The organism is Streptomyces sp. NPDC091371 (assembly GCF_040684275.1).
Lineage (GTDB): Bacteria > Actinomycetota > Actinomycetes > Streptomycetales > Streptomycetaceae > Streptomyces.
Genome location: NZ_JBFBFP010000044.1, coordinates 1 through 57,671 on the forward strand (window position 1 = coordinate 1; position 57,671 = coordinate 57,671).

Sequence of the window (57,671 nt, forward strand, 5' to 3'; positions counted from 1 at the left end):
TGCTGCCCGGCCTGATCGAGACCGACCAGACGGCCCCGATCAAGGACCAGTTCCCGGCCTTCGCCTCGATGATGCCGCTCGGCCGCATCGCCCAGGCGAAAACCAGCCCCGCCGGCGTTTGAGGCGCGGGGCCCGGGGCGGAGCCCCGAGTCCTCGGCCCGCACCCGCCCCCCGGCCGGGTTTCGCGTCCACGCGAAACTCTAGGCCACCCCGGGGGCCCGCCCGGAGACTCCCCGCATGCCACCGCCCCGCTCGTACCGTTCCCTCGCCCGCACCCCCGAGTTCGCCCCCTTCTTCGCCGCCGCGGCCCTCCGCACCGGCTCCTCCACGCTCGGCGGACTCGCCCTCGGCGTCCTCGTCTACGACCACACCCGCAGCCCCCTGCTCGCCGCCCTCGGCATGTTCGGCCCGTCCTTCGCCCAGGTGCTCGGCGCGACCCTGCTGCTGTCCGCCGCCGACCGGCTGCCCCCGCGGGCCGCCCTCGGCGGGCTCGCGGCCCTCGCCTCCCTCGGCACCGCCTTCCTCGCCGTGGACGGGCTGCCCCTGTGGGCCGTGTTCGCGGTGCTCCTCGGGCAGGGGCTCGCCGACTCCCTCGCGGGCGGCGTCCGGTACGGGCTGCTCACCGAGATCCTGCCGCCCGGGGACTACCTCCTCGGCCGGTCCGCACTCGCCGTCTGCGCGGGTGCCACCCAGATCGCGGGCTACGCCGCCGGCGGGATCCTCGTCGCCGCCTTCTCCCCGCGCGGGGCCCTCCTCACCGCCGCCGCGCTCGGGCTGGCCGGCGCGCTCACCGTCCGGCTCGGGCTGCGCCGCCGCCCTCCCCGCGCCGCCGGCCGGCCCTCCCCCGCCCAGACCTGGCGCACCAACCGGCTCCTGCTCTCCGACCCGGCCCGCCGGACCCTGTACCTCGCCCTGTGGGTGCCCAACGGCCTGATCGTCGGCTGCGAGGCCCTGTTCGTCCCCTACGATCCCCCGCACGCGGGGCTCCTGTTCGGCTGCGCCGCCGCCGGGATGCTCGTCGGGGACACCGTCGCCGGGCGCTGGCTGCCCGGACCCCTGCGGGCCCGCCTCGCGGCCCCGCTGCGGCTGCTGCTGGCCGTGCCGTACCTGGTGTTCGCCCTGGAGCCGGGCCCGCTGGTGGCGTCGGCAGCAGTGGCCCTGGCCTCCGTCGGGTACTCGGCCGGGCTGCTGATGCAGGAGCGGCTCGTCGCGCTGCTCCCCGACGGCACCCAGGGCCAGGCCCTCGGGCTGCACTCGGCCGGGATGCTGACGATGCAGGGCGTCTGCGCGGCCCTCGCCGGAGCCGTCGCCCAGTTCACGTCACCGGCGGCGGCCGTCACCGCACTCGCCGCCGCCTCCGTCGTGGTCACCCTGGTCCTGGAACCGGGGCTGCGGGCCAGTAGGCTGCGGGTCCACCCCCCGTCGTCCGTTTCCCGAGGTACCGCGCAGTGAGCTCCGCACCGCCCCCCATACCCGTATCGGTCGTCGGCCTCGGCGCCGACGGCTGGGCCGCGCTCACCGCCGCCGCGCGGTCCGCGCTGTCCCGCGCCGAGGTGCTGATCGGGGGGCCGCGCCAGCTGGACCTGCTGCCGGGCGCCGAGTGCGCCGGGGTGCGGGTGGCCTGGCCGAGCCCGCTGCGGCCCGCCGTGCCGAAGCTGATGGCCGAGCACGCCGGCCGCCGGATCGCGGTGCTGGCCAGCGGCGACCCCATGTTCTACGGGATCGGCCGCGCGCTCTCCGAGGAGCTCGGGCCCGGCGCCCTCATGGTGCACCCGCACCCCTCCTCCGTCTCCTACGCCTGCGCCCGGCTGGGCTGGCCGGTGGAGGACACCGAGGTGGTCACCGTGGTGGGCCGCCCGGTGGCCCGGCTCGCGGCCGCCCTGTACGAGGGGCGCCGGGTGCTGGTGCTCAGCGCCGGAGCGGCGACCCCGAACGAGATCGCTGCTCTGCTTCGAGAGCGGGGCTTCGGCCCGAGCCGGATGCGGGTCCTGGAACAGCTCGGCTCCGAGCGCGAGGACGCGCACGAGGGCCGCGCGGACGGCTGGGACCACGCGCCCGGCGATCCCCTGAACGTGGTCGCCGTCGACTGCCGCCGCGACCCCGCCCACCCGGCCCCGCGCCTCGGCGCCACCCCCGGCCTGCCGGACGCCGCCTACGAGCACGACGGCCAGCTGACCAAGCGCCACGTCCGGGCGGCGACCCTGTGCGCGCTGGCCCCGGCCCCCGGCGAGCTGCTGTGGGACATCGGCGGCGGCTCCGGCTCCATCGGCATCGAGTGGATGCGGACTCACCCCTCGTGCCGGGCGGTGGCGGTGGAGCGCGTACCGGAGCGAGCCGCGCGGATCACCCGTAACGCGGCGGCGATGGGCGTACCCGGCCTGCGCGTGGTCGTCGGAGCCGCACCCGACGCGCTCGCCGGCCTCCCGGCGCCCGACGCGGTGTTCATCGGCGGCGGCCTGACCGCCCCCGGCCTCCTCGACGCGGCCTGGGCGGCCCTGGCCCCCGGCGGCCGGCTCGTCGTCAACACCGTCACCCTCGAATCGGAGGCGGTCCTCACCGACCGCTACCGGCGCCACGGCGGCGAACTGGTGAAGCTCGCCGTCGCGCACGCCGTGCCGGTGGGCGGGTTCACGGGCTGGCGCCAGGCGATGCCCGTCACCCAGTGGACAGTCACCAAGGAAAAGGACCAGGACCAGACATGACCGTGTACTTCATCGGTGCCGGCCCCGGCGCCGCCGACCTGATCACGGTGCGCGGAGCCCGGACCCTGGCCGCCGCCCCCGTCTGCCTGTACGCGGGCAGCCTCGTCCCGCGCGAACTCCTCTCCGAGTGCCCGCCGGACGCCCGCCTGGTCGACACCTCGCAGCTGAACCTGGACGAGATCATCGCCGAGTGCGTACGGGCCCACGAGGCGGGCCAGGACGTCGCACGGCTGCACTCGGGCGACCCGTCCATCTTCAGCGCGGTCGCGGAGCAGATGCGGCGGCTCGACGCGGCCGGCATCCCCTACGAGGTCGTCCCCGGCGTCCCCGCCTTCGCGGCGGCCGCGGCGGCCCTCAAGCGGGAGCTGACCGTCCCCACCGTCGGCCAGACCGTCATCTTGACCCGGATCGCCCAGCAGGCCACCCCGATGCCGCCCGGCGAGGACCTGGCCACCCTGGGCCGCAGCGGCGCCCTGCTCGTCCTGCACCTCGCCACCCGCTACGTCGACCGGGTCGTGGACGAACTGCTGCCGCACTACGGGGCCGAGTGCCCGGTGGCGGTGGTCGCGATGGCCAGCCGCCCCGACGAGCTGATCCTGCGCGGCACCCTCGCCGACATCGCCCCCCAGGTTAAGGAGCACGGACTTGTCCGCACGGCCGTCATCGTGGTGGGCCGCACTCTGGGCGCGGAACAGTTCCGCGACAGCCACTTGTACTCCCCCGAGCGCGACCGGCATGTCTGCTGAACCTGCCCCCCTCCCCGCCCACCACGTGCTGATCCTCGGCGGTACGACCGAGGCCAGGCAGCTCGCGGAGGCGCTGGCACCCGACCCCTCGGTCCTCGTGACCACCTCGCTCGCGGGCCGGGTCACCTCGCCGGTGCTCCCGCCCGGCGAGATCCGCATCGGCGGTTTCGGCGGCATCGCGGGTCTCGCGGGCTGGATCGTCGGCCACGACGTCACGCGCGTCATCGACGCCACCCACCCGTTCGCGGAGCGGATGAGCTTCCACGCCTCCGAGGCGGAGGCGCTCACGGGCGTCCCGCTGCTGGCGCTGCGGCGCCCCGGCTGGACGCCGGGTGCCGGCGACGACTGGAGGTTCGTCGACTCCCTCGAAGAGGCGGCGGCGGTACTGCCCACGCTCGGCAGCCGGGCCTTCCTGACCACCGGCCGGATGGGCCTGCACACCTTCGCGCACCTCACCGACACCTGGTTCCTGGTGCGTTCGGTGGATCCGCCGGACGCACCGACGCCGCCGCAGCTCGAAGTCCTGCTCGCCCGGGGCCCGTTCACCCTCGACGACGAGCGGCAGCTGCTGGCCCGCCACCGCATCGACGTACTGGTCACGAAGGACAGCGGCGGCTCGGCGACCTCGCCGAAGCTCGCCGCGGCCCGCGAGGCGGGCATCCCGGTCCTCGTCGTACGGCGCCCCGCGGTCCCGGAGGGCGTGGCGGAGGCCGGTTCGGTGGCCGCAGCCCTGCGATGGCTCGGGGCCGAGGTCTGAAACGGCCCGGGCCCGGGGCGGTTCGCCACCCCGGGCCCGACGACCGAACAGGCTCAACCCGTCACGGGTACCGGCGCGGGGTCCACGTGATCCGCGACCCGTCGGGCCGCTCGGTGACCTGGGTCTGCGAGGAGCCGATCAGCAGGAGCGTCCTCATGTCCACCTCGGACGGCTCCAGTTCGGCGAGCGTGACGATCCGCACCGACTGCTCCGGCCCGCCCACGTCACGCGCGACGACCACCGGGGTCTCGGGGGCGCGCAGTTCCAGCAGCAGCTCGCGGGCCTGCGCCACCTGCCAGTTCCGGCTGCGCGAGCCGGGGTTGTACAGGGCGAGCACCAGGTCGGCCGCGGCGGCCGCCCGCAGCCTCTCGGCGATGACCTCCCACGGCTTGAGCCGGTCCGAGAGGGAGATGGTGGCGTAGTCGTGGCCGAGCGGGGCGCCGGCCGCGGCGGCCGCCGCGTTGGCCGCCGTCACCCCCGGCAGGACCCGTACGGGCACGTCCTTGTAGGCGTCCTGTCCCGCGACCTCCAGGACCGCCGTGGCCATGGCGAACACCCCCGGGTCGCCGCCGGAGACGACGGCCACCCGCTTGCCGCGCCGGGCGAGGTCGAGCGCGAACTCGGCGCGCTCCGACTCCACCTTGTTGTCCGAACCGTGCCTGACCTGGCCCGGCTTGACGGGCACCCGGTCCAGGTACGTCGTGTACCCGACCAGCACCTCGGCGTCGGCGAGCGCCCGCCGGGTCTGCGGGGGGAGCCACATCGGCCCCGCCGGACCGGTGCCGACGACCACGACCTCGCCGGGCCCGGACGGCACGCTGCCCGGGTTGCCGATCCGGCTCGGGACGACGGCGACGGCGAAGTACGGCACGCTCGAAGGGTCGGTGTCGGCCAGCACGCCCGTCCGCTCGCCCTCCATGGTGGCGCGCTCGACGTAACGGGCCTCGGCGAGCCGGCCGCTGCTCTCCATCGCTCCGCGCACGGCGGGGAAGGTCCGGCCGAGCTTCATCACGACCGCCGAGTCGGTGGCGGCGAGGCGGGCGGTGAGCTCCTCCTCGGGCAGGGTGCCGGGGAGGATGGTCAGTACCTCCTCGCCCTCCACGAGCGGGGTGCCGAGCCGGGCGGCGGCGGCGCTCACCGAGGTGACGCCGGGGATCACCTCGGTCTCGTACCGGTCCGCGAGCCGCTTGTGCATGTGCATGTACGAGCTGTAGAAGAGCGGGTCGCCCTCCGCGAGCACGGCGACGGTCCGGCCGGCGTCCAGGTGGACGGCCAGGCGGGCGGCGGCGGACTCGTAGAACTCCTCCATCGCGCCCTGGTAGCCGCCGGGGTGGTCGGTCGTCTCGGTGGTGACCGGATAGACGAGCGGCTCCTCGATGTGCCCCTCGCGCAGGTGCTTCGCCGCGATCGACCGGGCGATGGACCGCCCGTGCCGGGCACTGTGGTAGGCGACGACATCGGCCTCGCCGATCACTTCGACGGCCCGCAGCGTCATCAGGCTCGGGTCGCCGGGCCCCAGCCCGACCCCGTACAGCCGCCCCTTGCGTCCCGCCCCGCTCATTCGGCCACGCTCGCAATGGCGTTGACCGCCGCGGCGGCGATGGCGCTGCCACCGCGCCGGCCGCGCACGATGAGGTGGTCGAGCCCCGAGGCGTGCGCGGCGAGGGCGTCCTTGGACTCGGCGGCGCCGATGAAGCCGACGGGCACGCCGATGACGGCGGCGGGACGCGGGGCGCCCTCCTCGATCATCTCCAGCAGCCGGAAGAGTGCGGTGGGCGCGTTCCCGACGGCGATCACGGAGCCCTCCAACAGCCCCTGGTCGCGCCAGACTTCGAGCGCGGCGGCACTGCGCGTGGTACCCATCTTCGCGGCGAGCTCGGGCACGGCCGGGTCGGACAGCGTGCAGATCACGCGGTTGTCGGCGGGCAGCCGCTTGCGGGTGACCCCGCTGGCGACCATCTGCACGTCGCACAGGATCGGCGCACCCGCCTCGAGCGCGGCCCGCGCCCGCAGCACGACCTCGGGCGTGTACCCCAGGTCCTTCGTCAGGTCGGTCATCCCGCAGGCGTGAATCATGCGCACCGCGACCTGGGCGACCGAGGCGGGCAGCCCCGAGAGGTCCGCCTCGGCGCGGATCGTGGCAAAGGACTGGCGGTAGATCGCGGCGCCGTCCTTCTCGTACTCAAACACGGTGTACTCGCTCATTTCTTCACTGCGATGCGGGTGGTGTGGTGGTGCGTGCGGCCGTGAGGGCGGCCGCCAACTGGGCATGGGGGGTGGGCTTCCCGTCGAGTTCGTACCCGTCCACGGTGGCGACCAGGTCCACCCATGCGGCGCCGCGCGGATGTCCGCAGCGGCGGGCGCAGCCGGACCAGTGCACGGGCAGTCCACCGGCCGACTCGCCTACGAGGGCCCGCGCGTCGGCGCGTACGTCGGCGAGGGATTTGGCGCAACCGGGCTTTCCGGTGCAGGCGGTGACGGACTGCCAGGGGTCGTCGGGTGCGACGACCAGCCCGGCGTCCCGGATGCGGGCGTAGCCGTTGATCGGCCTGCGGGTGCTCGCGCGCGGCAGGATGACGGTCCGCCACGGGGTGACCCGCAGCCCGCCGCCACCGCCTCGGTCGGCGACCTGGACCAGCAGCCGCCACTGGGCGACGGTCAGCCGTCCGAGCGGGGGCAGTACGCACAGCGGGGCGGTGTTGCCGAGACCCGGACCCCAGGGCCGGGGCGGCTCGGCGTACGGCCACACCACGGCGGGCACACGGCTCGCGTCGACCCCGGCGGCGCCCAGCCTGCGTACGAACTCCCGCTCGTCCAGGGCGTTTTCAGGGGGCAGCTCAGCGATGCGCCAAGCCCGGGTCCCGGCCGCGTCGGCGGCGTCGAGAAAATACTCGGCGGCCAGCAGGGCCGCCCGGGGCGCGTCCGCCTGGGCCACCTCGACGGCGCCGGCGCCCGCCCCGAGCCGCACCAGCGCCCGGCCGTGCGCGCGGCCGAGCACGGTCACGTCGGGCTCGAGGGCGGCGACGTCCCCGCGCCCGTCGTCGAGGGCGAACAGGAACCGCCCGGACAGCGCCGTCGCCCGGGCGCTCGCGCACAGCAGCCGGTCCAGCTCCCCGACCCAGGGCGTCACGTCGGGGCGCCCGGCGCTCAGGATGCCGGCCATCGGCGTGGCCACGATGTTGCGCACCCGCTCATGGCTCGGCGCGGGCAGCAGCCCGGCGGCGTCGAGCAGCTGCGCGAGTCCGCTCCCGCACTCCTCGCCGAGACCGCGCAACTGAACGTTCCCGCGCGAGGTCAGCTCCAGGTGCCCGTCCCCGAACCGTTCGGCGGCGAGCCCGAGCACGGACGCCTGGCGGACGTCGAGCAGCCCGCCCGGAATCCGGACCCGCGCCAGGTACCCGTCGTCGGCGGCATGCAGCCGCAGCGCACCGGGGCAGGCGTCACCGCGATCCCGTATGACGGGTTCGTCCCGCGATGCGGCGGAAGGGGGCTGGGGCATGGCGGCGAGCATACCTACGATTCCCCTCCCCCGACCTGTGTCCGTCACCACCCCGCCCGGCCGAATCCAGCCCCGCCGGCGTTTGCACGCGACGCCGGCCGATCCAGCCCCGCCGGCGTTTGAGGCGCGGGGTCCGGGGCAGAGCCCCGGCAACGGCGCCGCACCCGACCACCCAACCACCCACCGCCCCCACCCCCGCGCCCGGCCAGGGCAAAGGCCACCTAGGATGACCCCGGCGGCGCCACACGGTCCGCCATCGCCGAGGACGGCGACATGGGAGGAAGCCCGGTGAGATTCCGGCGCGGTCCCGCCACTGTGAGCCCGGCAGCCAACGGCCAAAGGGCAAGTCAGGAACTCCCGCTGTCCTCACTGCCCGGGGCGCGGAAACCCCGAGGAAGGCCTGCCGCCGCATGATCCTGCTGCTGTCGACGTCCGACACCGATCTGCTCAGCGCCCGCGCCGCGACCACGGCCGACGGCCCCGTCCCGTACCGCTTCGCGAACCCCTCCCGCCTTCCCCTGGACGACCTCCCCGCGCTCCTCGACGGAGTCGACCTGGTCGTCGTACGCCTCCTCGGCGGCCTCCGCGCCTGGCAGGACGGCCTCGACGTGCTCCTGGCCCCCGGGCAGACCCGCCCGGTCGTGGTCCTGACCGGCGAACAGGCCCCCGACGCCCAGCTGATGGAGGCCTCCACGGTCCCGATCGGCATCGCGGCCGAGGCGCACGCCTACCTCGCGCACGGCGGCCCCGCCAACCTCGAGCAGCTGGCCCGCTTCCTCTCCGACACGGTCCTCCTCACCGGCCACGGCTTCGAGCCCCCGGCCGCCGCCCCCACCTGGGGCCCCCTGGAGCGCACCCAGGCCGCCACCGAGGGCGGCCCCACGATCGCGGTGCTCTACTACCGCGCCCACCAGATGTCCGGCAACACCGCGTTCGTGCACGCCCTCTGCGACGCGATCGAGGCCCAGAACGCGACCCCGCTCCCCCTCTACGTCTCCTCCCTCCGCACCCCGGAGCCGGAGCTCCTCCAGGCTCTCGGCTCCGCCGACGCGATCGTCACCACCGTCCTCGCCGCCGGCGGCACACGCCCCGCGACCGCCTCCGCGGGCGGTGACGACGAGTCCTGGGACGCCGGCGCCCTCGCCGCCCTGGGCGTGCCGATCCTCCAGGCGCTCTGCCTGACCGGCTCCCGCTCCGCGTGGGAGGAGAACGACGAGGGCCTGTCCCCCCTCGACGCCGCCACCCAGGTCGCGGTGCCCGAGTTCGACGGCCGTCTGATCACGGTCCCGTTCTCCTTCAAGGAGCTCGACGAGGACGGCCTGCCCGCCTACGTGGCCGACCCCGAGCGGGCCGCCCGCGTCGCCGGCATCGCCGTGCGCCACGCCCGCCTGCGCCACATCGACCGCCGCGACAAGAAGCTCGCGCTCGTCCTCTCCGCGTACCCCACCAAGCACTCCCGCATCGGCAACGCGGTCGGCCTGGACACCCCGGCCAGCGCCGTCGAACTGCTCCGCACCCTCATCGCGGCCGGCTACGACTTCGGCCCGACCTCCGACATCCCCGGCCTGGTCTCCGGCGACGGCGACGAGCTGATCCGCGCGCTCATCGAGGCCGGCGGCCACGACCAGGACTGGCTGACCGAGGAGCAGCTGGCCCGCAACCCCGTCCGCATCCCGGCGGCGGACTACAAGCGCTGGTTCGCCGAGCTCCCCGCCGACCTCCGCGAAAGCGTCGAGGAACACTGGGGCGAGGCCCCCGGCAACATGTTCGTCGACCGCTCCTCCAACCCCGAGGGCGACATCGTCCTGGCCGCCCTGCGCCGCGGCAACCTCCTGATCCTCATCCAGCCGCCGCGCGGCTTCGGCGAGAACCCGATCGCGATCTACCACGACCCGGACCTGCCGCCGTCGCACCACTACCTGGCGGCGTACCGCTGGATCCAGGCGGCGGCGGCCGACGGCGGCTTCGGCGCCGACGCGATGATCCACCTGGGCAAGCACGGCAACCTGGAATGGCTCCCGGGCAAGAACGCCGGCCTCTCCGCCTCCTGCGCACCCGACGCGGCCCTCGGCGACCTGCCCCTCATCTATCCCTTCCTGGTCAACGACCCGGGCGAGGGCACCCAGGCCAAGCGCCGCGTCCACGCCACCCTCATCGACCACCTCGTCCCGCCGATGGCCCGCGCCGAGTCCTACGGCGACATCGCCCGCCTCGAACAGCACCTGGACGAGTACGCCCAGATCAGCGCCATGGACCCGGCCAAACTCCCGGCCATCCGCGCCCAGATCTGGACCCTGATCCAGGCCGCGAAGCTCGACCACGACCTGGGCCTGGCCGAACGCCCCGACGACGACGGCTTCGACGACTTCCTGCTCCACGTCGACGGCTGGCTGTGCGAGGTCAAGGACGCCCAGATCCGCGACGGCCTGCACGTCCTCGGCGGCGCCCCGACCGGCGAGTCCCGCGTCAACCTGGTCCTCGCGATCCTGCGCGCCCGCCAGATCTGGGGCGGCACGACCGCCCTCCCGGGCCTGCGCGAGGCGCTCGGCCTCGACGAGTCGGCGGCCACCCGCACCTCGGCCGATGCCGTCGAGGAGCAGGCGCGCGCCCTGGTCCAGGCGATGGAGGACGCGAACTGGTCCCCGGAAGCCGTGGCTTCCGTCACCTCGGCGTACTCGGCGGACGTCACGGCGGTCATGGACTTCGCGGCCCGCGAGGTGGTCCCCCGCCTCGCCGGCACGACGGACGAGATCGCCCACGTCCTCTCCGCCCTGGACGGCCGCTTCATCCCGGCGGGCCCCTCCGGCTCCCCCCTGCGCGGCCTGGTCAACGTCCTGCCGACGGGCCGCAACTTCTACTCGGTCGACCCGAAGGCCGTCCCCTCCCGCCTCGCGTGGGAGACGGGACAGGCCCTCGCCGACTCCCTCCTCACCCGCTACCGCACGGACAACGGCGAGTGGCCGGCCTCGGTCGGCCTGTCCCTCTGGGGCACGAGCGCGATGCGCACGGCGGGCGACGACGTGGCCGAGGCCCTCGCCCTCCTCGGCGTCCGCCCGGTCTGGGACGAGGCCTCCCGCCGCGTGACGGGCCTCGAACCCATCCCCCTCGCCGAACTGGGCCGTCCCCGCATCGACGTGACGCTCCGCATCTCGGGCTTCTTCCGCGACGCGTTCCCGCACGTCATCGGCCTCCTCGACGACGCGGTGCGGCTCGCGGCATCCCTCGACGAGCCGGCGGACCAGAACTTCGTCCGGGCCCACGCCCAGGCGGACCTCGCCGTCCACGGAGACGAACGCCGGGCCACGACCCGTATCTTCGGCTCGCGCCCGGGCACGTACGGCGCCGGCATCCTCCAGCTCATCGACTCCCGCGACTGGCGTACGGACGCGGACCTGGCCGAGGTCTACACGGTGTGGGGCGGCTACGCGTACGGCCGGGGCCTGGAGGGCCGCCCGGCCCGCGACGAGATGGAGACCGCCTACAAGCGCATCACGGTCGCCGCGAAGAACACCGACACCCGCGAACACGACATCGCCGACTCGGACGACTACTTCCAGTACCACGGCGGCATGGTGGCCACGGTCCGCGCCCTGCGCGGCACGGCCCCCGAGGCCTACATCGGCGACTCCACCCGCCCCGAGACGGTCAAGACCCGCACCCTGGTCGAGGAGACCTCCCGCGTCTTCCGCGCCCGCGTGGTCAACCCCAAGTGGATCGAGGCGATGCGCCGCCACGGCTACAAGGGCGCCTTCGAGCTCGCGGCGACGGTCGACTACCTCTTCGGCTACGACGCCACGACGGGCGTGGTGGCGGACTGGATGTACGACAAGCTCACCGAAACGTACGTCCTGGACCCGGCCAACCGCGCCTTCCTGGAGGAGGCCAACCCCTGGGCCCTGCACGGCATCGCGGAACGCCTCCTGGAGGCCGAGTCCCGCGGCATGTGGGAGAAGCCGGACCCGCAGATCCTCGAATCCCTGCGCCAGGTCTACCTGGACACGGAAGGCAACCTCGAAGCCGGATCCGAATCCGACTGACTTGTGCAACCCAGACCGTCCTCCCCGCCCGTCACAAGGGCGAGGAGGACGGTCTTTTCACTGCCGTGTCCGCGGACCCCGAGTACGCGGACCACGCACCGCCTGCCGGTTACACCTTGACGGTCTGGTTCAGCGCGACGAGCGCCTGCGCCCACCGCGCGTACTTCAGCTGGCCGAAATCGGCGACGGTCTTGATCCCGAACGCCTCCTTCAGCAGTTCCCCGTCCTTGTCGGTGACCCCCTTGAGGGCGGACACCGGAGCGGAGAGCACCTCGGAAAGAGGCTTCTCGGCCCACGCCTTGTCGAGCACCTTGTCCAGTTCGATCGCCATGAGTCTCCCTCTCGGAACGCCGGAATCCACAACACGGACAAACTAACCTAATCCGACAATCACCCCACTCTCCGACACCCGCTCCCGACGCAATCCCTCGAAGGGGGTCATCACCACCTCCGAGTGGTTCGAACGCCGCGTCACGGAGGGGTGGCCGTACGCCCCTTGGGCTCGGCGGCGAGGTCGGACGTGCGTGCGGGCGTTCGTTCCCCGGGGCCCGTGACGCGGCTCTGAGCAGCCACGTTCTTGCGGCGTCAGTGCGCAGCCGTGGCAGCTCGGGAGGAATCTTGCGATCCGTGCACGTTCATGTGGTGTTCGACCCGGCATCGGTCGGGGGTGGCCGCGCGTGAGGCGACTGAGGCTGCTCAAACGGCCCGGGACCGTCCGGCCCGCCGTTTCCGAGAGCGAGCGGAGGCTGTTCGGCGGGCCCCTGCGGTACGACGCGGGGTGGTCGAACCACGACTACGCCCGGCTGGAAGGGCGGCTGATCAGCACGCTGCGGTCCATGCCCCGCATGGTGCGCGGGACCCTGCGGCTCGCCTGGGAGACCGATCGGCGCGCCCTGCTCACCGTCGCCGTCGCCGAGGCCGGGCAGGGGGTGACCTCCGCCGCCGGGCTGCTCGTGCTCAGCGAGGTGCTCCGTACGCTGCTCGGGGCCGGGAGTTCCGGCGAGCGGCTGCACGCCGCCCTGCCCGCGCTGGCCGCGGGGGCGCTGGTCGCCGTACTGGGGGCCGTGCTGGCCTCGCGGTCCACGGCGGCCGCCGGACGGCTGGAGCCCAAGATCGAGCGGGCCGCGCACGAGCAGTACCTGAAGGCCGCCGTCGAGGTGGAGCTGGAGGCCATCGAGGACGGGGAGTTCCGGCGGCTGCTCGACAGCGCCCAGTGGGGGCCGCCCTCGGCGCGCCGGACGGTGGGGGCCTGCGTGGCCGCGCTCGGCGGGATCATCTCGCTCGTGGCGACGGCCGGGGTGCTGACCGTGCTGCATCCGCTGCTGCTGCCCCTGCTGCTGCTGATCGCGGCGCCGCGCGGCTGGGGTGCGATGCGGGTCGCGCAGCGCCGGTACCTGTCCGTCATCACCTGGGTCGAGCACGTACGGGCCGCCCGGCTCATCGGTCAGCTGCTGATCTCCCGTACGTCGGCACCGGAGGTACGGGTGCACGGCGTCGGCCGCTACCTGCTCGGCCACTACCGCAACATGGCCGAGCACGCCGAGGGCGAGGCGACCCGGCTCGCCCGCGACAAGGCCGCCACCGAGCTGCTGGCCGCCGCGCTGTCCGGGGCCGCCGCGCTGGTCACGTACGGGGCGATGGCCGCGCTCATCGTCACGGGCCGGATGGACCTGGCCGTCGCCGGCACCGCGGTGATCGCCGTGCGGACCGGGTCGGCGAGCCTGGGCGCGCTCGTCGCCACCACCAACACGCTGCACGAGGAGTCCCTGTACGTGCGGGACCTGGAGCGGTTCGTGGAGGAGGCGGGGCGGCGCGCCATCCCGGACGGCGGGCTGGCGCTGCCGGAGCGGCTCGGTGCTGTGCGGTTCGACGACGTCAGCTTCAGCTACCCCGACCGGGACGCGCCCGCCCTCGCGCACATCACCCTCTCCGTGGAGGCGGGCAGCGTCGTCGCACTCGTCGGGGAGAACGGCTCGGGCAAGAGCACGCTCGTCAAGCTGCTCGCGGGCCTGCATCTGCCCGACTCCGGTTCGCTCAGTTGGGACGGGGTCGAGGTCAAGGACGCGGACCGGGAAGAGGTCTTCGACCGGGTCGCCCTGCTCACCCAGGACTTCGAGCGCTGGCCGGTGACCGCCCGGACCAACATCGCCATCGGCCGGCCGGGACCGGAGGAGGCGCAGCAGGAGGTGGTCGCCGCGGCGCGGTACGCGGGGGCCGACCGGGTGGTGGAGAAGCTCCCGCACGGCTACGAGACCCTGCTCGCCCGGGTGTTCAGGGGTGCCTCGGAGCTGTCCGGCGGGCAGTGGCAGAAGTTCGGCCTGGCCCGGACCCGGTTCCGCGACGCCCGCGTCATCGTCGTGGACGAGCCCACGTCGGCCCTGGACCCGGAGGCGGAGATCGCCGCCTTCGAGTCCATCCGGGGACTGGCCGGGCCGCAGCGGGCCGTCGTCCTCGTCACGCACCGGATGTCCGGGGTGCGGTTCGCCGACGTCATCTACGTGCTGCACGAGGGCCGGCTCGTCGAACAGGGCGGCCACGAGGAGCTGTTGGCGCTCGGCGGGCGGTACGCGTCCATGTACCGGATGCAGGCCGACCAGTTCGGCCGGCACCCGCACCCGTCTATCCCCCGACAGGCCTTCGCGCCCCGGAAAGACGGCTCGGTCACCTGAAGAAGTGAACTCCCCCTTATCGCGCGGGCACCCGGGGTAGGGCACTGCTGATCTCGTGCGGGGGCCGGAGCGAACCGGCCCCCGCACCCATGACCGAAAGGCCGAGCCCGCCGTGACGCAGCCGTTCCAACTGCCGGATTTCTACGTGCCCTATCCGGCCCGACTGAACCCCCACCTGGAGGACGCACGCACGCACACCAAGCAGTGGGCGCGGGACTTCGGGATGCTGGAGGGCTCCGGCGTCTGGGAGGAGAGCGACCTCGACTCGCACGACTACGCGCTGCTGTGCTCGTACACCCACCCGGACTGCGACGCCGACGCGCTGTCGCTGGTCACCGACTGGTACGTGTGGGTGTTCTTCTTCGACGACCACTTCCTGGAGATGTTCAAGCGCTCCAAGGACCGCGACGGCGCCAAGCGGTACCTCGACCGGCTCGCCGCCTTCATGCCGATGGACCTGGCGAACGGTTTCCCCGAGGCCACCAACCCGGTCGAGGCGGGCCTCGCCGACCTGTGGCGGCGGACGGTGCCCGCGATGTCCGCGGACTGGCGGGAACGGTTCTCCCTGTCCACGAAGAACCTGCTCGACGAGTCGATGTGGGAGCTCGCCAACATCGACATCGGGCGCGTGGCGAACCCGCTCGAGTACATCGAGATGCGCCGCAAGGTGGGCGGCGCCCCCTGGTCGGCGGGCCTGATCGAGTACGTCTCCGCCGAGGTCCCGGCGCGCGTCGCGCACGCGCGGCCCCTCGGCGTGCTGCGCGACGCCTTCTCCGACGCCGTGCACATCAGGAACGACATCTTCTCCTACCAGCGCGAGGTCGCCGACGAAGGCGAACTGTCCAACGCCATCCTGGTGTTGGAGACCTTCCTCGGCTGCACCACCCAGGAGGCCGCCGAGGCCTCCAACGACCTGCTCACCTCCCGCCTCCAGCAGTTCGAGCAGACCGCGCTCACCGAACTCCCCCAGCTGTTCGCCGACCACGCCATGGACCCGGCCGAGATCGCCGCCGTCCTCGCCTACACCAAGGGCCTGCAGGACTGGCAGTCCGGCGGCCACGAATGGCACATGGTCTCCAGCCGCTACATGAACGAGAAGGCCAAGGCCACCGCCCCGCTGACCCTGCCGTTCCTCCCCACCGGCCTCGGCACCGCCGCCCTCGACCTGGGGTCCGTCTTCACCCGGCGCTCGATGGAGCTGCGCCGCCGCTCCTTCACCCACGTCCCCTTCGAACGGACCGGGCCCTCCGTCATCCCCGAGATCTACATGCCGCACCGGCTCACCCTCAGCCCGCACCTGGCGCACGCCCGCGAGGAGTCGGTGGCCTGGTGCCGGCGGATGGGCCTGCTGGACCCGCAGCCGGGCGATCCCGGCTCGGCGATCTGGACCGAGGAGAAGCTGCGCGGCTACGACTTCGCGCTCTGCTCGGCGGGCATCGACCCGGACGCCTCGCCCGAGGCGCTGTCCCTCAGCGCGTGCTGGCTGAGCTGGGGCACGTACGCGGACGACTACTACCCGCTCGCCTTCGGGCGCGGCGGAAACCTTCCGGCGGCCAAGGCCGCCACGGCCCGCCTGATCGCGATGACCCCCGTCGACCCCGCCGAGCAGGCCGAGCCCGTGACCGCGATGGAGCGCGGGCTGGCCGACCTGTGGGTGCGTACGAGCGCCGTCATGTCCGGGCGGCAGCGCACCGAGTTCCGGGCCACCCTGGTGGAGATGCTGGAGAGCTGGGTGTGGGAGGTGGACAACCAGCTCCGCAACCGCATCCCGGACCCGGTGGACTACGCGGAGATGCGCCGCCTCACCTTCGGCAGCCGCCTCACGATGTACCTGTGCCGGCTCGGGCACCAGGACCGGGGCATCCCCGAGGAGATCTACGCCTCGGGCACCATCCGGTCGCTGGAGAACGCCGTCGCGGACGCCGCCTGCCTGATCAACGACATCTACTCGTACCAGAAGGAAGTGGAGGTCGAGGGCGAGGTCCACAACCACGTCCTCGTGACGCAGAACTTCTTCGACATCGGATACCCGCAGGCCCTGCACATCTGCCATGCGCTGATGACCCGGCGCACCGAGGAGTTCGAGCACATCGTGGCGACCCAGCTGCCGGTGCTCTACGAGGACTGGAAGCTCGGCGGGGAAGCCCGGGCCGCGCTCGACGCCTACGTCGGCGAGCTGGCGGACTGGCACGCCGGGATCCTCAACTGGCACCAGGAGATCAGCCGTTACCGCCCGGAGGACCTGCACCGGATGCCGGACGCACTGTCCTCCCGCATTCTGAGCTCGGGCTTCGGGATGGCGGCGGCCCGGATCTCCCTCCCGGCGTAGTACGGGGAGGTCAGAACTCGTCCGCGGTGTGCGGCAGCAGCCCGTTCCCCGTGGCCAGCGCCGCGTCCAGCGCCGCCGCCGCGCCGGGGGTGTGCTCGCGTACGAGCCCGGCCGCGACGAGTTCGACGACCCGGGTCCCGCCCAGGTAGCAGGCGCCCAGCTCCCGTACGTCCAGGGCCAGGTCGGGGGCGGTGTCCGCGTGCTCGTACGCCGCCCCGCCCGGCCCCGCCTTCAGCCGGAACCGCCCGGCGTTGGCGGGCAGCCGTACGTCGTGCACCTCCAGCACCAGCTCCACCGGCGCGGCCCAGGACCGCGCGGTCAGCGCAGCCCGTACGTCGACCAGGCGCAGCCAGAGCGCGGGGAACTGGGCGGTGACCCGCACCTGGTCCCGGTCGGCGGCGAAGTGCAGCAGCGGGTCGTCCACGGGCCGGCCCCAGGCGGAGACCTTGCCGGTGAGGTCGAGGGCGGTCAGGCACTCCCACAGGGCGGCGGCGACCGCGGGGGTCTCGGCCTCCAGTTCCTCCACCCGCACCAGCCCGGGCGTGCGGGCGGGTCCCGAGTCGTCCTCCGCCTTGGTGCGGTAGACCACGTAGCCGGCGATCGGCTCGTCCGGGTCGCCGAGGACGATGATCCGGGGAGGGCTCAGCTCCTCGTCGTCCTCGGCCTGTTCGCTCAGCCATTCGTCGCGCCAGCGCTCGGGGCCGCGGGTCGGCCGGCCGGCCCGCACGGCCCGGGCCGCCTCGTGGAAGGGGCCGATCTCCGCAAGGGCCCCGTCCGGGTCCACGAGCCGCAGAGGGCGCGGGTCCGGGTCGACGCGCAGGGCCAGCGGGCGGGTGGAGTCGATCTCGACGGTGACTCCGGTGGTCGCGCTGCCGAAGCCGAAGCGGCCGTAGATGGCGGCCTCGGAGGCCCAGAGGGCGGCGATCGGACTTCCCGTCTCCGAGGCGTGGCCCAGCATCTCGGCCATCAGCCCGGTGAGCACGCCGCGGCGGCGGTGGGTGGGGGCGACGGAGACGAAGGTGAGCCCGGGGCAGGGCAGGTCCGCCCCGGGCACCGAGAGCCGGAAGTCGTGCGCGGCCATGAAGCCGACCAGGGCGTCGCCGTCGTAGGCGCCGGTCCGGCGGCAGCGGGTCAGCAGCGCGTGGTGCTTCTCGCGGCCCCCCTTCTCGGGCCGATCGTGGAAGACCAGGTACGCGAGCTCCAGAGCACGGTCGATGTCGGCTTCGGGTACCTCACGGATGTCCACCATGATCACGAGACTAATCGGTCATCCCGGACTGGTCACCTCAAAGTGGCCTGATGTGCGCGTTTGGCCAGTTCGCGCGCCCCTTACCGGCCCGTCGGGCCCGTCCACCCCGCCGGGACGTGGCCGAGGCGGACCCGCTGCGGGTGGTCGCCCACCGGGACGGACACCCGCTTGGCGCCGGTGGCGAAGTCGATGGCCGTGACCCGGTCGGAGCCGCTCTCGGAGATCACGCACGAGGTTCCGTCGCCGTCGACCGTGGCCCAGTACGGCTTGTCGGCGGGCACGAGCGGGCCTTCGGTGAGGGTGGCCCGGTCCACGACGGTCGCGTAGTCGTCCATGGTGCCCGCGATGCAGAGCTTGGCCCCGTCCGGGCTCATCGACATGCCGTGGTGGCGGGAGTCGTTGACCCACTTGGTGCGGTCGCCGGTGGTGGCGGGGTTCGCGGGGAGCATCTTGAGCTTGGTGATCCGGTCGGAGGCCACGTCGTACTCCAGGAAGCCGTTCAGGAACGACACCTGGAAGTAGAACTTCGACTCGTCGGGGCTGAAGGACACGGGGCGTACGGCATCGGAGAGGTCGGGGCGGCCGAAGGCGTCCAGCCGCTCCCGCATGTCGATCACCCGGACCGTGCGGAACGTCTGCGCGTCGACGATCGTGATCTTCCGGTCGCCCTTCGTCCAGTCCAGCCAGGGCGCGTCGAGGGCGGAGGTCACGTCCCCGATGGCGCTGTTCCACAGGAAGCGGCCGTCGCGGCTGAAGACGTTCTCGTGCGGCTTGTCCCCGGTGGCGAAGGAGCCGACCTGCTTCCCGGTGGCGATGTCGAGGACGTGCACGGTATTGGCGGTGGAGGCGGAGACCGCGACCTTCGTCCCGTCGGGCGAGACCGCCATGTGGTCGGCGCGGTAACCGGCCACGGGGAAGCGCCAGTTGACCCGGCCGGTGCGCACGTCGATGGAGACGACGTCGGCGAAGCTGGGCCGGGAGGCGACGACCGCGGTGCCGTCGGGGGTGGTGTACATGTCGTCCACGAACTGGTCGTGGCCCTCGCCGGCGGTTTCCCGTACGCCGAGGAAGAAGGCGAGCTTGATGGGATTGAGGTAGATCTCCCGCAGCCGCTCCGCCTTGTCGGGGATCACGTTGATCCGGCCGACCTTGGCGAGGTCGCCGGTGGAGGCGAGGACGTCGGCGGTGCCCTCCCAGTTATTCCCGACGAAGAGCACCTCCCGCAGTCCGTCGCCCGGTTCGGCCGCGGCCCCGGCCGGCAGGGTGGCGGTCAGCAGGGTGGCCGCGGCGAGCGCGGTCAGGGTGCGGAGGGTGCGTGACATCCGTTCAACTCCGGTGTGGGGAAGAGGTGGGAGCGGGATGGAGAGGATTCCTCCTGTTACCGGCCGGTAAAATAGACGGAACGTCAAAAGGGCGCAACCCCTGGGGAGTTGCGCCCGCCGCTCACCTGCGAAGGTCAGTTCTTCACGCCACGGAGCCGATCCGGTCCAGCGGGGTGTTCGCCACGTCGGGGTGGATCGGGATGTGCGCGCCGGTCAGGGTCACGCCGGTGCCGCCGCGCCGGTTGGCGACGATCTCCGCGGCGATGGACAGCGCGGTCTCCTCCGGGGAGCGGGCGCCGAGGTCCAGGCCGATCGGGGAGTGCAGCCGGGCCAGTTCGAGCTCGGTCACGCCGACCTCGCGGAGCCGCCTGTTGCGGTCCTCGTGGGTGCGGCGGGAGCCCATGGCTCCGACGTACGCGACGGGAAGCCGGAGGGCCAGTTCGAGGAGCGGGACGTCGAACTTGGCGTCGTGGGTCAGCACGCACAGGACGGTCCGGCCGTCCACGTCCGTGCCCTCCAGGTAGCGGTGCGGCCAGTCGACGACGATCTCGTCCGCTTCGGGGAAGCGGGTCCTCGTCGCGAAGACCGGCCGTGCGTCGCAGACGGTCACCCGGTAGCCGAGGAACTTGCCGATCCGCACGAGGGCGGAGGCGAAGTCGATGGCACCGAAGACGATCATGCGCGGGGGCGGGACGCTGGACTCGACCAGCACCTTGAGCGGCTCTCCGCAGAGCCGGCCGTCGGCGCCGATCTCCAGCACGCCGGTCTTGCCGGCGTCGAGCATGGCGCGGGCCTCTCCGGCGATGGTGCGGTCCAGCTCGGGGTGTCCGCCGAAGCCGCCCTCGTGGGCGCCTTCGGAACGGACGAGGACGGCCCTGCCCATCAGCTCGGCAGGACCGTCCGCGATCCGGGCCACCGCGGCGGCCTCACCGGAGGCGGCGGCGGCCAGGGCTGCCGCGAACACCGCCCGGTCGGGAGACCCCACGGGGACCGGGGTGACGAGTATGTCGATGATCCCGCCGCAGGTCAGACCCACGGCGAAAGCATCGTCGTCGCTGTAGCCGAAGCGCTCCCGGACGGTCTCGCCGTCCTCGAGCGCCTGCCGGCACAGCTCGTACACCGCACCCTCCACGCATCCACCGGAGACCGAGCCGATGGCCGTGCCCTCGCCGTCTACGGCGAGTGCGGCCCCGGGCTGCCTCGGGGCGCTTCCGCCGACCGCCACGACCGTGGCGACCGCGAAGTCACGCCCCTGCTCGACCCACCGGTTCAAATCTGCGGCGATGTCCAGCATGGAGGCCTCCTCGGACAGGTTCGGTATCCAGTATCGGATACGTGGAGGGTGCGGCTCTTCGTACGGACCGATCAGGTCCGGCCGGGTCAGTGGACCCCGAGCCAGCCCTCGATCGGGTTCAGGGCGAAGAAGACCACGAAGATCGCGGTCAGCGCCCACATGAAGGCACCGATCTCCCGAGCCTTGCCCTGTGCCACCTTGATGGCGACCCAGGCGATCACACCGGCGGCGACGCCGGCCGTGATCGAGTAGGTGAACGGCATGATCACGACGGTCAGGAAGACCGGGATCGCGGTCGCGGCGTCGGCCCAGTCCACGTGGCGGGCGTTCTGCATCATCATCGCGCCGATGACGACCAGGGCCGCGGAGGCGACCTCACCCGGGACCACCTGGGTGATCGGGGTGAAGAAGAGGCAGGCAGCGAAGAAGAGGCCCGTGACGACGGAGGCGAGGCCTGTGCGGGCTCCCTCACCGACGCCGGTGGCGGACTCGACGAACACGGTCTGGCCGGAGCCACCCGCGACGCCACCGATGGCACCGCCGGCGCCGTCGATGAACAGGGCCTTCGACAGACCCGGCATGCGGCCCTTGTCGTCGGCGAGCTTGGCCTCGGTGCCGACACCGATGATGGTGGCCATGGCGTCGAAGAAGCCCGCGAGCACCAGGGTGAAGACGATCATGCCGACCGTCATGTAGCCGACATCGCCCCAGCCGCCGAAGCTGACGTCGCCGAAGAGGGAGAAGTCGGGCAGCGAGACGGCGGAGCCGTTGAGGACCGGCGGGCCGTTCTTCCACGCCTTGTCGTCGATCTCGACGACGGCGTTCAGGATCGCGGCGAGGACGGTGCCGCCCACGATGCCGATCAGGATCGCGCCGGGGACCTTGCGGGCCTGCAGCATGAAGATGGTGAGCAGGGTCACGCAGAAGAGCAGGACGGGCCAGCCGGAGAGCTCACCGACGGCACCGAGCTGGACCGGCGGACCGAACTCCGGGCCGCGGCCGACGAAGCCGCCCTTGACGAGACCGATGATGGCCACGAAGAGGCCGATGCCCATGGTGATGGCGTGCTTGAGCGCGAGGGGGATCGCGTTCATGATCATCTCACGGAGGCCGGTGACGACCAGGAGACAGATCACCACACCGTAGAGCACACACATGCCCATGGCCTGGGGCCAGGTCATCTGGGGAGCGACCTGCGAGGCCAGCACACCCGAGACCGAGAGGCCGGCGGCGAGGGCGAGCGGCACCTTGCCGATGAAGCCCATGAGGAGCGTGGTCAGAGCAGCCGCGAAGGCGGTGGCCGTGATGAGAGCCTTCTGGCTCATCGTGTCTCCGGCGACATCCTTGCCGGAGAGCAGCAGGGGGTTGAGCAGAAGGATGTACGCCATGGCCATGAAGGTCGTGATACCGCCACGAACTTCATTACCGACGTTGGATCCTCGGTGCGTTATATGAAAATACCGGTCGAGCCAAGAACGGCCGGCGGGGTTCAGAGAGCCGTCGCCGGCCTCATCCGCACTGGTCTTGGGCTCCACAGACGATTGGGTCATGGTGCCTAACTCCCAAGGTTCATAGGGGCACCCGCATGAAGATTGGAGACGCGGGATTTGGGAAACTGCGTTGGCTGCACGACCCGGGGTGACGGCCCGAGGCGACGCGAATGTTCACTGCGTGTACTGCGGGTAGTGCGGGGGTGACCGCTGGTACTACGTGTTTCTGCAGGGGTACTGCCAAGTAACAGAGAACTTGCCAGGTGAAGAGACCGCGAGCGGTGCGGCACTTCGGTGGTGCTCCGGGCGGTGCGACTGGCAAGTGTGACGTTCCCGTGTCACACCGCCCGGAAGTCTGAAGGGTGTCCGGGGCCTCTCGGCCCCTGGACCACGCCCCGTCCTAGAGGGTCCCGGTGAGGGCTTCCGGACGGATCGGCGTCTTGTTGAGCTCCAGTCCCGTCGCCTGCCGGATCGCCGCGAGGACGGCCGGTGTGGACGACAGGGTCGGGGCCTCGCCCATACCGCGCAGGCCGTAGGGGGCCTTCGGGTCGGCGAGCTCCAGGACGTCGACCGGGATGGTCGGGGTGTCCAGGATCGTCGGGATCAGGTAGTCCGTGAAGGACGGGTTGCGCACCTTCGCGGTCTTCGGATCCACGATGATCTCCTCCATGATCGCGACGCCCAGGCCCTGGGTGGTACCACCCTGGATCTGGCCGACCACGGAAAGCATGTTGAGCGCCTTGCCGACGTCCTGGGCGGTGGCCAGTTCGACGACCTTGACGAGGCCGAGCTCGGTGTCCACCTCGACGACCGCGCGGTGCGCGGCGAAGGTGTACTGGACGTGCCCGTTGCCCTGGCCGGTGACCAGGTCGAAGGGCTCGGTCGGAGCATGACGGTACTCGAGCTCGATGTCGATCGGCTCCTCGCCCTCCAGGATGTCGGCCAGGTCCGCGAGGACCTCGCCGCCGTCCGTGACGACCTTTCCGCCTTCGAGCAGCAGCTCGGCCGTCGCCCACGCGGGGTGGAAGGAGCCGTTCTTGCGCCGGCCGATCTCCAGGACCTTCTCGCGGACGGCCTCGCAGGTGTTCTTCACGGCGCCACCGGTCATGTACGTCTGCCGCGAGGCGGACGTGGAACCGGCGGAGCCGACCTGCGTGTCGGCCGGGTGGATGGTCACCTGCGTGACACCCAGCTCCGTACGGGCGATCTGCGTGTGGACGGTGATGCCGCCCTGTCCGACCTCCGCCATGGCCGTGTGGACCATCGCGACGGGCTCGCCGTTGATGACCTCGAGGGTCACGCGGGCGGTGGAGTAGTCGTCGAAGCCCTCGGAGAAGCCTACGTTCTTGATGCCGACGGCGTAGCCGACGCCGCGGACGACGCCCTCACCGTGGGTGGTGTTGGAGAGGCCGCCGGGCAGCGCGCGGACGTCCGCGCCCTCGCCGGCCGACTCCCACTGGCGCTCCGGCGGCAGCGGGCGGGCCTTGACCCGGCGCAGCAGCTCGGCGACGGGCGCCGGGGAATCCACGACCTGGCCGGTCGGCATGACCGTGCCCTGTTCCATGGCGTTCAGCTGGCGGAACTCGACCGGGTCCATGCCCAGCTTCGCCGCGAGCTTGTCCATCTGGGCCTCGTAGGCGAAGCAGGCCTGGACGGCGCCGAAGCCGCGCATCGCGCCGCAGGGCGGGTTGTTCGTGTAGAGCGCGATCGCCTCGATGTCGACGTCGTCGATGACGTACGGGCCGACGGAGAGGGAGGAGGCGTTGCCGACGACCGCCGGGGAAGCGGACGCGTAGGCGCCGCCGTCCAGGACGATCTTGCACTTCATGTGCGTGAGCTTGCCGTCCTTGGTGGCGCCGTGCTCGTAGTAGAGCTTCGCCGGGTGGCGGTGCACGTGGCCGAAGAAGGACTCGAAGCGGTTGTAGACGATCTTGACCGGCTTCTGCGTGGCCAGGGCCAGCAGGCAGGCGTGGATCTGCATCGAGATGTCCTCGCGGCCGCCGAAGGCACCGCCGACGCCGGAGAGCGTCATGCGCACCTTCTCCTCGGGGAGACCGAGGACGGGGGCGATCTGCTTGAGGTCCGAGTGCAGCCACTGGGTGGCGACGTAGAGCTCGACACCGCCGTCCTCGGACGGCACGGCCAGACCGGACTCCGGGCCGAGGAAGGCCTGGTCCTGCATGCCGAAGGTGTACTCGCCCTCGACGATGACGTCGGCGCGCTTGCGGGCCTCTTCCACGTTGCCGCGGATGATCGGCTGGCGGTGCACGATGTTCGGGTGCGGGACGTGACCGGCGTGGTGGTCGTCGCGGCCCTCGTGGACGAGCGGCGCGTCGGGGGCGAGGGCGGAAGCCTCGTCCGTGACGAGCGGCAGCTCCTTGTAGTCGATCTTGATCTTGGCGGCCGCGCGGCGGGCGGTCTCCGGGTGGTCGGCGGCCACGAGGGCGACCGGCTCACCGTGGTGGCGCACCCGGCCGTTGGCGAGAACCGGGGTGTCCTGGATCTCCAGGCCGTAGTTCTTCATCTCGGCCGGCAGGTCGTCGTAGGTCAGGACCGAGTAGACACCCGGCATCGCCAGGGCCTCGGAGATGTCGATCGAGACGATCTCGGCGTGGGCGACGGTGCTGCGCAGGGTCTGGCCCCACAGCATGTCCTCGTGCCACATGTCCGAGGAGTACGCGAACTCACCGGTCACCTTGAGGGTGCCGTCCGGGCGCAGGACGGACTCGCCGATCCCGCCCTTGGTGTGCTTCTGCGTGACGTTGGTCGGCGTGCCGACCGTGCGCGTGTTCTGGGCCATGGTCAGACCGCCTCTGACTGACGAGCGGCCGCGAGGCGGACCGCGTCGAGGATCTTCTCGTAGCCCGTACAGCGGCAGAGGTTGCCGGACAGGGCCTCACGGATGTCCTGGTCGGACGGCGAGGGGTTCTCCTCCAGGAGCGCGTCCGCCTGGACCAGGAGGCCCGGGGTGCAGAAACCGCACTGGACGGCGCCGGCGTCGATGAACGCCTGCTGGATGTTGGAGAGCTCGACGCCCTCGCCGGTCTGCGAGTCACCCGGCCTGGCCTGCCACTTCTTGGCCTCGTCCAGGGACACGCCCGTGCTGCCGCAGCCGCCGCCGGTGTCGCAGGCACCGCCGTGGCCGTGCTGCTCGCGCTGCTTGGCGAACTCCGCCAGGCCCTCGACGGTCACGACGTCGCGGCCCTCGACCTGACCGGCCGCGACCAGACAGGAACAGACCGGCACGCCGTCGAGACGGACGGTGCAGGAGCCGCACTCGCCCTGCTCGCACGCGTTCTTCGAACCGGGCAGGCCCAGGCGCTCACGCAGCACGTAGAGAAGGGACTCGCCCTCCCACACGTCGTCGGCTTCCTGCGGACGACCGTTGACAGTGAAATTGACGCGCATGGTTACGCCGCCCCTTCAAGCGTGCGGCCGTTGCCGGCACCGCGGTACTGCTCCCAGGTCCAGACGAGCTGGCGGCGAGCCATGATGCCGACCGCGTGGCGGCGGTACTTCGCCGTGCCGCGGACGTCGTCGATCGGGTTGGCCGCGCCGGAGGCGAGGTCGCCGAACTGCTTGGCGATCGACGGGGTGATGACCTTGCCCGAGTCCCAGAAGCCACCCTCTTCGAGCGCGGCGTTCAGGAACTCCTCGGCGGTCTTCGCCCGGATCGGGGTGGGCGCGGCCGAACCGATGCCGGTGCGGACCGTGCGCGTCTCGGGGTGCAGCGCCAGGCCGAAGGCGCAGACGGCGATGACCATCGCGTTGCGCGAGCCGACCTTGGAGTACTGCTGGGGGCCGTCCGCCTTCTTGATGTGGATGGACTTGATGAGCTCGTCGGCGGCGAGCGCGTTGCGCTTCACGCCGGTGTAGAACTCGTCGATCGGGATCAGGCGCGAGCCGCGGACGGACTCCACCTCGACCTCCGCACCCGCCGCGAGCAGCGCGGGGTGGGAGTCGCCGGCCGGGGAGGCGCAACCGAGGTTGCCGCCGACACCGCCGCGGTTGCGGATCTGCGGGGACGCGACCGTGTGCGAGGCGAGCGCGAGACCGGGCAGCTCCGTGCGGAGGTTCTCCATGATCTGGGTGTACGTAACGGAAGCGCCGAGGCGCACCACGTCAGCACCGACCTCCCAGTCCCGCAGCAGAGCGATGCGGTTGAGGTCCAACAGGTACTCCGGCTGGCGGTGATCGAAGTTGATCTCCACCATCACGTCGGTACCACCCGCAATCGGCACAGCGGTGGGGAACTCGGCCTTAGCGGCGAGCGCCTCCTCCCAGCTGGCGGGGCGAAGGAAGTCCATGTCTGGCTCTCTTCTGATTCGGGCCGTTCACTTCAAGCCAGGAGGCCGTGGGGCCCTCGACTGGTCGTTCACGTGCTGTTAACGCGGTGTGGACTCAGTACACCGGCCCCCTGTCCCCCGGGTGCAGTCACCGAAACCATGAAGGAGTTGGCTGAGGGCCTCCCTCGTCTTGTAGATTCGTATGAAAGGCAGGATGCGATGACCTGCCCGATTTCCAACGGCAACATTCGAGACAGATCGGCGGCGACATCATGCGGCTGCGCGCACTGCTGGAAACCGAGGCGCTGGGGCTGCGGCTGCTGGGCGGCGAGGAAGAACTCGACCGGACGGTCCGCGGGGTCATGACGACCGACCTACGAGATCCCAGCCGGTACCTCTCGGGGGGTGAACTCGTCCTCACCGGCCTGGCATGGAGACGGAATTCGGCCGACTCCGAGCCTTTCGTACGAATCCTCGCAGGTGCCGGCGTGGCGGGGCTCGCCGCGGGCGAGGCGGAGCTGGGCGACATCCCGGACGATCTGGTCTCGGCCTGCATCCGCAACCGCCTGCCGCTGTTCGCGGTGAACGAGAGCGTTGCATTCGCCACGATCACCGAGTACGTGGTGCGGCAGGTCTCGGGCGAGCGCGCGGGCGATCTCGCGGCCGTGGTGGACCGCCACCGCCGTCTGATGACCTCGGGTCCCGCGGGCGGCGGTCCCGACGTGGTGCTGGATCTGCTCACCACCGACCTCGATCTCCGGGCCTGGGTACTGTCCCCCACGGGCCGGCAGATCGCCGGGGCCGGCGAACCACTGGCGCCGGGGGTCTGCGCTGCGCTGGCGAGCGAGCACCTCGCGGCGGTCCGGACCGGCCGCAGGGGGCCGCACCGGATCTCCATCCAGGGTATTACCTACTCGCTCTTCCCGATCAGGGGACACGGCCGCGGCGCCACCGGCCCGGCCCCGCGGGACGTGCGCGAGAGCGTGCTGTCGGACTGGCTGCTGGCGGTGGAGGCGGACGCGGGCGACTGGCCCGCCGAGCGCCTCGACCTGCTCCAGGGCGTCACCCAGCTGATCGCCGTGGAGCGGGACCGGCGCGACGCCGCCCGGACGGTGCGCCGCCGCCTCGCACAGGAGGTCCTCGAACTGGTCCAGACGGGTGCTCCGCCCGCCGAGATCGCGGCCCGTCTGCGGGTGGCGGCCCCCGTGCTGCTGCCCGGCGTGGGCGGCGCCCCGCACTGGCAGGTCGTGGTGGCCCGGGTGGACTGGGACGGCGGGGACATCCCCGGCGGCCCGGTGGCCCAGTCGCTGCTGGAGGAGATCCTCGTCGACCCGTCCGTCTCGGGGCCGGAGCCTTCCGACCGGATCGCGGTGGCCCATGCGGGTGACGAGGCCATCGCGCTGGTGCCGCTGCCCTCGGTGCCCGGGGACCTCGGGGAGGACAGGAGCCCGGACACGGCCCTGCACGCCGACGAGCTGCTCGCCGCCGTACGGGACCCGCTGCAGGCCGGCCTGTCCGACGACGGCCGGCTCACCCTGGGCGTCAGCGCGGCCGTGCACTCCGCCGAGGGGCTGCGCGGGGCGCTGGAGGAGGCCCGGCACGCCCGCCGGGTCGCCGCGGCCCGCCCGGGGCGGGTCTGCGCGGCCGGCCACCACGAGCTGGCCTCGCACGTCCTGCTGCTGCCGTTCGTGCCGGACGACGTGCGGCGCGCCTTCACGGCCCGGCTGCTGGACCCGCTGCGCGACTACGACCGGCGCCACCGGGCGGAGCTCATCCCGACGCTGGAGGCGTTCTTGGACTGCGACGGTTCCTGGACCCGCTGCGCGACGCGGCTGCACCTGCACGTCAACACGCTGCGTTACCGGGTCGGGCGAATCGAGCAGTTGACGGCGCGCGATCTTTCCCGGCTGGAGGACAAGCTGGACTTCTTCCTGGCACTGCGCATGAGCTGAGGAATCACGGCCGCTCCTGCCCTGTCCGCCGGGCAGGGGCGACTGACGAGGTGTCCGGACTTTGTGAAAGAGTTCACCCGACCCCTTGGCCGAAGCCGCAGATCCGTGCTCTCATTTCGCCCCAGGGCTCGACGACGTGCTGCTTGGTTGCTGCTCGGTTGCTTTGGGGAGGGCAATGTGGCGGATACCGCCATGTCCGGTGCCGGATCTACGGGGGGAGAAGACCCCCTCCAGCGGGCGATATGGCGGCTGCGTTCGCGCGGCTGTTGGACCGACGCGGCGGCTCTGCTGACGCCGCACGTGGGGAATGCGGGGGCCGCCGTACAGCGGACCGCGCTGCTGGTCGAGCGGTGCCTGTTCACGGGGCAGGGCTGGGCCGAGGCGGAGGACGCGCTGCGCGTCGCCGAGGCGGTGGCCCAGGACGACGACGACCGGGGCGCGGCGGCCTGCGAGCGGGGCCAGCTGGCGTACGCGGCGACCGTGCTGGGCGTACGGGACCGGGCCGACGAGGCCCGCTCCGCGCTGGGCCGGGCGGCGGCGCTGCTGTCCCCGGAGTCCCGGACCCGCCCGCTGCTGGACTTCCGCCGGGGGCTGGTCGCCGAGCACCTGGCGGACGCCCCGCAGTCGGCCCGGCCGGCGTACCGGAGGGCGCACGCGGGGGCGGAGACGCACGGGGACACGCTGCTGCTGTCCTTCACGTGGCGCCATCTGGCTGCGCTGGCCCTGCGGGACGGGGAGGTCGCGGAGGCCCGCAAGGGCTTCGTGGAGTCCCTCCGGATCCGGGAGGAGCTGGGCTTCCTGGTCGGCACGGCCCCGGCGCTGGCCGCCCTGGCCGAGGCCGAGCCGGAGCCCGAGGCGGCCCGTCTGCGCGCGGAGGCGCGCCGGCTGTTCCACCTCCTGGGCGGCATCCCCACCTGGCTGGCGGACCAGCTCCACCCGACCCCCGCCCCTGCCCCTGCCCCTGCGGGGTAGCTCCGACGCCCTCCTGTGCGGCACCGCTGCCGGGGCTCCGCCCCGGACCCCGCTCCTCAAACGCCGGAGGGGCTGGTCTTTCAGCCTCGCCGGCGTTTGAGGCACGGGGTCCGGGGCGGAGCCCCGGGTCTTTGAGCCGCGCCCTCAGGATCCGGCGAAGTGTTCGCGGACCAGGGATTCCACCACCGGGAGGTCACCGGCGATCAGGGATTCCAGGAGGGCGGTGTGTTCGGCCGCGTCCGCGATCAGATCGGCCGGACGGACCCGCGGGGCCCCCGGGAGGGGCCATTGCGCTCGCCGGTGGAGTTCCTCGGCCACCGTCACCAGCTGGGCGTTGCCCGCGAGGGAGAGCACCTCGCGGTGGAAGGCCCGGTCCGCCTCCGCGTAGGCCGGCAGGTCCCCCGCGGCCGCCGCCTCCGCGGTGGCGGCCGCCGCTGGGCGCAGGGCCTCCCATTCGGCCGCCGGCACGGTGCGGGCGAGCCGCAGCATGACGGGGACCTCCAGCAGGCCCCGTACCTCCGCCAGCTCCGCCCGTTCGCGCGGGGTCCGCGACAGGACCCGGAAGCCCCGGTTGGGGAGGCATTCCACCGCGCCCTCCAGGGCCAGCTGCTGCATCGCCTCCCGCACGGGGGTCGCCGAGACCCCGAAGCGCTCCCCCAGGGCCGGGCCCGAGTAGATCTCCCCCGGCGCCAGCTCGCCGTCGACCAGCGCGGCGCGCAGCGCGTCGAGGACCTGCCCGCGCACCGAATGGCGCAGCACCTTCCCCGCGGTCTTCTGCGCCGGGATCGACGGAATCTCCGGCACCCGGTCCTCCCCACTCGTCTCGCTCGCTCATCTCGATGGTGCCCAGAGAATATGCGACGTCCCACAAGGTGATACAGAACCCCGCAATCGGGTAAGGTAAGGCTAACCTTCTAACGATCGTGTGATTCGGTGGTCCGTCATGGCCCTCACGTCCGCCAGCACCTCCGCACCCGCCCCGGTCGGCTCTCCGGTGGCGGATGCCTACGCCCGGCTGACCGAGGCTTACGGCGGGCTCGGCGTCATCGAGCGGCCCGCGCACGAACCCGTCCCCCGCGGTGCGGGATGGGTCGGCGCGGACGAGCTCGCGGCCGGCGGGGCGGCCCTGGACGCCTTCCTCGCCTGGGACGAGGCCCAGGTCCTCCGGGACTACGGCCACAAGGCCCGCCCCGACGTGGTGGCGGGCTTCGGACTGCACCGGTACGCGTGGCCGCTCTGCCTGCTGATCACCCTGCCGTGGTTCCTGCACCGGCGGGTCCCCCGGCTCCGTGCGGACATGGTGGCCTTCCACCGCACCCTCGGCCGGATGTCCGTACGGGTCGAGACCTTCGTGTGCCTTCCCGGCGACCCGGCGGCCGCTCTCCCCGGAGCCCGGGTCGTGCCCGACGAGGAGGCGCTGCGCGCCGAGGTGCGGGCGGCGGTCGCCGAGCACCTTGGGCCCGTGCTGGAAGGTTTCGGCCCGCGCATGCGGCGCGGCCGCCGCGCCCTGTGGGGCATGGTCACCGACGAGGTCGTCGAGAGCCTCTGGTACGTCGCGAGCCTGCCCGGGATCGGCGAGGAGCAGCGCGCCGTGGCCGAGCTGGAGGCGCTGCTGCCGGGCGCCACCGCCCCCTACACCGGGACCGCGGGATTCCGCACCCTCTCCGGCCCGGCCGGCGAGGAGCTGGCCACCCGGGACCGGGCCGGCTGCTGCTTCTTCTACACCATCCGCCCGGACGACACCTGTGTCACCTGCCCGCGCACCTGTGACACCGACCGGATCGCCCGGCTCACGGCTGCCGCCGCACGAACCCACCCTTCCGACTGACCGTAATCGAACTCAACCCAGCCCGTACGGCCGCCAGTTCGAGCCACAACACCCTATCCGGCGGGCCCCGCCCCCCGATGGCGTCCACTTGCCCCGAAACCCGCGTGCGCGGCGGACCCGCTGCGCCACTATGGCGCCCGGAAAGCCGCACGGCCGCAGACGCGAGGCAAGGACATCCGCATGAGACTGACCGACATATCGCTGGACTGGCTGCTGCCCGGCAGCCTGCTGATCCTGGGCGTACTTGCGGCAGTTGCGGTACTGGCCCGGGGCAGGCGCGAGAGCGAGAAGGCCGCGGCCGACGACAGCTGGGAGCGCAGCGAGGAACGGCGCCGGCGCAAGGAGGCCGTCTACGGGACCGCTTCGTACGTCCTGCTCTTCTGCTGCGCGGCGGTCGCCGCCGCGCTGTCCTTCCACGGGCTGGTCGGCTTCGGCCGGCAGAACCTCAACCTCTCCGGGGGCTGGGAGTACCTGGTGCCCTTCGGGCTCGACGGCGCCGCCATGTTCTGCTCGGTGCTCGCCGTCCGCGAGGCCAGCCACGGCGACGCGGCCCTCGGCTCGCGCATGCTGGTCTGGCTGTTCGCGGGCGCGGCCGCCTGGTTCAACTGGGTGCACGCCCCGCGCGGCATGGGCCACGACGGCGCTCCGCAGTTCTTCGCCGGGATGTCCCTCTCGGCGGCCGTCCTCTTCGACCGGGCCCTCAAGCAGACCCGCCGCGCGGCACTGCGCGAACAGGGCCTGATCCCCCGGCCGTTGCCGCAGATCCGGATGGTCCGCTGGCTGCGGGCGCCCCGGGAGACCTTCGGCGCGTGGTCCCTCATGCTGCTGGAGGGGGTGCGCACCCTCGACGAGGCCGTGGACGAGGTGCGCGAGGACAAGCGGGAGAGGGAGCAGGACCGGCACCGCAGGCGCGACCAGAACCGGCTGGACCGGGCGCGCATCAAGGCGCTGGGCCGGCAGAACCGGGCGTTCGGGCGGTCGCGCGGCCGCCAGGTCGAACTTCCGGAGCTCACGCAGGGAGCTGGCTCCGCGCCGGTCGGCGCGGAGCCGGCCATAGTGGAATCCGGACAGCTGCCCCAGCTCTCCCAGCTGCCCCTGGGAGGGGCCCCCGGCCGGCCCTCCCTGCAGGCCGTCGGCCGAACGGGGTCCGCTGAGGTGACCGGCCCCCGGACGGTGGACCTCACCGCCGAGGACGACACCCAGACCATCCCCCGGCTCGACTCCCTGGAGCGCAAACTGAAGGACCTGGAGCAGCAGTTCGGCTGACCGGTCCGCCCGTCCGTCGCTCACCGATCGGCCCCGTGGGGCCCGCCCGTTCAGGCGGGCCCCACCTCGTGCCCGCGCTCCAGCTCGAACCACACCACCTTGCCGCGGCCGAGGTCCGGGGCGGCCACGCCCCAGTCGTCGGCGAGCGCCTGCACCAGCAGCAGTCCCCGGCCGTGCGTACCGTCGTCGGCGGTCGGTACGTACGGCCGGGGCCGCTTGCCGGCGAAGTCCCGGACCTCCACCCGTAACCGGTCGGCGGCGAGACTCGCGGACACCTCCGCCCCCTCCTCGGTGTGGACGAGGGCATTGGTGACGAGCTCGGTGATCAGCAGCTCGGCCACCTCGGCGGCGTCCGTCCCGCACCGGTGGCGCATCAACTCCCGCAGGGCCCGGCGGATTTCGCCCACCGCCTTCAGGTCTGCCCGGCGCACGCTCCGGCTGATGCCCGGCCCGTCCATCGCCGCCGCCCCGTCCGGGCCGGACGGTTCGCGCGGCACCGGCCTCCCTCTCCGCCACATCTTCCCGGTCTTCGCCCCCACCCGCACGGCGATGTCCCTCCCGCGTCGTGTCTCCGAAAAAGAGCAGCTTGTCGAACAGGTCTACGGGATGCATGCCCCCCGGACCGGTCCGCACTCATACCGGCTCACGGACGGGGCACGTTGCGGAGGTTGGATCGAGCCATCTGGATCATCCGGCCCACCCCGCCGTCGAGGACGATCTTGCTGGCGGAAAGTGCGAAACCGGTCACCATTTCCGCGCTGATCCTCGGCGGAATCGACAGGGCGTTGGGGTCGGTGACCACGTCCACCAGGGCGGGTCCCTTGTGCCGGAAAGCATCCTTCAAAGCCCCTGTGAGCTGCTTGGGCTTCTCCACGCGGACGCCGTACGCACCCGCCGCGCGGGCGATCGCGGCGAAGTCCGGATTCCTGTTCGTCGTTCCGTACGAAGGAAGGCCGGAAACCAGCATTTCCAACTCGACCATGCTGAGGGACGAGTTGTTGAACAGGACCACTTTGACGGGCAGGTCGTACTGCACGAGGGTGAGGAAATCTCCCATCAGCATGGAGAAACCGCCGTCGCCCGACATCGACACCACTTGACGGCCGCGGTCGGTGAACTGCGCGCCGATCGCCTGCGGCAGTGCGTTGGCCATCGAGCCGTGGCTGAACGAGCCGATGATGCGCCGCTTGCCGTTCGGCGAAAGATAGCGCGCCGCCCACACGTTGCACATGCCCGTATCGACGGTGAACACCGCATCTTCGTCGGCCAGTTCGTCGAGCACGGACGCCACGTACTCCGGGTGGATCGGGGTGTGCTTCTCCACCTTGCGCGTGTAGGCCTTGACCACCCCCTCCAGGGCGTCCGCGTGCTTCTTCAGCATCCGGTCCAGGAACCGGCGGTCCGTCTTGGCCTTCACCCTGCTGTTCAGGGCGCGCAGGGTCTCCCGTACGTCCCCCCACACCGCGAGGTCCAGCTTGGAACGTCGGCCCAGGTGTTCGGGCCGGATGTCCACCTGGACGATCTTCACGTCGTCGGGGAGGAAGGCGTTGTACGGGAAGTCCGTGCCGAGCAGGATCAGCAGATCGCACTCGTGGGTGGCCTCGTAGGCCGCGCCGTAGCCGAGCAGCCCGCTCATGCCGACGTCGTACGGATTCTCGTACTGGATCCACTCCTTGCCGCGCAGGGCGTGCCCGACGGGTGCCTTGATCCGGCCCGCGAACTCCATCACCTCGGCGTGCGCCCCGGCCGTGCCGCTGCCGCAGAAGAGGGTGACCTTGTCGGCCTCGTCGACCAGCCGGACCAGTTTCTCGATCTCGCCGTCACCGGGGCGCACGGTCGGCCGGGCGGTGACGAGCGCGTGCTCGGCCGGCTTCTCGGGGGCCGGCAGGGAGGCGATGTCCCCCGGCAGCGCGACCACGCTGACGCCGCTGCGGCCGATGGCGTGCTGGACTGCGGTCTGCAGCAGCCGGGGCATCTGGCGCGGATTGGAGATCAGCTCGCTGTAGTGGCTGCACTCGCGGAAGAGCTCCACGGGGTGCGTCTCCTGGAAGTAGCCGAGGCCGATCTCGCTGGAGGGGATCTGCGAGGCGAGCGCGAGGACCGGGGCCATCGAGCGGTGGGCGTCGTACAGCCCGTTGATCAGGTGCAGGTTGCCCGGACCGCAGGAGCCCGCGCAGGCGGCGAGGCGGCCGGTGATCTGGGCCTCCGCGCCCGCCGCGAAGGCGGCCGTCTCCTCGTGGCGGACACCGATCCATTCGATCTCACCCGTTCGGCGGATCGCGTCGACGATCGGGTTCAAGCTGTCGCCGACGACTCCGTACATGCGGCGGACCCCCGCGCGCACGAGGATGTCCACGAACTGCTCCGCCACGTTCTGTTTCGCCATGGATGGGGCGCCCCTTCCGGTTCGGCTCTGCCGGTTCGGCTCTGCCGGGTGCGCCTTCCATCCATGCACGTTCCGCGGGATCGCGCCTGTTGCGCGTACCTGTTACGCCTCCCAGACCGCGGCGGCCGTCCGGTCGTCGGCGTAGCCCTTGAGGCGGAGCTGGGTGTCCGCGAGGAAGGCCGCCAGGCCGGGGGGTTCCGGGTCGGCCCAGCGCGCGGCCAGCTCGGCGGAGAGCAGGGCCTCCTCCCGCATGGGCTCGGCCAGGCCGCCGGAGCAGACCAGGAGGGTGTCCCCCGGCCGGGCCACGGAAGCCCGGAACCGGAAGTCGCCCTCTGCCGCCCCTTCGTAGGGCTCCAGGTCCTGCCACGCGCCCGACCGGAGCCGGAACAGGCCGCCGGCGCCGGACCCGAAGCACACCCTGGTCCGGCACTCCGGGTCCACCGGGAGCAGCAGTGCGCGCAGCCCGGCGGTGTACGCCTCCTCGGCGAGGCCGAGTTCGGCGGCGCGGGCGCGGAGGCGGCCGTAGCCGCGGTCGGTGAGCCGTTGGAGGCCCGAGCGGAGCGCGTCGCGGCGGCCGGAGCGGATGTCGTCGGCGAGCCGCTCCTGGCTGCGCCCGACGGCCGCGGCGACGGTGCGGCACAGCTCGGCGGCGGCCGCCGGGGCCCCGGGGGCGGCGCGGTCGCCGCCGGCGAGGACCACCATCACCAGGGCGTCGTCGCCGGCGCCGAAGCGGGCGGTGAGCAGGAAGTCCCGGCGGGCCTCGCCGCGGAAGCGGGCGGAGTCCCCGCGCAGGGAGGCGGCGCGCAGGGTGTAGGTGCCGTAGCGGGCCCCCTCCAGGACGGTGTCGGGGGTCAGGTCGTCGAGCGCGGCCGGGTCGGCGGCGGGCAGCGCGCCGGGCTCCGCCGCGTAGGTGGGCGCGCGGTCCCCGAGGTGCCGGACCTCGGGCCGCTCCCCCGCCGCCTCCGGTGCGGGAACCTCCGCGGTCCGGTCGTCCTCGCGCCAGGCCGGCACGGCCACGTCGCCGAGCGCGTAGCCGGTGACCCCGCCGGCCCGCGGGTCCCTCAGGGGCGGGGGCGGTGGTACCGGGGGCGGTACGGGCGGCAGCGGGGTCTCGGCCGCGTTCGCCGGCTCGGGCGCCGGGCGGGGCCCCGGCACGAGCCCGTGCGGGGGGCGTGCCGTCGGGGCGGGCGGCCTCGCCTCGGGGGACGGCTCCGGCGTGGCCGCTTCCCACGGCAGGGCGACGGGCTCCGGCGGCGCCGGGCGCGGGGGCTGCTCGGGCTCGGACGGGCCCGGGCCCCACGGGGGCGCCGGGGGCGGCGGCGGTACGGGCGCCCCCGGACCGGCCTGTCGGGCCGGGTCCGGGCGCGGGTCCGGGCGCGGGCGCGGGCCGGGGAGCGGAGGCTGCTCCGGGGCCGGCGGCTCCCACGGCTGGGCCTGCGCGGGGGGCTGCGGCGCGGCCGGGGTGGCTTCGCCGGGGCCGGGCGGTCGCCGGGGCGTCTCCTCGGACGCCGAACGCGGCGAGGGGTCGGAGGGCCGAGGGTGGCCCAGTTCGGCGTCCTGCGGGGACGCCCCACCGCCCACCCGTCCCCGACCGGGCGAGGCGGCGGGGTCCGGCGGAGACGGGTCGGTCGTGAGGGACGACGCGGTGTGGAAGCGGGTGTCCAGGGTGTCCCCCGGGTCGGCTTCCGGGACCGCGTCCGGGTCCTCGTACAGTTTCTGCCACCAGTCGTCGGCGCCCGCGCCCTGCTGACTCATGAATTCATTCTCGGCCTACCGCGCGAGCGGAAAACGCCGAATGCGGAAAAGGGTCCACCGGGCCGCCGCCCGGTGGACCCCGCCCGAACTAGCGGACGTCGTACGCCCGTCCGACCGTCTGGGTGACGGAGGCCCCGTTCGCGTCGGTCAGTTCGACCTTCAGCGAAACCTGCTTGCCGGAGGCACCGGCGTGGTCGACCACCGCGGTCCACGCGCCGCCGTGGTCAACGATCTTCGCCTCCGTCCAGTTCTCACCGTCGTAGGAATAGGAGAGCTTCGCCGACGTCAGCGCGCCCGGGGCGTAGCCCGCGTGGCCGGTGACGCTGAGGCCGATGCTCTGGCCGTTCGCCGCGGCGAGGGTCTTCAGCCCGTCCAGCGGGGCCTCGTACCTCGGGAAGAGGATCGGCAGGCCCTGCGAGTAGGCGGTGGAGTCGAGCTTCGAGGTGAAGGCCCACGTGGTGGTCACCGCGGTGGACCGCTGCCAGACGCGGGCCGGGGGGCCGATCTTCTCTATGGCCTGGGTGAGTTCGTAGCGGGCCGAGTCCGCCGGGACCTCGAAGACTCCGAACGGGTACCAGCTGTCCCCGATGACCTCGCCGTTCCGCTTGAGCTGGAGGCCTCCGATGTCACCGAACGAGCCCGGCTGCGCCGCGTGGCTGCTGTCGCCCCACATGGCGGAGGCGAAGCCGATCAGGTTGCCCTGCCGCTCGGCGGCGAGGACCTCCTTGCCCGAGGGGTCGCGCGGGGCGACGGGGCCGGTGATTCCGTCGTACCAAGTGGCGTTCGTCTTTTGGCCCTTGGTGTACGCGCGCTGCTCGCCGACCATGAACTCGCCCCACGGGAAGCTGCTGGAGAGCAGCTGGTCCCAGGCGGTGTCCCCGGCCGAGTAGAACTCCGTGCGCCTGCCCGGGGTCGCGACCGTCTCGATGCCGCCGAAGTAGACCGCCGCGCCGATCGGCCGGTACGCACCGGCCAGGTCGATGAAGTCGGCGGCCACGCCCATGGAGTGGTAACTGGACTCGACCTGGCCGAGGTCGCGGTCGCGCACCCGGTGGGTCTTGCCGCCGCGGACTTCGCCCGTCTCCGGGAACGCCAGGTTGTAGACGTAGGGGCTCTTCGCCGTTGCCTTCCAGGCCAGGGTGACCGGGCCGGCCGCCAGCCGCTCCAGGAGCGCCTTGGCTTCGGCGGACTCGATGGACATGGCGGGCAGCGAGCCGCCCGCGTAGCCGGTGAAGCCGACCCAGCGGCCGGGGGTCTCGCGGTAGGCGAGCACCGCCTTGGCGCCCGCGGCCTTCGCGTTCTGCGCGACCTCGTACAGCGACCCGTCGATCGCCTTGATGAGCACGACCGCGTCCTTGGCTCCTGCCGCGGCGAGCTCCTCGGGGGTACCGGCGCCCGCGTCGACGAGCCGGGCGCTGCCGGTTCCGTCGAGGTTGTCGCTGCCGGTGGACGCGGTGATCGGGTGCAGGACCGGACCGCCGACGGCCTTCAGCTCGGAGACCAGCGGCGCGCCCGCCCGCCAGTAGCTGCCGAACTCGAACTCGCCGTCCGTGGCGCGGCCTTCGACCGAGGCGTAGAAGCCGCGGATGGTGCGGCCGCCGGCCGCCGTGCCCGCGTGCAGCCAGGCGTCGTCCCAGCTGCGGGCGAAGCCGAGGGTGGTGTTGCGGTTCTCCAGCGGCTTGTCGGCCTCGATGGCGAGGCGTCCGGCCTTGCGGGCGTCGAGCACGATGGTCGTGTCCTTCTTGACCTCGGCCTGGGGACGGCCGAGGTACGTGAGGGAGTCGATCAGCGTGGCGCCCTCGCCCGCGTCGGGGGTGCCGACGAAGGCGGAGAGGAAGTACTTGCCCGGGCGGACCCGGTAGACCTGGTCGACGGAGCCCTCGTTGAAGCGGCGTTCCCCGGTGGCGTCGTCGGTGCCGATGACGTCCAGGGAGGACGGGCCGGCGGCCGGGTTGCCCGCGCGGTCGACGAGCTTGACGCGGAGGGTGACCGTCTCGGGCTCGACGTAGAGGGAGAAGGGGGTGGAGACGCGTACGCCGTTGGCCGTGGCGACGACGCGGCCGGTGACGTCCCCGTACTGGGAGCGTTCCAGCTTCGCGGCCGGGTCGAGGGCGAGGGGCACGGTGACGGTGGCTCCGGCCGGGACGGTCAGGGTGCGCCGGTCGAGGCGGGCGACCTGGCTGCGGACGGCCGAGCCGTCGTTGCCGGTGACCTTCTCGACGGCGAGGTCCAGCGTGACGGGGGTCTGGCCGAGGTTGGTGTACGGGACCTCGACGCTTCGGCGGTCGCTGCGGTCCTGCGGCCAGTTGTACGCGCCGCCCTGGACGGCGGGCGCGCTCGTGACGGTGGTGTCGATGGCGGCCTTGACGTCGAGGCGGCCGCCGCCGGTCTCCCGTACGTCACCCGGGACACCGGTGTCGGCGGAACCGATGAGGGCGGCCTTGATCTGCTGGGCGGTCCAGTCGGGGTGGCGCTGCTTGACGATGGCGGCGGCGCCCGCGACGTGCGGGGTGGCCATCGAGGTACCGGACATGGACTGGTACGCGTACACCCCGCGGCCGCCCGCGTTGGCGGCGGAGATCCCGACGCCGGGGGCGGCGATCTCGGGCTTGAGGGTGTGCTGGAGTCCGGCCGGGCCGCGGCTGGAGAAGGAGGCCGTCTTGTCGTCGCGGTCGACGGCGCCGACGGTCAGCACGCTCGCGGCGCAACCGGGCGAGGAGACCGTGTTGTTGCCGGGGCCGGAGTTGCCCGCGGCGATCACGAACAGGGGGCCCTGCTGGGAGAGCTTCTCCGCGGCGGCGGCGAGCGGGTCGTCGCAGGCGGTCTGGGAGGGGTCGCCCAGGCTCATGGAGACCACGTCGGCCTTGGACTCGACGGCCCACTCCATGCCGGCGATGATCCACGAGTCGAGGCCGTAGCCGCCGTCGTTGAGGACCTTGCCGCTGAGCAGTTCGGCGCCGGGGGCCACGCCCTTCTTGGCGCCGCCGCTCTCGGCTCCGGAGCCGCCGACGGTGGAGATGGTGTGGGTGCCGTGGCCCTGCCGGTCGGCGTCGGTGTCGGAGTCGGTGAAGTTCTTCGACGCGGCGACGCGGCCCTTGAGGTCGGGGTGTTCCAGGTCGGTGCCGGTGTCGAGGACGGCGACCTTGGTGCCCTTGCCGTCGAATCCGGCGGCCCAGGCGGCGGTCGCGGCGACCTGCTGCGTGGAACGCTCCAGGTTCGCCTGGACCTTGCCGTCGAGCCACAGCTTCTTCAGCCCGCCCGCGGCGCGGGAGCGGCCGTCCGCGGTGACGTCGGCCCAGAAGTCGGCGGCCTGCCCCTTGTCGGCGGCGAGCGCGACCGCGCCGATGGAGCCGAGGACGAGGTTCCGGTCCGCGCCGCGGGGTGCCGGCGGGGCGCTGCGCGCCACGTTCACGGAGCCGTCGTACACGGCGATGAGCGGGAGCTTCTTGGTGTGCGCGTCGTCGTAGCCCTGCCGGACGAGGCCGGTGACGTTGAAGAGCTCGTGGTCGACCTTGCCCGCGGCGAGCGCCTTGACGGCGCCCTCGGGGTAGACGTAGAGGTCCTTGCCGGACTGCCGGGTCTGTACGAGCGGCTGCGAGCCGTCCTCGCGCGGCATCGCGGTGGCGGCCGTGCGCCCGGCCGCGTCGGTGGAGACCAGGATCCGGTCACCGGTGACGAGGGTGACGGTGACGGGTGCCGTGGGCTGCGTTCCGGCCGCCTCGCTCCCGACGAGTGGTCTCTTCCCCGCTCCCGGCGCTCCGTCGCTCGGCTGTGCCGTGGACGGGCCGACTGCGGTGACGGCCAGGACGGCCGCGGTGGCCGCTCCCAGTGCCGTACGCGATATCGGGCGCATCGCTCTCCCCAGGTGAATTCCGGCCAACTGCTGCATTGCGCGGCAAAGCCGCCGCGTAAATGGCTTCTGGCCAGCGGATGTTGGTGCTGCGGTGGCACGACCTTTACAGAGAGGCGGGGGGTACGGCGATGATGTCCGCGGCGGGTTTGCGCCGTGGCCGCTTCCCGCCAGGCGCTGTGTCGAAAGGTGGGTGGACGGGTTGCTGGGTGCTATAGGCCTGGACGAAGGACAGGAGTCCGCTTACCGCGCACTGGTGGCACTGGGGGCGGCGGAGGTTCCCGACCTCGCGCACCGGCTGACCCTGCCGGTGCCCCAGACCGAGCGGACGCTGCGCCACCTGGAGCGGCACGGCCTGGCCGCGCAGTCCTCGGCCCGCCCGGGCCGGTGGGTGGCGGCCCCGCCGGGGGTCGCGCTGGGGGCGCTGCTCACCCAGCAGCGGCACGAGCTGGAGCAGGCGGAGCTGGCGGCGGCGCTGCTGGCGGAGGAGTACCGGGCGGAGGCGTCCGAGCCGGCGGTGCACGACCTGGTGGAGGTGGTGCAGGGCGCGAGCGCGGTGGCGCACCGCTTCCACCAGCTCCAGCTGGGCGCGGTGGAGGAGGTCTGCGCGCTGGTCAGCGGCCGGCCGCAGGTGGTGACGGGCACGGACAACGAGGCGGAGGAGCGGGCCTTCCTGCGCGGGGTCGACTACCGGGTGGTCATCGAACGGGAGGTGCTGACCACGCCCAGCGGCATCCGGGAGGCGTCGACGGCCCTGGCGCGGGGCGAACGGGTCCGGGTGACGGGGCAGGTCCCGACGAAGCTGGTGATCGCGGACCGGACGCTGGCCATGGTCCCGCTGACGGCCCGCGGCGCTGAGCCGGCGGCGCTGGTCGTCCACGCGTCGGGCCTGCTGGAATCCCTCATGGGCCTGTTCGAGGCGGTCTGGCGGGAGTCCCTGCCGCTGCGGCTGGGCGCGGCAGGCTCGGCGGAGGAGGGCGGCGGCTCCCCGGACTCCACGGACCTGGAGATCCTCTCCCTGCTCCTGGCGGGCATGACGGACGCGAGCGTGGCGAAGCACCTGGAGCTGGGCCTGCGGACGGTGCAGCGGCGGGTGAAGGGCCTGATGGAACTGTCGGGGGTCACGACCCGGATGCAGCTGGGCTGGCACGCCTACGAACGGGGCTGGGTGGCCCGATAGCCCCTGGTCGGTCAGGCTGAACAGCATGGATCTGCCTCAGCTGCTCCTGGTGGGGCTGGTGCTGCTGCTCGGGGTGGTCGGGGTGCTGGTGCCCGGCGTTCCGGGGACCTGGCTGGTGTGGGCGGGGCTGATGTGGTGGGCGCTGCACGAGCGGTCGGCGCTGGCATGGTCCCTGCTGGTGTCGGCGACGGCCCTGCTGCTGGTGGTCCAGGTGGTGAAGTGGCAGCTCCCGCCGCGACGGCTGCGGGGCGCGGGGGTCACCCGGCGGATGGCGGTGTTCGCGGGCGCGGGCGCGCTGCTGGGCTTCGTACTGGTCCCCGTGCTGGGCTCGGTGCCCGGTTTCGTGGGCGGCATCTACCTCTGCGAACGGCTCCGCCTCGGCACCCACGGCGAGGCGTGGGCCTCGGTGCGGGCGGTGATGCGGGCGGTGGGGACGAGCGTGCTGGTGGAGCTGTTCGCGTGCCTGCTGGTGGTGGGGGCGTGGGTGGGCGCGGTGGTGGCGGAGTAGCTAGTTCGGGACGAACGGGCGCAGGGCGCCGAACAGGGCTCCCGAGCACGTGTCGCGCAGCTCGGTGCGGGTGCAGGTCTCCTCGGTGAGCCAGTCCAGGCAGAGCACGCGGACGAAGACGAGCCAGCTCTTGAGCACCGCGGCCACGGCCGCCCGGGCGGATTCGTCCGCGAGCGGGAGGATGTGGAGGATCCGGGTGCGCAGGGCGTCCAGCTCGCTGTCGATGATCGTCTGGACCACCGGGTCGCCCGCGAGCACCAGGTTCGCCGCGAGGACCGTGTTGCGGTGCGCGATGAAGTAGTCGAGGTGCACGTCGAGCCCGTCGTTGAGCTGGCTGAGCAGGTCGCCGGGCCGGTCGAACGGCACCTGTTCGAGCAGCCGGTCGGAGGCCTGCCGGTACACGGCGGCGAAGAGCTCCTGCTTCCCGGCGAAGTGACGGTAGAGCAGGGCGCGTGAGACACCGGCCCGCTCGGCGACGTCTTCCATCAGCACGTCCTCGTAGGGGTGCTGGGCGAAGAGCTGCGCGCCGACGGCGAGGAGCTGCGCGCGGCGGTCGTCGGGGGTCAGTCGTCGGCGTGGAGGCACGGACCCATCTTACTTGACACGCGTCCACTAGTGCGCACTACTAGTAGACGAACGTCTACTTACCAGGGGTGGGAGGTCGGATCATGGCCAGGACTCTCAAGTGGCTCGTACTGACGATGGGCGCGGCGTGCGTGGCGATCGGGCTGGCACACGTGTTCCTGGGGAATGCGGCGGTGCCCGGCGCGGGCTCGGCCGGCGCGACGCTCGACAGCCTGAACCGGTTCCTCGGCGCGATCTTCGCGGGCTACGGGCTGGCCTGGCTCTGGGCGGCCCACCAGTCGCCGATCCCGGCGAGCGCGGTCAGGTGGCTGGCGGCGGTCTTCCTGCTGGGTGCGGTCGGCCGGCTGATTTCGCTCGCGGTGCACGGGTGGCCGCATGCGTTCCAGGTGATGCTGACGGTCATCGAGCTCGTGATGCCGCCGCTGTACTTCTGGCTGGCGGACGCCGACGAGAAGGCCCACGCGGCGGGGCTGCGGGCCTAGTCGGCGCGGCCTAGGTCCACGGCCCGATGCGGTGGGGTGCGGGGGCTGCGAGGCTCTGCATCATGAGGGACTTCAACGGTTTCAGCGAAGCAGAGCTGGCGTACCTCCGCTCCCAGCACCTGGGCCGGCTGGCCACGGTGGACGCGGCCGGGCAGCCGCAGGCGAACCCGGTGGGCTTCTTCCCGCAGGAGGACGGGACGATCCTGGTGGGCGGGCTGGCCATGGGCGCGTCGAAGAAGTGGCGCAACCTCCAGCAGAACCCGCGGCTGGCGCTGGTGGTGGACGACCTGGTGAGCACCCGCCCGTGGCGCGTGCGCGGCATCGAGATCCGGGGGCACGCCGTCCTCGAGGTCGGGCCGCACACCCTCGGGCCCCACTTCAGCCCGGAGGTGATCCGCATCCACCCGGACCGGGTCCACGCGTGGGGGCTGTGACCGCCGAGATGCCGCTGCGCGGCACCCTGGGGCTCCGCCCCAGACCCCGCGCCTCAAACGCCGGCGAGGCTGGGGGTCGGGCGGCGCCCTGCGGCGGGGGTCAGGCCCGGCCGCCCCGCTTCGCGGCGTAATTGACGCGGCCCTCCGCCGACTTCAGGCGCCAGTCGCGGCGCAGCTCCGCCCGCAGCCGCGCGTCCGTCTTCGCCACGATCCGCTGGTTCTCCCGCAGCAGCTTGCGGTAGCTCTCCAGCCGGCGTTCCGACAGCGCGCCCGAGTCCACCGCGGCCAGCACCCCGCACCCCGGCTCCGCCTCGTGCGCGCAGTCGTGGAAGCGGCAGCGTGCCGCGTAGTCCTCGATCTCCGAGAAGACCTGGCCGACTCCGGCCTCCGCGTCCCACAGCCCGACGCCCCGCAGCCCGGGGGTGTCGATCAGGACTCCGCCGCCCGGCAGGGCGAGCAGGTTGCGGGTGGTCGTCGTGTGGCGGCCCTTGCCGTCGACCTCGCGGGCCGCCTGGACCTCCATGACCTCCGCCCCGAGCAGCGCGTTGGCCAGCGTGGACTTCCCGGCGCCCGAGATGCCCAGCAGCACGCTCGTACCGTTGCCGACGATCGCGGCCAGTACGTCCGTGCCCTCCCCGGTCAGGGAGGAGACGGTCAGCACCTGGACCCCCGGCGCGGCGGCTTCCACGTCCTGGACGAGGTGCCCCAGGGTCACCGGGTCGGGGACCAGGTCCGCCTTGGTGAGGACGACCAGCGGCTGCGCACCCGACTCCCAGGCCAGTGCCAGGAAGCGCTCGATGCGCCCGAGGTCGAGTTCCACGGCCAGCGATACGGCGATGACCGCGTGGTCGACGTTGGCGGCGAGGATCTGCCCCTCGGACCGCTTGGAGGAGGTGGACCGTACGAAGGCGGTCCGGCGCGGCAGGTACGCCGTCACGTAGCGCGGGTTGCCCCCGGGCTCGACGGCGGCCCAGTCGCCGGTGCAGATGACCCGGAGCGGGTCGTGCGGGGTGACGAAGGCGGTGTCGGCGCGGACGATGCCGTCCGCGGTCATGACGTCGCACTGGCCGCGGTCGACCCGTACGACCCGGCCCGGCAGCAGGCCCTGCTCGGCGTAGGGGGTGAACTCGGCCGCCCATGCGTCGTCCCAGCCGTAGGGGGCGAGGGCGTGCGGGAGGGAAGCCTGCGGGAAGGAAGAGAGAGACAAGGGGAACCCTTCACAGGGTGGCCCCGGCAGCGCGCGAAGTGGCGTGAGGTCAGCCGGCGACCACGGAAGTGACATTGATGGTCTTCTGAGTGCGGGCAGCGCCCTGCGCGACGACAGTCATCAATGAACTCACCTCCGGATCGAGCACGAGCTGGACGTTCCCCACCGGTCGGCGGGAACGTCCCCACCGTAACAAGGTCCCTCAGGCCGGGGCCACTTCTTTTTCCGGCCGCTTCCCCAGGGCGCTCCCCGCCGACCACACCCGGCTCGCCAGGTCCCGCGCGGCGATCCCGGCCCGGGTCGCGGGCACCAGCATCGCCGCGGCCCGCTCCACCCCGCGCTGCTTGGGTCCGACGAGCAGGCGGTGGCGCTCCTCGTAGCGCCGGAACGCGCCCGCGTGGTCCCCGGGGCTCGCCGCGAGCTCGGCGGCCAGGGTGTACGCGCCCGCCATGGCCAGGGTGCTGCCGTCCCCGAACAGGGACACCGACGACGCGGCGTCCCCGAGCAGCGCGGTGCGGCCGTGCGACCAGCGGTCCATGCGCACCCTGCTGACGGCGTCGAAGTACAGCTCGTCCGTGGCCCGTACGCGGTCCAGCAGCTCCGGGATCCGCCAGCCGCCGCCCGCGTACGCGGCCGTGAGCAGCCGCTTGTGCGCGTCGGCGTCGCGGTGGTCGAAGTCCGGTACGGGGGCGGCCCGGTAGGCGAAGAAGGCGAGGGAGTCGCCGCGCCGGGGGTGTACGGCGGCCATCCGGCCCGGCGTGTTGTGGGCGACGACCGTGCGCGGGTGCGGGGCGGGGGTGCCGAGCGGCAGGGTGGCGACGTAGAGGCCCGCGTGGGTGACGAACCGGCTCTCGGGGCCGAAGGACAGCCTGCGGACGGTGGAGTGCCGGCCGTCGGCCCCGACGACGAGGCCGAAGCGGCGCGGGGGTGCGTGCCGGAAGGTGACGTCCACTCCGTGTTCGTCCTGGTCGATCGTGGCGATGGAGTCGCCGAAGAGGAACTCGGCGTGGTCGCGGCTCGTCTCGTGGAGGACGGCGGCGAGGTCGCCGCGCCCGATCTCGATGTCCCGGCCGCCCGGGGCCGCGCCGGGTACGGAGCCCAGGGAGAGGCCGCCGGTGCGGCGGCCCTCGGCATTGACGAACCGCAGGTCCGCCACGTCCGTGCCCGCCTCGCGCAGCCGGGCCGTGATGCCCATGCGTGCGGCGACGTCCAGTGCCGGGCCGCGCACGTCCACGGGGCTGCCGCTGGAGCGGACGCCCGTGGCGAGTTCGACCACGGTCGGCCGGAAGCCGTGCCGGGCGAGCCAGTAGGCCAGCGCGGGGCCGGCGATCCCGGCTCCGGAGATCAGTACGGTCGTGTCGTCCATGACGCCCTCCCTGCTTACCGACGGTCAGTTCCGACTGTAGGCATCTGTCCGCAAGTCAGGCAAGGAGATAGGCTCAGTGGCGTGAATCAGCCTCAGAGCAGTAATTCCGAGACGAATTACGAGACGTCTATCAATGAGACGCGGCAGCGGATCCTGCGGGTGTCCATGGAGCTGTTCGGGGTCCGCGGCTTCCACGAGACCTCGCTGCGGGAGATCGCGGAGCGGGTCGGCGTGACCAAGGCGGCGGTCCTCTACCACTTCCCCGGCAAGGCCGACATCCTGGGCGCGCTCGTGGAGCCGATGCTGAACGACCTGGCGGCGGCCATGGCGAACGCCGCGGCCGCCTCTGCCGCCGGGCCCGGCCGGGCCCGCTGGGCGGCCATCGAGGGGATGCTCGACGTCTGGCTGGAGCACCGCTACCTGATCCGGCTGAACCTCCAGGACATGGCGCTGGCCACCCCCGGGCCCGCCTTCGCCCGCTTCCGGGACGCCATGCTGCGGGCCAACGCCCTGGTGGCCGGGCCCGACCCGGATCTCGCGGGGCGGGTGCGGGCGGCGCAGGCCGTCGCGATGCTGTCCGACCCGGTGGTGCTGTTCGCCGATGCCCCGGTCGGGGCCCTGCGCGCGGCCGTGCTGGACGGCGTACACCGGCTGCTGGACGGCACGGCGGAGCCGGCCCCCGAGCCCCCTCCGGCTTCCCCGGGCCGCCGCGGCCGCCCCGCCACCATGAGCACGGCCATGATCGAAACCGCCCGCCGGATGCACGCCGCCGGCAGCGGCGCGACCCAGATCGCCACCGCCCTCGGCGTCTCCCGCGCCACGGTCTACCGGCACCTGCCGCCCGCCGCGCCGCCCGCGTCCTGAGCGGTCACGGCCCGTACAGCGCCTGCGCGCGGCCCGAGCCCGCCGCCATGTCCAATGTCCGCACTGCGGAGTCGTCGCGGAGGCCGTCGGGGACCTCGCAGGCGCCGGAGGCGGCCTCGCAGGTGGTGCGGAACGTGGTGGCCACGGGCACCATGAGGGCCAGGCGGCCGGAGGCGACCTTCCCGATGACCTGGTCCGGCGGGGCGATGAAGGACACCGCGGCGCTGCCCGAGCCGACCCGGATGTCGATCTGCGGGGACGTGAGGTCGGCGCCGTGCAGGCGGCCGGAGCCCACCTTGGCCCGCAGGGCTCCGCGCAGCCCGTTCATCTCCACCCGGCCGGAGTCGACCTCCGCGTCGACGGTGCCGCCGAGGCCGGTGAGGGACACCCGGCCGGAGCGGGCCGTCACCTTCACCGGGATCCCGGCGGGCACCGTCACCGCCAGCTTGACCGAGCAGCCGGCCGCGAAGACCCGCCAGGAGTCGGCGCCGGGGCAGCGCGCGGTCAGCCGCAGGGCGTCGCCGAGCCTGCTGGTCTCGACGGAGGGCGCCGCGAGCGACCAGCTGACCTCGGCCCGGTAGCCGACCTGCCGGTCCCCGCGGGGGGTGACGGTGATGTCCGCGTCGCCGCCCACGATCTCCAGCGCGCCGACCGGGCGGCCGTCGCCGCCTCCCTGCAGGACGCCGCTCCGCACGGCCCCGAGCGACCAGGCCTGCCAGGCGGTCGGCACCAGGACGAGGAACGCCCCGAGGAACGCCACGGCGGTCCAGGCACGGCGGTGCCTGCGCCGTCGCCGGCCGGCCGGCGGCGCGTCGGCCTGTTGCGCGTCGGGGGCCGTCACGGCGTGCCGTCCAGGAAGCGCAGGACCGCGAGGACCCGGCGGTGGTCGCCGTCGGCCGGCGGCAGGTCGAGCTTGGTGAAGATGCTGTTGATGTGTTTGGCCACCGCGCTTTCGCTGACGACGAGTTCGGTGGCGATGCCCGCGTTGGATCGGCCCTCCGCCATCAGGGCGAGGACCTCCCGCTCGCGCGGGGTGAGCCGCTCGAGGGGGTCCGGGCCGCCGCCGCGGCGCAGCATGAGTTGCGCGACGACCTGGGGGTCGAGCGCGGTGCCGCCGGCGGCGACGCGGCGCAGCGCGTCGACGAACTCCTCCACGTCGGCGACGCGCTGCTTGAGCAGGTAGCCGATGCCGGCGCCGCTGGGGGTGGCCAGCAGATCGGCGGCGTAGCGCTCCTCCACGTACTGGGAGAGCAGCAGTACGGCCGTGTCGGGGTACTGACGGCGGATCAGCAGGGCGGCCCGTACGCCCTCGTCGGTGAAGCCGGGTGGCATCCGTACGTCGACCAGGGCGAGTTGGGGGCGGTGTTCCTCGACGGCGGCGAGCAGCGCCTCGGCGTCGCCGGTCTCGGCGGCCACGTCGAACCCGGCCATGTCGAGGACTTTGACGAGTCCCACGCGCAGCAGGACGGAGTCCTCGGCGATCACGGCGCGCACGGCAGCTCCACGGTGATGTCGGTCGGCCCCCCGACGGGGCTGGTGATCTTGATGGTTCCGTCGACCGACCCTACGCGCTTGCGCAGGCCCACCAGGCCGCTGCCGCGTGCCGGATCCGCTCCGCCGACCCCGTCGTCGGTCACGGTGATGCGCAGTCGCTCGCCGGTACGGCTCCCCATGCGCTCGACGCGTACCGAACAGTGCCCGGCCCGGGCGTGTTTGGCGACGTTGGCCAGGGCCTCGGACACCACGAAGTAGGCGACGGCCTCCACCGTGGCCCCCGGCCGGGTGCCCATGTCCACCGTCAGCTCGACGGGGAAGGGGGCGCGGGCGGCGATGCCGGAGAGCGCCGCGTCGAGCCCGCGGTCCTCCAGTACGGCCGGATGCAGGCCCCGGACCAGGTTGCCGAGCTCCTCGATGGCCTCCTTCGCCTCGCGGTGGGCCTCGTCGATGACGGCCCTGGCCTCGGGCGGCAGGTCGGTGAGGGTGGCGCGGGCGATGCCGAGGTTCATGGCGAGTGCGACGAGGCGCTGCTGGGCCCCGTCGTGCAAGTCGCGCTCGATGCGCCGCCGTTCGAGGTCGGCGGCGTCCAGGACGCCGGCCCGGCTCTCGGCGAGGTCCTCGACGCGGCGCTCCAGCTCGCGGGAGCGGTTGGGGCCGAGAAGGGCGGCCGCCGCGAAGGCGTCGACGCGGGTGGAGAGCGCGGCCAGCCAGGGTGCGCAGAGCAGGAGGAGGATCCCGGCCACTGTGATCAGGTCGAGGTCAAGGCTCCGGTCCGGGTCCGGCAGGGCCCAGTCCCACGCGTACACGGTGGATCCCGCGACGCCGACGCCCCACGCGAGCACTACCAGCGCCCCGGCCGCGGCAATGAGCGGGCTGACGACGAGGTGGTAGCCGTACTGGCGCCAGGTCGCCTCGGAGCGCACCCGTTCGAGGAGTCCGCGCGGGCTCCACCAGCGCTCCTTGCGCACGACCTCGGGCACGTCGAGGCCGAGCAGGGCCCAGAAGCGGCTGCGCTGGAGGGCGGTGAGCAGCGGGCAGAGCGCGAACAGCAGGAGGACCGCGACGGGGCTGTGGCCGGGCGGTACGACCGCGTAGGCCAGGGCGAGGAGGGCGGGCAGCGCCACCGGGATCGCGGCCGCCGTGAAGGCGGTGTTGCGCCGGGACCACGCCGACCACGGCGCGTGCGCCGTGGTCCAGGTGTACGTACGCCTCAGCGCGCCGCGAAGTGCCATGCCCCGTACGGTAATCGCACTGGTCGGAGGGCTGCGATCACCCTGGTGCCCGGGCAGGGGTGTACCTGGCACCACCCCCGGTTCGGACGGTGGGGCTACTGATCGGGGCGGCCCGGCGGACGAGGCTGGTGGGGAGCCCGGGGGACGGACCGCCGGGCCGGAAGGAGACCCCGCCGCCATGGCCCTCGTCGCCCCGCAGTTCCGTACCCGGCAGCTCACCACCCGCCGGTTCCCCGGCCGCCGGCGCGCGCCCCGGCTCGCCACGGTGTTCACGGGAGCCGGGGTGGCGCTGGTGCCGTGGATGCTCGTACTGGCGAAGACCCTGCCGCAGACCACCGAGGTCTCCAACTGGTCCACGGCGTGGATCGGCCTGGACCTGATGCTGGCCGCCGGACTGACCTGCACCGGGACGCTGCTGCGCAAACGGGACCCCCGGGCCTCCCCGGTGGCCGCCGCGACGGCCGCGCTGCTGCTGATGGACGCCTGGTTCGACGTGACGACCTCGGCCGGGAGCTCCGGCCAGGGGACGGCGCTGCTGCTGGCGGTGGGGGCGGAACTGCCGCTGGCCATCGCGTGCGCGGCGGTGGCGGCCAGGTCGGCTAACCGAACCGCACCGGAAGGTACTTGATGCCGTTGATGAAGTCCGAGCGCAGTCGGCGCACGTCACCGGCGAGCACGAAGTCCGGGTGACGTGCGAGCAGTTCGCGTACGAGCGCTTTGATCTGCGTACGGGCCAGGCCGGCGCCGAGGCAGAAGTGGGGGCCGCCGCCGCCGAAGGCGAGGTGGTCGTTCGGGGTCCGGCGGACGTCGAAGGCGAAGGGGTCGTCGAAGACCTCCTCGTCGCGGTTGGCGGACGTGTAGTACGTGACCACCTTCTGGCCCGCGGCGATCTCGCGGCCGCGCAGGACGGTGTCGCGGGTGGCGGTGCGCCGGAAGTTGTGGATCGAGCCGCCCCACCGGAGGAACTCCTCCGTGGCCGAGTTCCACAGCGCCTCGTCCTCGGGGGCCGCGGCGAGTTCGGCGCGGGCGGCGGGGTGTTCGGCCAGGGCCAGCACGGTGTGGGACAGCAGGTTGCGGGTGGTCTCGTTGCCCGCGACGCACAGCAGCACGAAGAACATGTTGATCTCGTGCCGGGTGAGCCGGTCCCCGTCCACCTCGGCGTGGACGAGCGTCGAGAGGATGTCCTCGCGGGGGTGCGCCCGCCGCTCGGCGGTCAGGGCGTCGCAGTAGGCGTAGATCTCGGCGGCCGCGAGGTCGCTGTCGTGCTTGCCCGCCGAGAGCTCCGGGTCCTGGCCGCCGGCCATCCGGTTGCTCCAGTCGAAGACCAGCCGCTCGTCGCCGGGCGGCACGCCGACCATCTCGCAGATCGTCTGGATCGGCAGCCAGGCCGCCACCTCGGAGACGAAGTCCATGTCCCGGCCGGGAGCGACCGCGGTGTCCACGAGGGACCGGGCGCGCTCCCCGATCCGGGCCGCGAGCCTGCGGACCACCCGGGGGGTGAAACCCGCGCTGACCAGGGCGCGGTAGCGGGAGTGGCGCGGGGCGTCCATGCCGAGCAGGACCAGGCGCAGGGACTCCAGCGATTCGGGGCTCTGGTCGCGGATCATGAAGGAGCCGAGTTCGGTGGACCACAGCTCGGGGTCGCGGCTGATCGCCTTGACGTCGGCGTGCCGGGTGACGGCGTAGAAGCCCTCGTGGGGGCCGGGGACCTCGTGCCAGTGCACGGGGTCCTCCCGGCGGAGCCGGGTGAACTGCTCGTGCGGGACCCCGTGCGCCCAGGTGTCTTCGAGCAGGTCCACTTCGCCGGTGGGGATCATGGTGTGCGTCCCTTCAGTAGGGCTCCGAGTGCTTCCACGACGAGCGCGTCGGGGATGCCGTGGGGGTCGAGGCGGTGCTGCATCGCGAGGCCGAGGAGGAGGCCCAGGACGAGGGCGCCGGTCTCCTCCGGCGGACGGGGCAGGGGCGTGCCGGTGGCTTCGGCCCAGTCGGCGAGGCCCTCGCCGAGCTGCGCGCGGACCTCGGCGTAGCGCTGGGCGAGCTGCGAGCCGATGAGCGGGCCGCGGGCGCCGTGCAGCCACAGTTCCGCCTCCAGGAGCAGCCAGGAGTCGCCCCGATCGGGGTGCGGGCGGGTGAGGCTGCCCCACATGGCGGTGAAGTGCGTGGCGGGGTCGGCCGGGTCCGCGCTCGCCGCGATCTCGGCGGCGAGCTCCTCGGCGGTGCGCTCCTTCCAGACCTCCAGCAGGGCGAGCAGCAGGCCCTCCTTGCCGCCGAAGTGGCTGTAGAGCGCCCCGGTGGTCCGCCCGGCGGCGTCGGCGACGGCCTCGGCCGACACGGCGTGGAACCCCTTGCGCGCGAAGAGCTCGGCGGCGGCGTCGATGAGCCGCCCCCTGGTCTGCGATTTCCGTTGCGCCTGCCGGGCCGCCTGCGGCGGGCTCGGCGGAGCGGCGGCCTGGTCCGGCCGGGGGTCGGGGGGTGCTGGCACGGGCGCTCCCGGAGTTATATCGGCTTCCCGATATAACTTGCGCCCCGCCCTGACACCCCGTCAATCCCCGTGCGGGAACCGCCCGCCGATATCTCCGGCCGCCGAAGGCGGATCGGCAGGTAGGGTCTCCGCATCCGTTGGACCAGGGGGAGTCGAGAAGTGACCGACACGGTTGGGCAGCCCGATCCGGGAGCGATTCCGCCGAGGCCGGACGCGCCGCCGTACGTGGCGCCGGCGGCGCCCGTGCCGCAGGGCCCGCCGTCCGGCCACCCGCCGCGCTGGGCCTGGTGGGTCATCGGGATCGTGGTTCCCGTGCTGGGGACGGTGACCACCCTGCTCGCGACCTCGGCACGGGAGGGCGGAGCGCAGCCTCCCGCCGGGGGCGCGACGGCCCAGGGGGCTCCGACCGCGTCCCCGTCAACATCACCGACGCCCACGCCCACGCCCACGGTCGCCCCGCTGACACCGCCTTCCGGCACGGCCTCGGCGTCCGCCTCGCCGAACACGTCGAGCAGCCCGGACCTGTCCGCTCCGGCCGGCTATCAGGCGCGGCAGGGCAGGTGGGGCGCCGCACCTCCGATCTGCGGTGAGACGCTCCTCGTCGACCTCGATGCCGGGGTGTCCACCTCCTTCCCCTTGAGGCCGACCGGGACCGCCGCGCCGACCGAGCGGCCCGCCACCACGGAACTGGAGTACCGGGCCGACCGTCAGGGCTGCGGCATGGACGGCATCTCGCCCTCGTCGACGGAGCTGTGGTCGGCCACCGGCCGTCAGGTGGGCGTGCTGCGCGCCGGGCAGCCCCAGACCTTCGAGAACTGCCGGGCGGCCGCGGGTACGGGGTTCGGCGCCGTGGCGTTGGGCGGCTCGGAGGCGGCCGAGCGGGGCCTGGTGCGCGGCGCCGCCCTGTGTTCCGTCACCGACCAGGGTTCCGTGGCCATGGCCCTCGTCGAGGACCTGGGCAAGGGGACCGCACCGGCCCTCGGCGGCCGGCTCGTCGTCTGGTCCAAGGGCTGAGCGCGAACGGAAGGGGGCGCGGGGGTCAGTGCTTGCGCAGGCGCGAGGAGTAGTCCTCCGGCGGGAGGAACTTCGACCAGCGCTCCGGGAACTCCGACGGCATCCCGCCGTCCTCGTCGTCCTCGGACTCCCCCTCGGCCAGGGCCCGCCAGGCGGCCGCCCGGGCGATCAGCTGGGCGGCCTCCGCTTCCCGCGCCCGCTCGTTCGCCTCGCGCGCCGCCGCCGTGGCCACCGACGGCCAGACCCGGTCGATGGCGGCGTTCACGGCGGCGCCCACGAGCACCGCGAAGGCCGAGATGCCGATCCACAGCAGCACCGCCACGGGGGCGGCGAGCGAGCCGTAGATGGTCGGGCCCTCCACCGTGTTCGTGAGGTAGATCCGCAGCAGGAAGGAGCCCAGCACCCACATCGCCAGGGCCACCAGCGCACCCGGCACGTCCTCGATCCACGGCGAGCGCACCGGCACGGACACGTGGTACAGGGTCGTCAGGAAGACGATGGAGAGCAGGGTGACGGTCGGCCAGTACAGGACCGCGATCACGTCCGTGCCCCAGGGCACCAGCCGCACCACCGCGTCCGGCCCCACCACCATCAGCGGCAGCACGACGGCCCCGATCACCAGCGCGACCACGTACAGCAGGAAGGCCAGCAGCCGGGTCTTGACGATGCCGCGCTGCCCGTCGAGGCCGTACATCACGGTGATGGTGTCGATGAAGACGTTCACGGCGCGCGAGCCCGACCACAGGGCGAACGCGAAGCCGAGCGAGATCAGGTCCGGGCGGCCCCGCCCGGTGACGTCGTCCAGCATCGGCTTGGCGATCTCGTTGACGCCCCGGTCGGAGAGGATGGTGCCGACCGCGCCCAGGATGTTCTCCTCGATGCTCTGCACCGACTGCGTGTTCGTCCAGCCGTCCACGTAGCCGAGCAGGCCCAGCAGGCCGAGGAAGAGCGGGGGCAGCGAGAGCAGCGTGAAGAAGGCCGCCTCGGCCGCGAGCCCCAGGATCCGGTACTCGATGCACGAGTTGACGGTGTCCTTCAGCAACAGCCAGCCCATCTTCCGCTTCGACACGTTGCGGTAGAGGGCGCGGGCCCGGTGGAGCCGTCCCGGGGGTTCCGGAATCCGCTCGAAGCTTTCTTTTGCTGGCTGCACGTCCTTACGGTATCCGCATGGCAGCCACCACCCACACAGTCACCAATCAGACCCCGCCCCTCGTGGGCCACGACGTGTACGGAGGCGACCGGGCACTCACCGAGGGAGTCGAGCGCCACCTCGCCTCGGCGGAGCCCGAACTCCTCGGCGAGGTGCGGGAGGAGCTCACCACGCTCGGGCGGGCCGCCGGCTCGGCGCAGGCCCAGGAGTGGGCCGCGCAGGCGAACGAGAACCCGCCGAAGCTCCGCACGCACGACCGGTACGGGAACCGGATCGACGAGGTGGAGTTCCACCCGGCCTGGCACCGGCTGCTCGGGCACGCCGTGACCTCCGGGCTGACCGACGCCTGGGGGCGCCCGGCCGGGCATCTGCGGCGCGCCGCCGGGTTCTTCGTGTGGTCGCAGGCCGAGGCCGGGCACGGCTGCCCCGTCTCGATGACCCACGCCGCCGTACCGGCGCTGCGGGCCGACCCCGCGCTCGCCGCCGAGTGGGAGCCGCGGCTGACCTCGCACGTGTACGAGGAGGGGCTGCGGCCGGCCGCCGAGAAGGGCGGGGTCCTCTTCGGGATGGGGATGACCGAGAAGCAGGGCGGCAGCGACGTACGGGCGAACACGACGACGGCCACGGCGCTCGACGCGTCGGGCGAGTACCTGCTGACCGGGCACAAGTGGTTCTGCTCGGCCCCGATGTCCGACGGGTTCCTCGTGCTGGCACAGGCTCCCGGCGGGCTCACGTGCTTCCTGGTGCCGCGGGTGCTGCCGGACGGGACGCGCAACGTCTTCGCGATCCAGCGCCTGAAGGACAAGCTGGGCAACAAGTCGAACGCGTCGAGCGAGGTGGAATTCGACGGGACCTGGGCGCGGCGGGTGGGCGAGGAGGGCCGGGGGGTGCGGACCATCATCGAGATGGTCGCCGCGACCCGGCTGGACTGCGCGATCGGCTCGGCCTCGCTCATGCGGCAGGCGCTGACGCAGGCCGTGCACCATGCGGAGCACCGCTCTGCTTTCGGAGCACCGCTCATCAAGCAGCCCCTCATGCGCAACGTGCTCGCCGACCTCGCCCTGGAGTCGGAGGCGGCCACCACCCTGACGCTGCGCCTCGCGGCCGCCTACGACGCCGGCACCGAGCAGGAGAAGGCCTTCCTGCGCCTGGCCGTGCCCGTGGCGAAGTACTGGGTGACCAAGCGCTGTACGCCGATGGTCGCGGAGGCCCTGGAGTGTCTGGGCGGCAACGGCTACGTCGAGGAGTCCGGGCTGCCGAGACTGCTGCGCGAATCCCCGCTGAACTCCATCTGGGAGGGCTCCGGCAACGTCCAGGCCCTCGACGTGCTGCGCGCCCTCCAGCGCGAGCCGCAGGCGCTGGGCGCCTTCCTCCAAGAGGTGGGCCTGGCCCGGGGCGCCGACCACCGGCTGGATTCGGCCATCAAGGACCTCCTCACGGAGCTCGCCGACCTGGAGGGCATCGAGGCGCGGGCCCGCCGGGTGGTGGAGCGCATGGCGCTCGTGCTCCAGGGTTCGCTGCTGGTGCGGTGGGCGCCGCCCGAGGTGGCGGACGCGTTCTGCGCCTCGCGGCTGGGCGGTGACTGGGGCGCGGCCTTCGGCACGCTGCCGCACAGCCTCGACCTCGGCGCCGTCGTGGAACGGGCACGGATCGCGGGCTAGGAAGGGAGCCGCCGGGCTCCGCGTACGGTCCCCAAACCGTTCCCGAGCCGGGATCCGGGCCCGTTGACCAGGACCAGGGGTGGCGCCGCGCCGACTCGGCACCACCCCTGGTCCGATGAGCCCCGAGGAGGAGCTGTCACGCCGTCTGGCGGCGTCCGGACAGTTTCGATCGACCGACCGGGACTTGGCGAGAGTTGCATACCGTTGCAACCTTTGAGTCGACAGTCGCCCTTCGGGTGCCGGGGGAAGCGGCGCGCGAGGACCAGCCGGGCGGCTGGCTCAGCACGTCCTGTTCGACGGGGAGGTTCAGTGGCCAGTACCACAGGCGGCGCGGTCGACGCGGCACGCATCTCGGCCATGGACGCACGGGAAGCCGCGCGTCTGCTCAAGGGCGTACGGGAGGCCGCACTGGCCGGGGACCGGCCGCCGGCCCCGCCGAGACCGGAGATCGCCGAGTCCTGGCGCCGGATGATGGCCGGCGGGGTGCACCCGGACCGGGACGCGCGCTCGCGGATGCTCTCGGCCGCCGAGACCGAGGAGCGCCGGCACGTCTCGCCGCTGCGGGAGATCCTGCCGGTGCTCCGGGAGGGGCTGCTGCCCGCCCTGGACGAGGCCCTGCACATCATGGTCGTCGCCGACGCCGACGGCCGGCTGCTGTGGCGGGAGGGCCACTCCTCGATCCTGCGCAAGGCGGACCGGCTCGGCTTCATGGTGGGGGCCGACTGGGACGAGGCGGTGGTCGGCACCAACGGGGTGGGCACGGCGCTCGTGGCGCGGCGGCCCGTCCAGGTGTTCTCGGCGGAGCACTTCGTCTCCAGCCACCACGACTGGACCTGCGCGGGCGCGCCCGTACGGGACCCGCGCGACGGACGCCTGCTCGGCGTGGTCGACGTCAGCGGGCCGCTGGCCACCATGCACCCCGCGACCCTGGCGTGGGTGAGCTCGGTGGCCCGGCTCGCGGAGCGGGAGCTGCGGATCCGGCACCTGGAGTCGCAGGAGCGGCTGCGGGCGGTCGCGGCCCCGATGCTGGCCCGGCTGCCCGGGCGGGCGCTGGCCGTGGACCCCAACGGCTGGACGGCCGCAGTCACGGGCATGGTCCCCCCGGACCGCATCCCGCTGCCGAAGGGCTTCGGGCCGGGCCGGGTGTGGGTGCCGCAGCTCGGCGACTGCGCGGTGGAGCCGCTGCCGGGCGGCTGGCTGCTGCGGATCGCGCAGGACCGTACGAGCACGGCCGTGACCCGGGTCGTGCTCGACCTCAGCCGGGCGGGGGCCTGCTCGGCGACGGTGTACGGGGCCGGCGGGAGCTGGGCCCAGGACCTCAGCCCGCGCCACGCGGAGCTGCTGTTCCTGCTGGCGGAGAGCCCGCGGGGGCGCTCCGCGGCGGAGCTGTCGGCGGAGCTCTTCGGGGATCCGACCCGCACGGTGACCGTCCGGGCGGAGATCTCCCGCGTACGCCGGCACCTGGCGGGCGTGCTGGCCCACCGGCCGTACCGCTTCGCGCAGGACGTGGAGGTGGAGCTGATCCGTCCGCAGGACCCGGCCGAACTGCTCCCCCACTCCACGGCCCCGTCGGTGGTCCGGGCCCGGCTGGGGCGGCGGGGACCGGGCGTGGTTCCCTGA

At 73.0% G+C, this 57,671-nt stretch carries 45 protein-coding genes and 1 riboswitch; of the genes, 20 read left to right on the forward strand and 25 right to left on the reverse strand.

Annotated features, from left to right (window positions below):
* The first annotated feature begins 237 nt into the window (after positions 1–237).
* The 4 genes from AB0O21_RS32480 to AB0O21_RS32495 are packed head-to-tail and all read left to right on the forward strand — an operon-like array spanning position 238 to position 4,205.
* On the forward strand, positions 238–1,452 hold the full coding sequence (locus tag AB0O21_RS32480; RefSeq protein WP_365176875.1) for an MFS transporter: 1,215 nt from the start codon (positions 238–240) through the stop codon (positions 1,450–1,452).
* Positions 1,449–2,702: a precorrin-6y C5,15-methyltransferase (decarboxylating) subunit CbiE gene (cbiE, locus tag AB0O21_RS32485; RefSeq protein WP_365176878.1), complete on the forward strand. Its 1,254-nt coding sequence runs from the start codon at positions 1,449–1,451 to the stop codon at positions 2,700–2,702. Before AB0O21_RS32480 ends, cbiE begins: the two co-directional genes overlap by 4 nt.
* On the forward strand, positions 2,699–3,448 hold the full coding sequence (gene cobM, locus AB0O21_RS32490; RefSeq protein WP_365176881.1) for a precorrin-4 C(11)-methyltransferase: 750 nt from the start codon (positions 2,699–2,701) through the stop codon (positions 3,446–3,448). The genes cbiE and cobM overlap by 4 nt, the downstream gene beginning before the upstream one ends.
* Positions 3,438–4,205: a cobalt-precorrin-6A reductase gene (locus AB0O21_RS32495; RefSeq protein ID WP_365176883.1), complete on the forward strand. Its 768-nt coding sequence runs from the start codon at positions 3,438–3,440 to the stop codon at positions 4,203–4,205. The genes cobM and AB0O21_RS32495 overlap by 11 nt, the downstream gene beginning before the upstream one ends.
* Before the next feature lie 61 nt (positions 4,206–4,266).
* On the opposite strand, the gene AB0O21_RS32500 is transcribed toward AB0O21_RS32495, so the two are convergent.
* From AB0O21_RS32500 to cobG, 3 genes are read right to left on the reverse strand one after another with little or no spacing between them, the layout of a single operon-like run.
* The gene (locus AB0O21_RS32500) at positions 4,267–5,766 is read right to left on the reverse strand and encodes a precorrin-2 C(20)-methyltransferase (protein WP_365176886.1); all 1,500 of its coding nucleotides are present in this window, start codon (positions 5,764–5,766) and stop codon (positions 4,267–4,269) included.
* The gene (locus AB0O21_RS32505; RefSeq protein WP_365176889.1) at positions 5,763–6,410 is read right to left on the reverse strand and encodes a precorrin-8X methylmutase; all 648 of its coding nucleotides are present in this window, start codon (positions 6,408–6,410) and stop codon (positions 5,763–5,765) included. The genes AB0O21_RS32500 and AB0O21_RS32505 overlap by 4 nt, the downstream gene beginning before the upstream one ends.
* Before the next feature lie 4 nt (positions 6,411–6,414).
* Positions 6,415–7,704, reverse strand: a complete 1,290-nt coding sequence (gene cobG / locus AB0O21_RS32510; RefSeq protein ID WP_365176892.1) for a precorrin-3B synthase — start codon at positions 7,702–7,704, stop codon at positions 6,415–6,417.
* Positions 7,705–7,949: 245 nt separating this feature from the next.
* Positions 7,950–8,068: riboswitch (cobalamin riboswitch) on the forward strand.
* 46 nt (positions 8,069–8,114) lie between these two features.
* Between cobG and cobN the strand changes: the two genes are divergently transcribed.
* Complete coding sequence (gene cobN / locus AB0O21_RS32515; RefSeq protein ID WP_365176895.1) at positions 8,115–11,741, forward strand: cobaltochelatase subunit CobN; 3,627 nt, start codon at positions 8,115–8,117, stop codon at positions 11,739–11,741.
* A gap of 109 nt (positions 11,742–11,850) precedes the next feature.
* Here cobN and AB0O21_RS32520 read toward each other — a convergent pair whose 3' ends face one another.
* Positions 11,851–12,072, reverse strand: a complete 222-nt coding sequence (locus AB0O21_RS32520; RefSeq protein WP_365176898.1) for a hypothetical protein — start codon at positions 12,070–12,072, stop codon at positions 11,851–11,853.
* A gap of 355 nt (positions 12,073–12,427) precedes the next feature.
* Here AB0O21_RS32520 and AB0O21_RS32525 point away from each other — a divergent pair, with 355 nt between their 5' ends.
* Both AB0O21_RS32525 and AB0O21_RS32530 read left to right on the forward strand, forming a co-directional pair.
* On the forward strand, positions 12,428–14,410 hold the full coding sequence (locus AB0O21_RS32525; RefSeq protein WP_365177008.1) for an ABC transporter ATP-binding protein: 1,983 nt from the start codon (positions 12,428–12,430) through the stop codon (positions 14,408–14,410).
* Between the two features lie 112 nt (positions 14,411–14,522).
* Positions 14,523–16,739, forward strand: coding sequence for a germacradienol/geosmin synthase (locus AB0O21_RS32530; protein ID WP_365176900.1), 2,217 nt, complete (start codon positions 14,523–14,525; stop codon positions 16,737–16,739).
* A gap of 10 nt (positions 16,740–16,749) precedes the next feature.
* On the opposite strand, the gene AB0O21_RS32535 is transcribed toward AB0O21_RS32530, so the two are convergent.
* The 7 genes from AB0O21_RS32535 to AB0O21_RS32565 form a co-directional block, all read right to left on the reverse strand.
* On the reverse strand, positions 16,750–17,988 hold the full coding sequence (locus AB0O21_RS32535; protein ID WP_365176903.1) for a GNAT family N-acetyltransferase: 1,239 nt from the start codon (positions 17,986–17,988) through the stop codon (positions 16,750–16,752).
* An 80-nt stretch (positions 17,989–18,068) separates the two neighbouring features.
* Positions 18,069–19,310: a YncE family protein gene (locus tag AB0O21_RS32540; protein WP_365176906.1), complete on the reverse strand. Its 1,242-nt coding sequence runs from the start codon at positions 19,308–19,310 to the stop codon at positions 18,069–18,071.
* 142 nt (positions 19,311–19,452) lie between these two features.
* On the reverse strand, positions 19,453–20,604 hold the full coding sequence (locus AB0O21_RS32545; protein WP_365176909.1) for an XdhC/CoxI family protein: 1,152 nt from the start codon (positions 20,602–20,604) through the stop codon (positions 19,453–19,455).
* Positions 20,605–20,690: 86 nt separating this feature from the next.
* Entirely contained in the window at positions 20,691–22,154 is a 1,464-nt protein-coding gene (locus AB0O21_RS32550) for an NCS2 family permease (RefSeq protein ID WP_365176911.1), read from the reverse strand.
* 340 nt (positions 22,155–22,494) lie between these two features.
* Positions 22,495–24,894, reverse strand: coding sequence for a xanthine dehydrogenase subunit D (gene pucD, locus AB0O21_RS32555; protein ID WP_365176914.1), 2,400 nt, complete (start codon positions 24,892–24,894; stop codon positions 22,495–22,497).
* Between the two features lie 2 nt (positions 24,895–24,896).
* Positions 24,897–25,502, reverse strand: coding sequence for a (2Fe-2S)-binding protein (locus tag AB0O21_RS32560; RefSeq protein WP_365176917.1), 606 nt, complete (start codon positions 25,500–25,502; stop codon positions 24,897–24,899).
* Positions 25,503–25,504: 2 nt separating this feature from the next.
* Positions 25,505–26,401, reverse strand: coding sequence for a xanthine dehydrogenase family protein subunit M (locus AB0O21_RS32565; RefSeq protein ID WP_365176919.1), 897 nt, complete (start codon positions 26,399–26,401; stop codon positions 25,505–25,507).
* Between the two features lie 251 nt (positions 26,402–26,652).
* Between AB0O21_RS32565 and AB0O21_RS32570 the strand changes: the two genes are divergently transcribed.
* Positions 26,653–28,332 (forward strand): PucR family transcriptional regulator ligand-binding domain-containing protein, encoded by a 1,680-nt coding sequence (locus AB0O21_RS32570; RefSeq protein WP_365176922.1) that lies wholly within the window; start codon positions 26,653–26,655, stop codon positions 28,330–28,332.
* Positions 28,333–28,524: 192 nt separating this feature from the next.
* A complete protein-coding gene (locus AB0O21_RS32575) occupies positions 28,525–29,304 on the forward strand; it encodes a hypothetical protein (RefSeq protein ID WP_365177011.1) in 780 nt (259 codons plus the stop codon).
* Positions 29,305–29,448: 144 nt separating this feature from the next.
* Here AB0O21_RS32575 and AB0O21_RS32580 read toward each other — a convergent pair whose 3' ends face one another.
* Positions 29,449–30,108 (reverse strand): GntR family transcriptional regulator, encoded by a 660-nt coding sequence (locus AB0O21_RS32580; protein ID WP_365176925.1) that lies wholly within the window; start codon positions 30,106–30,108, stop codon positions 29,449–29,451.
* A gap of 139 nt (positions 30,109–30,247) precedes the next feature.
* On the opposite strand from AB0O21_RS32580, the gene AB0O21_RS32585 reads away from it, so the two are divergent.
* Positions 30,248–31,132 carry a (2Fe-2S)-binding protein gene (locus tag AB0O21_RS32585; RefSeq protein WP_365176928.1) on the forward strand — a complete coding sequence of 295 codons (885 nt, stop codon included), beginning with the start codon at positions 30,248–30,250 and terminating at the stop codon, positions 31,130–31,132.
* 180 nt (positions 31,133–31,312) lie between these two features.
* Positions 31,313–32,398, forward strand: a complete 1,086-nt coding sequence (locus tag AB0O21_RS32590) for a DUF2637 domain-containing protein (protein ID WP_365176931.1) — start codon at positions 31,313–31,315, stop codon at positions 32,396–32,398.
* Positions 32,399–32,448: 50 nt separating this feature from the next.
* On the opposite strand, the gene AB0O21_RS32595 is transcribed toward AB0O21_RS32590, so the two are convergent.
* From AB0O21_RS32595 to AB0O21_RS32610, 4 genes are all read right to left on the reverse strand, one after another.
* Complete coding sequence (locus AB0O21_RS32595; RefSeq protein ID WP_365177014.1) at positions 32,449–32,856, reverse strand: ATP-binding protein; 408 nt, start codon at positions 32,854–32,856, stop codon at positions 32,449–32,451.
* Positions 32,857–33,041: 185 nt separating this feature from the next.
* Positions 33,042–34,784 (reverse strand): pyruvate dehydrogenase, encoded by a 1,743-nt coding sequence (locus AB0O21_RS32600; protein WP_365176934.1) that lies wholly within the window; start codon positions 34,782–34,784, stop codon positions 33,042–33,044.
* Positions 34,785–34,886: 102 nt separating this feature from the next.
* Positions 34,887–36,539, reverse strand: coding sequence for a protein phosphatase 2C domain-containing protein (locus AB0O21_RS32605; RefSeq protein WP_365176937.1), 1,653 nt, complete (start codon positions 36,537–36,539; stop codon positions 34,887–34,889).
* Positions 36,540–36,627: 88 nt separating this feature from the next.
* Entirely contained in the window at positions 36,628–40,392 is a 3,765-nt protein-coding gene (locus AB0O21_RS32610) for a S8 family serine peptidase (protein WP_365176940.1), read from the reverse strand.
* Between the two features lie 199 nt (positions 40,393–40,591).
* On the opposite strand from AB0O21_RS32610, the gene AB0O21_RS32615 reads away from it, so the two are divergent.
* A complete protein-coding gene (locus tag AB0O21_RS32615) occupies positions 40,592–41,569 on the forward strand; it encodes a helix-turn-helix domain-containing protein (RefSeq protein WP_365176943.1) in 978 nt (325 codons plus the stop codon).
* Between the two features lie 25 nt (positions 41,570–41,594).
* Positions 41,595–42,077, forward strand: a complete 483-nt coding sequence (locus AB0O21_RS32620; protein ID WP_365176946.1) for a DUF456 domain-containing protein — start codon at positions 41,595–41,597, stop codon at positions 42,075–42,077.
* On the opposite strand, the gene AB0O21_RS32625 is transcribed toward AB0O21_RS32620, so the two are convergent.
* A complete protein-coding gene (locus AB0O21_RS32625; RefSeq protein ID WP_365176949.1) occupies positions 42,078–42,662 on the reverse strand; it encodes a helix-turn-helix domain-containing protein in 585 nt (194 codons plus the stop codon). It lies immediately after the preceding gene.
* Positions 42,663–42,745: 83 nt separating this feature from the next.
* Here AB0O21_RS32625 and AB0O21_RS32630 point away from each other — a divergent pair, with 83 nt between their 5' ends.
* Together AB0O21_RS32630 and AB0O21_RS32635 are read left to right on the forward strand one after the other, a co-directional pair.
* Entirely contained in the window at positions 42,746–43,144 is a 399-nt protein-coding gene (locus tag AB0O21_RS32630; protein WP_365176952.1) for a DUF4345 domain-containing protein, read from the forward strand.
* Positions 43,145–43,206: 62 nt separating this feature from the next.
* Positions 43,207–43,578 carry a PPOX class F420-dependent oxidoreductase gene (locus AB0O21_RS32635; protein WP_365176955.1) on the forward strand — a complete coding sequence of 124 codons (372 nt, stop codon included), beginning with the start codon at positions 43,207–43,209 and terminating at the stop codon, positions 43,576–43,578.
* Between the two features lie 100 nt (positions 43,579–43,678).
* Here the strand turns inward: AB0O21_RS32635 and rsgA are convergent, their stop codons facing one another.
* Positions 43,679–44,785, reverse strand: coding sequence for a ribosome small subunit-dependent GTPase A (gene rsgA / locus AB0O21_RS32640; RefSeq protein WP_365176958.1), 1,107 nt, complete (start codon positions 44,783–44,785; stop codon positions 43,679–43,681).
* Positions 44,786–44,987: 202 nt separating this feature from the next.
* Positions 44,988–46,151, reverse strand: a complete 1,164-nt coding sequence (locus AB0O21_RS32645) for an FAD-dependent monooxygenase (RefSeq protein ID WP_365176961.1) — start codon at positions 46,149–46,151, stop codon at positions 44,988–44,990.
* A gap of 81 nt (positions 46,152–46,232) precedes the next feature.
* On the opposite strand from AB0O21_RS32645, the gene AB0O21_RS32650 reads away from it, so the two are divergent.
* Positions 46,233–47,015: a TetR family transcriptional regulator gene (locus AB0O21_RS32650; RefSeq protein ID WP_365176964.1), complete on the forward strand. Its 783-nt coding sequence runs from the start codon at positions 46,233–46,235 to the stop codon at positions 47,013–47,015.
* Between the two features lie 4 nt (positions 47,016–47,019).
* Here AB0O21_RS32650 and AB0O21_RS32655 read toward each other — a convergent pair whose 3' ends face one another.
* The 3 genes from AB0O21_RS32655 to AB0O21_RS32665 are packed head-to-tail and all read right to left on the reverse strand — an operon-like array spanning position 47,020 to position 49,744.
* Positions 47,020–47,856 (reverse strand): hypothetical protein, encoded by an 837-nt coding sequence (locus AB0O21_RS32655; protein ID WP_365176967.1) that lies wholly within the window; start codon positions 47,854–47,856, stop codon positions 47,020–47,022.
* A complete protein-coding gene (locus tag AB0O21_RS32660) occupies positions 47,853–48,509 on the reverse strand; it encodes a response regulator transcription factor (protein WP_365176969.1) in 657 nt (218 codons plus the stop codon). Before AB0O21_RS32660 ends, AB0O21_RS32655 begins: the two co-directional genes overlap by 4 nt.
* On the reverse strand, positions 48,497–49,744 hold the full coding sequence (locus tag AB0O21_RS32665) for a histidine kinase (RefSeq protein ID WP_365176972.1): 1,248 nt from the start codon (positions 49,742–49,744) through the stop codon (positions 48,497–48,499). Before AB0O21_RS32665 ends, AB0O21_RS32660 begins: the two co-directional genes overlap by 13 nt.
* A 178-nt stretch (positions 49,745–49,922) precedes the next feature.
* Here AB0O21_RS32665 and AB0O21_RS32670 point away from each other — a divergent pair, with 178 nt between their 5' ends.
* Positions 49,923–50,372, forward strand: a complete 450-nt coding sequence (locus AB0O21_RS32670) for a hypothetical protein (protein WP_365176975.1) — start codon at positions 49,923–49,925, stop codon at positions 50,370–50,372.
* Here the strand turns inward: AB0O21_RS32670 and AB0O21_RS32675 are convergent.
* Positions 50,344–51,561: a cytochrome P450 gene (locus tag AB0O21_RS32675; protein WP_365176978.1), complete on the reverse strand. Its 1,218-nt coding sequence runs from the start codon at positions 51,559–51,561 to the stop codon at positions 50,344–50,346. The genes AB0O21_RS32670 and AB0O21_RS32675 overlap by 29 nt on opposite strands.
* Entirely contained in the window at positions 51,558–52,226 is a 669-nt protein-coding gene (locus AB0O21_RS32680; RefSeq protein ID WP_365176980.1) for a helix-turn-helix domain-containing protein, read from the reverse strand. The genes AB0O21_RS32675 and AB0O21_RS32680 overlap by 4 nt, the downstream gene beginning before the upstream one ends.
* Positions 52,227–52,385: 159 nt before the next feature.
* Here AB0O21_RS32680 and AB0O21_RS32685 point away from each other — a divergent pair, with 159 nt between their 5' ends.
* Complete coding sequence (locus AB0O21_RS32685) at positions 52,386–53,240, forward strand: hypothetical protein (protein ID WP_365176982.1); 855 nt, start codon at positions 52,386–52,388, stop codon at positions 53,238–53,240.
* A gap of 25 nt (positions 53,241–53,265) precedes the next feature.
* Here AB0O21_RS32685 and AB0O21_RS32690 read toward each other — a convergent pair whose 3' ends face one another.
* On the reverse strand, positions 53,266–54,390 hold the full coding sequence (locus tag AB0O21_RS32690; RefSeq protein ID WP_365176984.1) for a YihY/virulence factor BrkB family protein: 1,125 nt from the start codon (positions 54,388–54,390) through the stop codon (positions 53,266–53,268).
* Positions 54,391–54,407: 17 nt separating this feature from the next.
* Here AB0O21_RS32690 and AB0O21_RS32695 point away from each other — a divergent pair, with 17 nt between their 5' ends.
* Together AB0O21_RS32695 and AB0O21_RS32700 are read left to right on the forward strand one after the other, a co-directional pair.
* Entirely contained in the window at positions 54,408–56,051 is a 1,644-nt protein-coding gene (locus AB0O21_RS32695) for an acyl-CoA dehydrogenase family protein (protein WP_365176987.1), read from the forward strand.
* Positions 56,052–56,408: 357 nt separating this feature from the next.
* Entirely contained in the window at positions 56,409–57,671 is a 1,263-nt protein-coding gene (locus tag AB0O21_RS32700; RefSeq protein ID WP_365177017.1) for a GAF domain-containing protein, read from the forward strand.

What these genes read in the sequence shown, in the direction of transcription:
- AB0O21_RS32630 (WP_365176952.1), top strand. Translation starts at nt 42,746, where the DNA reads ATGGCCAGGACTCTCAAGTGGCTCGTACTGACGATGGGCGCGGCGTGC.
- AB0O21_RS32675 (WP_365176978.1), bottom strand. Translation starts at nt 51,561, where the DNA reads ATGATCCCCACCGGCGAAGTGGACCTGCTCGAAGACACCTGGGCGCAC.
- cobN (WP_365176895.1), top strand. Translation starts at nt 8,115, where the DNA reads ATGATCCTGCTGCTGTCGACGTCCGACACCGATCTGCTCAGCGCCCGC.
- AB0O21_RS32600 (WP_365176934.1), bottom strand. Translation starts at nt 34,784, where the DNA reads ATGGCGAAACAGAACGTGGCGGAGCAGTTCGTGGACATCCTCGTGCGC.
- AB0O21_RS32695 (WP_365176987.1), top strand. Translation starts at nt 54,408, where the DNA reads ATGGCAGCCACCACCCACACAGTCACCAATCAGACCCCGCCCCTCGTG.
- AB0O21_RS32605 (WP_365176937.1), bottom strand. Translation starts at nt 36,539, where the DNA reads ATGAGTCAGCAGGGCGCGGGCGCCGACGACTGGTGGCAGAAACTGTAC.
- AB0O21_RS32620 (WP_365176946.1), top strand. Translation starts at nt 41,595, where the DNA reads ATGGATCTGCCTCAGCTGCTCCTGGTGGGGCTGGTGCTGCTGCTCGGG.
- AB0O21_RS32565 (WP_365176919.1), bottom strand. Translation starts at nt 26,401, where the DNA reads ATGGACTTCCTTCGCCCCGCCAGCTGGGAGGAGGCGCTCGCCGCTAAG.
- cobM (WP_365176881.1), top strand. Translation starts at nt 2,699, where the DNA reads ATGACCGTGTACTTCATCGGTGCCGGCCCCGGCGCCGCCGACCTGATC.
- AB0O21_RS32495 (WP_365176883.1), top strand. Translation starts at nt 3,438, where the DNA reads ATGTCTGCTGAACCTGCCCCCCTCCCCGCCCACCACGTGCTGATCCTC.
- AB0O21_RS32645 (WP_365176961.1), bottom strand. Translation starts at nt 46,151, where the DNA reads ATGGACGACACGACCGTACTGATCTCCGGAGCCGGGATCGCCGGCCCC.
- pucD (WP_365176914.1), bottom strand. Translation starts at nt 24,894, where the DNA reads ATGGCCCAGAACACGCGCACGGTCGGCACGCCGACCAACGTCACGCAG.
- AB0O21_RS32505 (WP_365176889.1), bottom strand. Translation starts at nt 6,410, where the DNA reads ATGAGCGAGTACACCGTGTTTGAGTACGAGAAGGACGGCGCCGCGATC.
- AB0O21_RS32520 (WP_365176898.1), bottom strand. Translation starts at nt 12,072, where the DNA reads ATGGCGATCGAACTGGACAAGGTGCTCGACAAGGCGTGGGCCGAGAAG.
- AB0O21_RS32575 (WP_365177011.1), top strand. Translation starts at nt 28,525, where the DNA reads ATGTCCGGTGCCGGATCTACGGGGGGAGAAGACCCCCTCCAGCGGGCG.
- AB0O21_RS32610 (WP_365176940.1), bottom strand. Translation starts at nt 40,392, where the DNA reads ATGCGCCCGATATCGCGTACGGCACTGGGAGCGGCCACCGCGGCCGTC.
- AB0O21_RS32635 (WP_365176955.1), top strand. Translation starts at nt 43,207, where the DNA reads ATGAGGGACTTCAACGGTTTCAGCGAAGCAGAGCTGGCGTACCTCCGC.
- AB0O21_RS32540 (WP_365176906.1), bottom strand. Translation starts at nt 19,310, where the DNA reads ATGTCACGCACCCTCCGCACCCTGACCGCGCTCGCCGCGGCCACCCTG.
- AB0O21_RS32545 (WP_365176909.1), bottom strand. Translation starts at nt 20,604, where the DNA reads ATGCTGGACATCGCCGCAGATTTGAACCGGTGGGTCGAGCAGGGGCGT.
- AB0O21_RS32585 (WP_365176928.1), top strand. Translation starts at nt 30,248, where the DNA reads ATGGCCCTCACGTCCGCCAGCACCTCCGCACCCGCCCCGGTCGGCTCT.
- AB0O21_RS32480 (WP_365176875.1), top strand. Translation starts at nt 238, where the DNA reads ATGCCACCGCCCCGCTCGTACCGTTCCCTCGCCCGCACCCCCGAGTTC.
- AB0O21_RS32700 (WP_365177017.1), top strand. Translation starts at nt 56,409, where the DNA reads ATGGACGCACGGGAAGCCGCGCGTCTGCTCAAGGGCGTACGGGAGGCC.
- AB0O21_RS32595 (WP_365177014.1), bottom strand. Translation starts at nt 32,856, where the DNA reads ATGGACGGGCCGGGCATCAGCCGGAGCGTGCGCCGGGCAGACCTGAAG.
- AB0O21_RS32500 (WP_365176886.1), bottom strand. Translation starts at nt 5,766, where the DNA reads ATGAGCGGGGCGGGACGCAAGGGGCGGCTGTACGGGGTCGGGCTGGGG.
- AB0O21_RS32665 (WP_365176972.1), bottom strand. Translation starts at nt 49,744, where the DNA reads ATGGCACTTCGCGGCGCGCTGAGGCGTACGTACACCTGGACCACGGCG.
- AB0O21_RS32560 (WP_365176917.1), bottom strand. Translation starts at nt 25,502, where the DNA reads ATGCGCGTCAATTTCACTGTCAACGGTCGTCCGCAGGAAGCCGACGAC.
- AB0O21_RS32590 (WP_365176931.1), top strand. Translation starts at nt 31,313, where the DNA reads ATGAGACTGACCGACATATCGCTGGACTGGCTGCTGCCCGGCAGCCTG.
- AB0O21_RS32670 (WP_365176975.1), top strand. Translation starts at nt 49,923, where the DNA reads ATGGCCCTCGTCGCCCCGCAGTTCCGTACCCGGCAGCTCACCACCCGC.
- AB0O21_RS32535 (WP_365176903.1), bottom strand. Translation starts at nt 17,988, where the DNA reads ATGGTGGACATCCGTGAGGTACCCGAAGCCGACATCGACCGTGCTCTG.
- AB0O21_RS32570 (WP_365176922.1), top strand. Translation starts at nt 26,653, where the DNA reads ATGCGGCTGCGCGCACTGCTGGAAACCGAGGCGCTGGGGCTGCGGCTG.
- cobG (WP_365176892.1), bottom strand. Translation starts at nt 7,704, where the DNA reads ATGCCCCAGCCCCCTTCCGCCGCATCGCGGGACGAACCCGTCATACGG.
- AB0O21_RS32550 (WP_365176911.1), bottom strand. Translation starts at nt 22,154, where the DNA reads ATGACCCAATCGTCTGTGGAGCCCAAGACCAGTGCGGATGAGGCCGGC.